Here is a 56,365-nt window from a genome sequence, read left to right as displayed (position 1 = left end):
CCTTGGCGTTCGCGCCGCCGCCGATGTCGAGGAAGTTGGCGGGCTTGACGCCACCGTGCTTCTCACCGGCGTACGCGACGACGTCCAGGGTCGACATGACCAGGCCCGCGCCGTTGCCGATGATGCCGACCTCGCCGTCGAGCTTGACGTAGTTGAGGTCGTTCTCCTTGGCCTTCGCCTCGAGCGGGTCGGCCGCGGCCGAGTCCTCGAGCTCCGCGTGGTCCGCGTGGCGGAAGCCGGCGTTCTCGTCGAGCGTCACCTTGCCGTCGAGGGCGACGATCTCGCCGTCCTCGGTCTTGACCAGCGGGTTCACCTCGACCAGCGTGGCGTCCTCGGCCTTGAACACGGTCCAGAGGCCACGGATGACCTCGGCGACCTTGCCCTTGATGTCGTCGGCGAAGCCGGCGGCGTCCACGATCTCCGCTGCCTTGGCCTCGTCGATGCCGACGGCCGGGTCGACGGCGATGCGCGCCAGTGCCTCAGGGCGCTCGACGGCCAGCTGCTCGATCTCCATACCACCCTCGACGGAGCACATCGCCAGGTAGTTGCGGTTCGACCGGTCCAGGAGCACGGAGAAGTAGAACTCCTCGGCGATCTTGGCGCCCTGGGCCACCATCACGCGGTGCACGGTGTGGCCCTTGATGTCCATGCCGAGGATCTCGCCGGCCTTCTCAGCGGTCTCCTCCGGCGAGTGGGCCAGCTTGACGCCGCCCGCCTTGCCGCGACCACCGGTCTTGACCTGGGCCTTCACGACGACAGTTCCGCCGCCCAGCTTCTCGGCGCCTTCGCGAGCCTCTTCGGGGGTCGTCGCGACAACCCCACCCAGCACGGGCACGCCGTGCTTCTCGAAGATATCGCGCGCCTGGTATTCGAACAGGTCCACCCTGCTGCGTCCTTCCATCGGGATGCGGCCCTCGGACGTCGTTGTCGCCCGGAGCCCGGCTGAAGCGATGTCTCGACGTCAAGACATCCCGGTACAGGGTAGCCCTGGATCGCCCGTGCTTCCGAACGAAGCGGCGTTATTCCGGGGCCGGCGGGAGGTGCAGTCGCGGCTCGGCAGCACGGGCGACGGGCGCGGTGCGATCACCTGCGGTAGTGGGTGAAGAACTCCCAGATCAGCTCGGTGGCGGAGACTTCCTGCGTGGCACTGCTGTCATTGCCCCCGGGCCAGCTGTGGGTGCCGCCCGTGACCTTGTAGAGCACCACGTCGGCACGCCCGCGGCATGTGGTGTACGTCTCCTTGGTGACGTGCTCGGTGACCGGCTCGACGCGCGGTCCGGTCGTGCAGCCGTTCATCCGTGCCCACGACTGCACGGCGAGCTGGGTCGTGTAACCCCAGCGCTTGTCGTTGTTGCCCTGGTAGGGGTTCACGGTGTCGGCGTCGCCGTGGAACGTGATGACGGGCACGCTGCGCCTCGGCGCGCACGACTGCAGCTCGACGGCCGACGGGTCGTCGGGCGACGGCCGGCCCGCACGCAGCCCGGCGACCGGCGCGATGGCCGCCACCTTGTCCGGCCGCGCGCACGCGTACGCCGACGCCATGCGGGCGCCACCGGAGTGCCCGGTGGCGTAGACCCGGTGCGGGTCGGCGCACCCGAGGCCCACCATCGTGTCGATCACAGCGGTGAGGAACTCGACGTCGTCACGCGTGTCCGGCGGCGGGTACTCACCGGCCGTCGTGGGCACGCCCGGCACGTTCCAGAACCAGACCTGGTCCGGGTTCGGGTCCGCCGCGGGGAGGACGCCGTTGGGCGCCACCGTGATGAAGCCCTCCGCGTCGGCGGTGAGATCGAGGTCGTTGTACGCGGAGATCGACTCCGCGTTGCCGTTGCTCGGGTGCAGGTTGAGCACCATCGGGAGGGCGGCGGCCCGGCCGTCGACGTCGGGTACGTGCACTCGGACGGGATAGGCGAGGCCGTCCAGCTCGACGTCGACCTGGCTCGTCCCCGTGGGCACCGTACAGTCCTTGCCCGCCCCGCCCGCGGCGGCCGGGCCGCGATCGGCCGCGGTGTCCGACGACGCGGTGCCGATGCTGCCGCTCCCCATCAGGTCGGCGGTCAGGTCGGCGCTGCCCGCCGTGGCCCCGTGGACCGGGCCGGCCGCTAGTGCAGTGAGTGCGGTGAGCGCGGCGATCCCGCGGCCCAGGATGCGAGTGCTGTGCATGACGACTCCCTTGTCGTGGTGCGTCCGCCGTCGGACGCCCGACGCCCCCTGGCATCGGCCGCGTCGAGATTACCCCCCGGTGACAGCGATGTCAGCAGCCTCACGACCCGAACCGCGCCAGAGGATGCGTCAACCATGGTTGACAGCCATTGAGGCGTCAACCATAGTTGACGCATGAGCCAGCAAGCACTCGTCGCATCCGCCGCCGGGGACGACCCCGCCGACGGGCTGCGCGCCGTCCGGGCCCTGCGTGAGCTGGCCGACCGCCTCGAGGCGCTCCAGGTGGAGCGTGCGCGGCGGCTCGGCTGGTCGTGGCAGGACATCGCCGGGGCGCTCGGCGTCTCGCGGCAGGCGGTCCACAAGAAGCACAACAGGAGGATCTGATGTTCGAGAGGTTCACGAAGGACGCACGCTTCGCCGTGGTCGGCGCGCAGGAGATCGCCATCGAGGCGCACAGCGGCCAGATCGACAGCCGGCACCTGCTCGTCGCTCTGGCCGAGGAGGACGGGCCGGCCCGGTCCGCCCTGACCGACAGCGGCCTCGACGTGGCCGAGCTCGTCCGGCAGGCCCGCGCGAACATCAACGCGGGCGACGCTCTCGACCCGGCCGCGCTGGCCGCCGTCGGCATCGACCTCGACGAGGTCACCCGCCGGACCGAGGCGACGTTCGGTGAGGGGGCACTGGCCCGCGCCGGGCGCATCCTGCGCGGGCGCCGCAAGCACATCCCGTTCACCCGCGACGCGAAGAAGTCGCTGGAGCTCGCGCTGCGCGAGGCGATCCGCCTGGGCTCCAAGGAGATCGACGGCGGTCACCTCCTGCTCGGGCTGACGCGTGCCGAGTCGCCGGCCCGGAGCGTCCTGTCCGGCGCCGGGGCCGACATCGAGCAGGTCCGCAACCTCGCGGAGGGCAAGAGCGCGGCGGCGTGACGCCGTCCCCCTCCGACTCCCGCAGCCCAGCGATCGGGCCCGAAAGGCCGCGGAGTCCGGGCGCAATCCCTGGGCTGCGGGGAACGCGTGCACGCAGCCACCCCCGGGGAGCGGACTTTCGCCCAGATGGTCCGTAATGCGCCGCTACGATCGTGCGCCATGAAGCACGCCCGCAATGACGGCCCCGATCTCGCGTTCCGGCTCGGCCGCCGCGTGGTCACCGCCGTCGCCGACGACATGTCCACGACGCAGCGCGTCGTGGCAGGTGTGGTCGCGGCGCTCGTCGCGGTCTCCCCGTTCGGGGCATGGAACGAGGTGGAGCCGCAGGCCGACCCGCTCACCGTCGGCACGCCGGTCGAGGTCGGGCCCTTCGAGGTCACCATCGAGAAGGCCGCCACCGCCGACGAGCTCGGCCACCTCGTGCCGGCTCCGGGCAACCACATGCTGGCGGTCGTTGCGAACGTCACCAACACGGGCGACGTACCCGAGATCGCCGGCACCCTCGGCAGCGCGGTCCCCGCACCCGAGAACGTGGGGATCGTCCCGCAGGAACCGATGGGAAGCCTGGGTGCCGAACCCGGGACGGACCCCGCCGACGACGGCGCCACCCCCTCGGCGGCCCCGTCGGCGAGTGCCGCTCCCGGAGACGAGGGCGGGTCCGCCGAACCCGAGCTGCCCTCCCCGTCCATCGTCAACATCAAGGACGGGGCCGACGTCAGAATTCTCAACCCGGGCCTGACGTATCGGGTCGCGCTGATCTGGGAGCAGAGCGGCGAGTTCTCCGGTGACGTGATCCCGCTCCGGATGGTGGAGCTGGAGTGGGTCGAGGAGGACCCGCTGGGCCTGGACGACGGGCACTGGTTCGCGAACGAGATCGCCTTCGAAGGGCAGATCCCGGTCGAGGCCGCGAAGCCGGCGCCGAGCACCGAGGCGGAGCAGCAGTGAGGCACGGTCGCCGTCGGATCACATGGAAAGGCACCGCGCTCGTCGTCGGGGCGGTGGCGGCGGGCTGCGCGCTCGTGACCTACGTGCCGCAGGTCCAAGGGGTGGACACGCCGTTCGTGGTCAAGGGCGCCGTCGGCGAGACACTCGACCTCACGTACGCGGAGCTCACGGTGACCGACGTGCGGGTCGCCGACACCGTGGCCGGCTTCTCCGATGCGGCCGCCGCGGGCGGGACCTTCGTCGTGATCGACGCGACGTGGCGCGCGACGCAGGGCGAGACGCACTTCAGCGGAGCGGAGATCACGGACAGGCAGGGGCGCAGGTTCTGGGCGACCAATGCGGCCGAGTGCTCCGCGACAGCCGCCGCTCAGCCTGGCTACGCCTGGCGCACCACCTACTGCTTCGACGTGCCGCGCGACGCGCTGGAGGGCGCGACGGTACGGCTCGCCCGGGGTGACGACGACGAGGATCACGCGGATCAGCGGCGCGACGCCGTCGCCGTGGTGGACCTCGGCATCACGGCGAGCGAGGCCGACCAGCTGTGGGAGACGACGGAGACCGTGTCGCCCGAGGCGCCGGGTTATGCCCCGGCGAGCGCAGGAGGTAGCGAGGGATGACGACTCTGGTGACCCCGGCGGTGCCAGGACCGGGCGAGATGCCGCAGGGCGCGCCCCCGAGCGTTCGGCCCGGGATGCTCCCTGGCATGCTCCCGCCCGACACACCGCCGCCGCCGCGCCGCCGGGGATGGTGGCGGCGCAACATCGTCTGGCTGGTGCTGCTGCCGGTCGCGGTCGCGGTCGCAGCGGGGGCGTCGTCGTTCCGGGTGTGGGCGTTCTGGTGGCCCGTCGGGCTGCATCTCGAGGTGGACCGGGTGGCCGTCGGCGAGCGGGCGCACCTCGAGGGCGAGTACTACGACACCTTCGGGCTCGACGTGCCGGAGCGGGCGCAGACCACGGTGCTGCGGAAGATCGACGCGACAGTGACGAGCGTCGAACAGGTAGACCAGCTGCCCGCGCCCGAGTACGGCGACCCGGCGGTGATCCCGGACGGCTCGGTCGCGTACGCGGTGCAGGTGCACTTCGCGGCCGAGCTGCAGACCGACCTGTCGCTGTGCCAGATCATGCTCGTGTCCGAGGAGGGCACGCGGTACGGGGAGTCCAGCACGGACGTGCTGGGCAGCTCCAACCGGTGCTCGCTGCCGGACGCCGAGGGTTTCGTCAGCGAGCAGCCCGAGTGGGACGTCACGACCTACGTGCTCGCCGACCCCGACGCCCGGATCACGCAGGTACGCCTGGGGTTCGGCGGTCCGGAGTACGTCACGTTCGACCTGCCGTAGCGGCCTCCTCCTCGCGGACCACGAGGCCACGCTCGACCAGCACCTCGACGGTCGCCGCGATCAGCGCGGCGGCCAGAGCCAGCGCGAGGGCGAGCCCGGCTGCCGACTCCATGGGGCTGAAGGCGAGCCAGGTGTCGGTCTCGACAGGGCCGGTCACGGCGCGCACCAGCCAGCCGAGGCCCTGCGGCACCCGCATCAGGACGAGGTAGCCCAGGCAGAAGACGAGCATGGGGCCGAGCCCGCCGTCCACGATCATCTTGACGCCGTTCCACAGGGCCGAGAAGCGGGCACGCAGGTCGTCGGTGAGCGACTCCAGGATCGAGCGCAGCCCACGCGGGAGCCAGGTCATGCGGTCGAGCCAGTGGTGCTCGGTCGACGGCGGCTCCATCAGCTTGTGCCCCAGCACGACGGCGCCGATCGCGAGCCAGGCCAGAGGCGCGACGAGGACGACGTCGAGCGACTCGAAGACGGTCACCACGCCGTCGGCGACAAAGGCGACGGCGTCGTTGCCCGTCTCCCCCACTGCCTCCTGCGCGACGCCGACGGTGCCGACGGCCGCCGCGACGAGCTGACGGTCCGTGGCCTCGTCCCAGAGACCCAGCTCGATGGCCTCGATCTGTCCGGCGACCTGGCTGGTCCAGTAGATCTCGAGGCAGCCGCCGAGCACGGCGAACCCGAGGAAGCGCAGCTTGCCCTCGAGCCTGCCGAGCAGCCAGCGCAGCAGGAAGGCGGCCAGCACGATCGCGACGAGCGTCCAGCCGTTCCAGACGCCGAGCCGGGAGGTCCAGTCGAGGCCGCCCGGGGCGAAGAGGTCGTTGAACAGCTCGTCGGCGGAGGCCTCGTTGATGAACCGGGCGCGGTCCGCGTCCATCAGGCCCTCTACCTCGTAGATCACCAGGAACGGCACCAGCACCGAGAGAGCGACGTCGATGAGGCGCCGCTCACGCCCTTCCGACGGCATGATCGGGGCGCCGCGGGTCGGCAGCATGCCGGGGACCTGGCCGACGCCCGCCGCGGCACCCGGTCGGGACGGGACGGCCTGCGCGCTCAGGTGCGGTAGCGACTGGCGGCAGACCCACAGCATCCCGATGACCGGCATCAGGTAGCCGAGCGGGCTCACGATCAGGAGCAGCTGTGCCACGAACGAGTTCCACTGGCTCAGCTCGACGGCGCCCCACATCGCGCCGTTGCGCACGGCGACGCCGAGCAGGCCGAGCGTCAGCAGCGCCGGCCAGTGCGCGGCGAACAGCCGACCGGTGGAGACCAGGATCCTCATGGCGACACATAGTGGCCTAAAGCCTGATGAATACGCCAAACCCGTTCAACCGTGCGCATCTTGATCGGGTGATCAGCCCTGCCGCACGAGGACCCCCTCGAGCACCAGGGTGACCAGCCGCTCAGCCTCCTCCGGTCCGGCCTGCTGCGCGGCGAGCGAGATCGCGTTGACCAGCGTGAGCAGATCCGCCGTCGCGACGTCGCCGCGCACCAACCCCGCCTCCACTGCCCGCCGGACGAGCGGCTCGCCCGCGGCGATGAGGTGCGCCTGGCACGTCCCGCTCTCCGCGGGTGGTCCGTTCAGGAGCGCCGCGGCGAGGCCCCGCGTCGTGGTCGCGTAGGCGGCCACCTCTCTCAGCCAGCGCACCAGGGCGTCGAGCGGTTCCGGTGCATCCCGCAGTTCCTCCGCACGGTCGATCAGGCAGCCGACGCGCTCGGCGAAGACGGCCTCCATGAGCGACCAGCGGGACGGGAAGTGTCGGTGCAGCGTGGCTGAGCCGACACCGGCGGAGCGGGCGATCGCCTCGAGCGACGCCTCGGCCCCGTCCTGGGCGATCGCCTCCGAGGCAGCGCTCACGATGCGGTCGTAGTTGCGTTGTGCGTCAGCTCTCATGGTCCGCCGATTGCCAAAGTGGGGTGGTCCCCCATATGTTAGCCGAGCCATCGAAATGGAGCACCACCCCACTTTACGTCGGAGGAACCATGTCGGTACTCGTCATCGGAGCGACAGGCAATCAGGGCGGGGCCACCGCACGGTCGCTGCTGGACCGGGGTGTCGCCGTGCGCGCGCTGGTCCGCGACCTGGGCTCGGACAAGGCGCGAACACTGCAGGAACGTGGCGCAGAACTGGTGACCGGAGACCTGGACGACCTGCCGTCGCTGGTCGCCGCGGCCGAGGGGATGGACGCCGTGTTCTCCATCCCTTACCCCGATGTGAACGACCTGGCCGGCGATGCCGAGGTGGTCCGGGGACACAATGTCGTCGAGGCCGCACGCACGGCGGGCGTCTCCCACCTGGTACACAGCAGCGTCTCCGGCGCGGGTGAGTTTCACCGCACACAGCCCGGCTGGGCCGAGGGCCGGTGGGACACGCACTACTGGGAGAGCAAGGCAGCCGTTGACGAGGCGGTGCGGGCCGGGGGCTTCGAGCACTGGACCGTGCTCAAGCCGGCGACCTTCATGGAGAACCTGCTGGGCTGGTCGTACCTCTTCGGCGACTGGTCGAGCAGCACGATCATCAGCGGGTTCGCGGCGGACACACTCATCCCGTGGACCGCCGTCGACGACATCGGCGAGGTTGCGGCGACAGCGCTCACGGAACCGGGCCGGCTGGACGGCATGGACGTGGAGCTGGCGAGCGAGAGGCTGACGATGACCCAGACCGCCGAGATCCTCAGCGAGGTCACCGGCCGGACCATCTCCGCGCCGGTGCTCACGCCGCAGCAGGCCGTCGAGCGAGGCATGCTGCCCGCCATGGTCAACGCCGTCGAGCAGATCAACGAGAACGGCGCACCGGCCCGCCCCGAAGACGTCCGGGCACTCGGCCTGCCCACCACCGACTTCCGCACCTGGGCACGCCGGACGCTCGCCTGACCCTCCGCACCCTCCGCGTGCCTCCGGACCGGCCGCCGGGGGCACGCGGTCTCAGAGCTTCGTGACCGCCGTGTACTTCAGCGCGATGCGCTTGGTCCCGTTGCTGCCGAAGTCGATCTTGACCACGGCGTTCGCCTCGACGTCCACGACGGTGCCGAGTCCGTAGGAGTCGTGCGTGACGCGGTCGCCGATCGCCAGGTCCGGGATGTTCTTCTGGACGTTGATCCCGCCGAACCCGCCCTTCGCGCCCGTCTTCTTCTCCGGGGCGAACGGCTTGCTCTGCCCGCTGCCCGACGACGTCCCGGCGCTGGTGCGCGAGGTCCCCGACCGGCCCGCGGACCAGGTGGAGCCCGTGCCCGACCCGCGCCCGCCGGAGCCGTAGCCGCCCGACCCGTATCCCCCGCTCCAGCCGCCCCGGCCCGCGCGGATCGCCGCCGTCGACGACTCCCGGCGCCGCCAGTCCCAGAGCTCCTCCGGGATCTCCTGCAGGAACCGGCTCTCGGGGAACTCGTTCGCCATGCCGAAGGCGGCCCGGACCGACGACCGCGTGATGTACAGCCGCTCGCGTGCCCGGGTGATGCCCACATAGGCGAGCCGGCGTTCCTCCGCGAGCTCGGAGTCGTCGTGCAGCGAGCGCATGTGCGGGAACGTGCCGTCCTCCATGCCCGTGAGGAAGACGACGGGGAACTCCAGGCCCTTCGCCGTGTGCAGGGTCATGAGGGTGACGACGCCCTGATCCTTCTTGGGCGCCTCCTCCGCCGCGCCGTCGGCCACGTCCTCGTCGGGGATCTGGTCGCTGTCGGCCACCAGCGAGACGCGCTCCAGGAAGTCCGCCAGCGAACCCTCGGGGTCGGTCTCACCGAAGTCGACGGCCACGGCGTGCAGCTCCGCAAGGTTCTCGACGCGTCCCTCGTCCTGCGGGTCGTCGCTCGCGCGCAGCTCCGCGAGGTAGCCGGTGCGGTCGAGCACCGCGCCCAGCACCTCGGCCGGCGGGGCGCCCTGGTCGACCAGGGCACGCAGCTCCCGCATCATGTCGCGGAAGGCCAGCAGCGGCTTGAGCGAGCGGTTGGTCATCCCGGGGATCTCGTCGGCGCGCTCCAGGGCGGCGCCGAACGAGATGCGCTCCCGGTCGGCGAACGACGCCACGAGGGACTCCGCACGGTCGCCGAGACCGCGCTTGGGCACGTTGAGGATGCGGCGCAGGTTCACGTCGTCGTCCTCGTTGGCCAGCGCTCGCAGGTAGGCGACGGCGTCCTTGACCTCGCGACGCTCGTAGAACCGCGTGCCGCCCACCACCTTGTACGGAAGGCCGACGCGGACCAGCACCTCCTCGAGCGCACGCGACTGCGCGTTGGTGCGGTAGAAGATGGCGACGTCGCCGGGCCGCACGCCGTCGGAGTCGCCCAGCTTGTCGATCTCGTCGGCGACGAACCGCGCTTCCTGGTGCTCGTCGTCGGCCACGTAGCCCACGATCTTGGACCCGGCGCCCGAGTCGGTCCACAGTCGCTTGGGGGTGCGGCCGGCGTTGCGGGAGATCACCGCGTTGGCCGCGCTCAGGATGTTCTGCGTGGAGCGGTAGTTCTGCTCCAGCAGGATCGTCGTGGCGTCCGGGTAATCCTTCTCGAACTCCAGGATGTTGCGGATCGTGGCGCCGCGGAACGCGTAGATGGACTGGTCGGAGTCACCCACGACGGTGAGCTCGGCCGGATCCAGCATCCCGGTGGTCGAGCCGGTCGAGACCTCCTCGGTACCGACCCCGGCCAGCTCCCGGACCAGCGTGTACTGGGCGTGGTTCGTGTCCTGGTACTCGTCGACCATGATGTGCCGGAACCGGCGCCGGTAGTGCTCCGCGACGTTCGGGAACGCCTGGAGCAGGTTCACCGTGGTCATGATGATGTCGTCGAAGTCCAGCGCGTTCGCCTGCGCGAGCCGCGCCTGGTACCGCGTGTAGACGTCGGCCAGGACCTGGTCGAACTTGGGCGCCGTCGTGTTGCGCTCGTCGGCCGACTGCCCGCCCCACGGCCTGCGGATGGCCCCCGCCTCCGCCGCCGCGGCCGCCGCGAGCGCCTCCTCCGTGGCGTTGGCGCCGGTCTGCCGCGCGTACGTCTCGGGGTCGATCAGCTCGTTCTTCAGGTCGCTGATCTTGTTGGACAGCCCGCGTGCCGGGTACTTCTTGGGGTCGAGGTTGAGCTCGCGCGTGACCAGCGTGATGAGGCGCTGGCTGTCCGCGGCGTCGTAGATGCTGAAGCTCGACCTCAGGCCCAGCGTCGTCGCCTCGCGGCGCAGGATCCGCACGCAGGCCGAGTGGAACGTCGAGACCCACATGCGGTTCGCGGCGGGGCCGACCAGACCCTCCACGCGCTCGCGCATCTCGGCCGCGGCCTTGTTGGTGAACGTGATCGCCAGGATCTCGCCGGCCCGCGCCCGGCCGGTGGCCAGGAGGTAGCCGATGCGGTGCGTGAGCACCCGCGTCTTGCCCGACCCGGCGCCCGCCACGATGAGCAGCTGCCCACCCTCGTGCACCACGGCGGCCCGCTGCTGCGTGTTGAGGCCGTCCAGCAGCGCGTCGGGATCGAGGTGCGAATAGGCGCCCCGGGCGCGCGGCGCCTCGGACTCGTGCGGCAGGCCCGCCAGCCAGTCGGGCTCGGCGGGCAGCGCCGACTCGCCCGGGTCGCCGGCGTCCGCACCGTCGTCGTCCCACTGCGGCGCCGTGCTCGGCAGGCGCGACAAGGTGCCGGGCGACGCGGGGTCGAGGCCGGGCAGGGAGAGGCTGTCGAAGAGGGAAGTCATCGTCCCTAAGCCTAGGCGGGCTCACCGACACTGCCGACGGGCCCCGCCGTCAGACCTTCTCCCAGACCGATACCTGCTTCGTGCTCTCGTGCTCGAACCGCGACCGGTCCCAGTCGGCCCACCGGTGCTTGAGCCGCATCCCGGCGATACGGGCCATGAGGTCCATCTCGGCGGACCACGCGTACCGGAACGGCACGACGCGGAACCGGCCGCCCTCCGGAGTCACCGTCACGTGGTTCGACGTGAACAGCTGCGTCGCGACGTCGTACCGGTCGAAACCGATGTACCCGCCCCCGTCGTCGGGTGCGACGGTGAACGGCACGGTGTCCTGACCGGGCGGCATTCGCCGCAGGTCGGGGATGCCCACCTCGACGAGGAAGAGGCCGCCGGGCCGCAGGTGCGCCGCGGCGTTCCGGAAGACGTCGACCTGCCCGTCCTGCGTGGTGACGTTCGCGATCGTGTTGAACACGAGGTAGACGAGGGAGAACTCGCCGGGCACCCGGGTGGAGGTCATGTCGCCGATCGTGACGTCGATGTGCTCGCCGCCCGGCTTGCCGCCGATCCGGGACGCCATCGCCTTGCTCAGCTCGATCCCGCTCACGCGGAGGCCACGCGCGGCCAGCGGCACGGCGATCCGGCCCGTGCCGATCGCGAGCTCCAGCACCGGGCCGCCGTCGGCCAGGTCGGCGAGCAGGTCGACCGCCGGGTTCACCACCTCGGGCGTGTTCGCGCCCTCGGGGTCGTCGTACGCGGCGGCCACGCTCTCGGGGAACCAGCCGTCGTCCGGGTCGTCGATCGCGTCGTCGCGCCTCGTGTCGCTCACACCCTCGACGTTAGGCGCGACGGCGGCGTCGGCACACTCCTTTTTCGCCCCGTGCCGGACTCCGGTAGCCGGGCACCGGCAGCGGACCGGCGACATATCTCCGTGACCCCTGGAGCAGGCCGTCGCTACGCTGACCGCATGCCCACCAGTGCGCAGCTCGTCGCCTTCCTCGCAGCGTCCGCGGTCTTCATCGCGCTGCCCGGACCGAGCGTCCTCTTCGCGATCGGACGCGCCCTGACGGTCGGCCGGCGGGACGCGCTCCTGTCGGTGACCGGTAACGCGCTGGGGCTGCTGGTCCAGGTCGCGTTCGTGGCGGTCGGGCTGGGTGCGCTGGTCGAGGCGTCCGCCACGGCCTACACCGTGCTCAAGCTCGTGGGCGCCGGGTACGTGATCTACCTGGGGATCCAGGCGATCCGGCATCGCGCCGACGCCCGGCTCGCCCTGGCCGCACCCGGCACCGTCGGCACGGCCAGCCCCTGGCGCGCGGTCTGGGCAGGGTTCGTCGTCGGCGCGACCAACCCGAAGACCATCGTCTTCTTCGCGGCGTTCCTCCCGCAGTTCATGAACGACGCCGCCCCCGCGACGCCGCAGCTGCTGCTCCTCGGGCTGCTGTTCGGCATCCTGGCCCTTGGCCAGGACTCGATCCTCGCGCTGGTCGCGAGCCAGGCCCGCACCTGGTTCTCCCGGAGCCCGAAGCGGCTCGACCACCTGAGCGTCACCGGCGGCGTCGCCATGGTGGGTCTGGGCACCGGTCTCGCGCTCGAGGGCACGGTCATCAAGGCCTAGCCCGGCGGCTCGAGATCATGGGCTCGAGATCAGTGGACGAGCCCGATGGCGGTCGCCACGAGGAGCAGCTTGAGCAGCCAGTCCCCCGCGTGGATGGCGGCGGTCTGCCACGGCACGCGCTCCCAGATGATCGAGCCCGTGAGCAGCACGACCGGGAAGGCCACCCACAGCACGAGCGCCAGCAGCAGCGAAGAAGGCAGCGCCAGCAGGTCGGCCTGTGCCGCGACCCAGGCGAACCCCGCCCCGACCACGGCGGTGCGCACCAGCTCGGTCACCACCTTCCACGGAGCCGGGCGCCCACGATCGAGAGCCCGCTCACCGAGCGCCCGCTGCTCGAGCGGCGTGGTGAGGACGTAGTACACAGAACTGAGGACGAACGCCGCCACGGCGGCGACAACGACACCCCATACGATCATGACGATCCTCCTTTTTAGTACTGGCTAGTACTGTAGCTCTCAGACTGAGTACCGTCCAGTACTATTTTCGCGTGACCTCACCAGACTCCCCGCCCCGGCGTCGTGGCCGACCCGGTGGCAGCAGCGGCTCCGACCTGCTCGCCGTCGCGCGCGACGTCTTCCTCTCACACCAGTACGCCGGCGCGACGATGGACGCCGTCGCCGCGGGAGCACGGGTCTCGAAGCAGACCCTCTACCGGCAGTACCCGTCCAAGGAGGTCCTGTTCGGGGCGGTCGTCCGGGACTGGGTCGACCGCGGTCGCGACGCGATGAGGCCGCACCTGGAGGAGCTGAGGCAGACGGAAGATGTCCGGCAAGGGCTGCTGCAGCTCTCCCGGATCCTCCACGCCGGGGTCCTGAGCCCTCCGGTGCTCCAGATGCGGACACTGATCGCCGCCGAGGCCGAACGGTTCCCCGAGGTGGCCGCCGACTACGTGCGCCGGAGCTGGGACCACAACCAGGCACTCCTCGCCGACGCCCTGCGGCACCTGAGCGCGCGCGGTCTGCTCCGTGTCGACAACCCGGCCGTCGCCGCCGAGCAGCTGACCTGGCTCATGCTGGCCGCACCCCTGAACCGGCTCACTCTCACCGCCGGCGCTGCCCGCTACACCCCCGACGAGCTCGACACCATCGCCCACGAGGCCGTCACCACGTTCCTGGAGCGCTACACCGGGTGAGAAACGCAGTTCACCCGTCCCGGACCCGCCGGGGCAGGACACGCCGGCCGTAACCTGAACAGGCCTGTCCCACCCATCTGCATCAAGATCGCTGGAGCCCCATGTCTGGTCTCGTCCGCGCCGCACCGGAAGGGACGGGACCCACGGCCAGCACCACCGGCGACCGGCCGAGCACCCGGCCGAGCACCCGGTCGGGCACCCGGCCGAGCACCCGGTCGGGCGACGCACGACGGCGCGCCGGGCGGGTCCCCTCCACCGTGGTCACGCTGGGTGTGGTGAGCTTCCTGACGGACGTCTCCTCCGAGGCCGTCATGGCGGTGCTCCCGCTGTACGTCACCGCGGCGCTCGGCATGTCGGTGATCGCGTACGGCGTGGTCGACGGGCTCGTCCAGGGCGCGGGCGCGCTGGTCCGGGTGGCGGGCGGCTGGGCGGCCGACCGCACCGACCGGCCCAAGTGGGTGGCGGCGGTGGGCTACGGCCTGTCGGCGCTGACCCGGGTGGGGCTGCTGTTCGCGGCCGGCCTGCCTGCCATCGCGAGCCTCGTCGTGGCGGACCGCATCGGCAAGGGCATCCGCACGGCGCCGCGCGACGCCCTGATCGCCGCCGCGGCGAACCCCCGCAACCTCGGGCGCTCGTTCGGGGTGCACCGGGCGCTCGACACGGCGGGCGCCACGCTGGGACCGCTGCTCGCGTTCGCGGTGCTCTGGGCCATCCCCGACGGGTGGACGACCATCTTCGTCATCTCGCTCGGCGCGGCGGTGCTCGGTGTGGGCGCTCTCGTCCTGCTCGTCCCGGACCTGCGGCCGCGCCGAGCGGCCTGGCTCAGGACCCACCGGACCCGCGAGGACCGTGGGCTGCCCAAGTGCAAGGGCTGCACGTGCGACGCGGCGGGTGGCCTCGAGACCACCGGCCGCCCTTTCTCCTGGAGCTTCCTGCGCGGTGGCGCTACCGTGCGGCTGCTGGTCGTCGCCGGGGTGCTCGGGCTGCTCACCGTCGGTGACGGGTTCATCTACCTCTCGCTGCAGGACCGCGACGGGTTCGCCACGCACTGGTTCCCGCTGCTCTACGTCGGGACGAACGCCACGTACATGTTGCTCGCGACGCCGATAGGCCGCCTCGCGGACCGTGTCGGCCGGGGCCGGATCCTGGTCTGGGGGCACACCCTGCTGGCCGCCGCCTACGTCTGCGCGGCCGTCCCGTTCCCCGGGGCGGTCACCACCGTCGCGGCGCTGGTGCTGCTCGGCACGTTCTACGCCATGACCGACGGCGTCCTCGCCGCGCTGACCAGCGCCCTGGTGCCCACCGCCGTCCGGGCCACCGCGATCGGCACCGCGCAGACGGTCACCGCGGTCACGCGCATGGCCGCGTCCGCCGGGTTCGGCGTGCTCTGGTACACGTTCGGCAGCGTCGACGCGCTGTGGTTCGCGGCCGCCGCGCTGGCGATCGCGGTTCCGGTCTGCGCCTACCTGATCCGGGGCGGCCGCCTGGAGCAGGACGCCGAAGCCGTCGAGCAGGTCCCGGCATGAGCGGGAACCCCGCCTTCCGCGGTCGGCTCATGTTCGCCGTGCTGACCCTCGTGGTGCTGGCCGGCACCGCCTGGTACGTCGCGGCCGACTTCCAGCGCGCACGTGCGGAGCGCAACGCGCCCACCCAGGTCGAGGTGGCCGAGGACGTGCTGGACGGCCCCCACGTCCTGTTCCGGGGCACGGCCCCGGGCGACCTGTACGGCAGGGTCGCCGCCGTCGCCCTGGACGACCTGTCCGGCCCGCGCGAGGTCACGCCCGTCGTGTGCGACCGGGTGTCCGGCCAGGGCTCGACGACGGTCTGCCTGCGCACCCGACGCGGCGTCGTCACGACCTACGAGGCCGAGGTGCTGGACGAGGCGTGGCGGACGACGGCCACGTGGCCGCTGCCCGGTGTCCCGAGCAGGACCCGGCTCTCGCCCGACGGGCTGGTGGCCACCACCGCGTTCGTGACGGGCCACTCCTACTCCCAGACGGGCTTCTCCACGGAGACGACGGTGCGCGACGTGGACGGCACGGAGGTGTCCGGGAACCTCGAGGACTTCACCCTGCTCGTCGACGGCGAGCGCGTGGCGCCGGTCGACCGGAACGTGTGGGGCGTGACCTTCGTGGACGACCGGAACTTCTACGCCACCGTCCGGTCGCAGTCCCTCGGCCACACCTGGCTCGTGCGCGGCGACCTCACCGAGCGCACCCTCGTCACCGTGCTCGACGGCGTCGAGTGCCCCTCGCTGTCCCCGGACGGCACCCGGCTGGCCTTCAAGCGCGACGTCGCGGAGAACGGGTCGGCGACCCCGCACTGGACCCCCGCCGTGCTCGACCTGGGAACCCTGGAGATCACGGTGCTCGACGCCGAGCAGCGCACCGTGGATGACCAGCTGACCTGGCTCGACGACGCGACACTCCTCTACGGTCTGCCCCGTGCCGACGAGCCGGGGACCACCGACGTCTGGTCGCTCCCCGCCGACGGCACGGGCACACCGGCCGTGGCGATCCCGCAGGCCTGGTCCCCGAGCGTCGTGGGCTGACGGACCCTCGGCCCTACCTGCTTGGCAGGCGGCGCCGCACCTACTTGGCGGACAGTGCCGCGAAGAGGGTGACGTCGCACCCGGCACGGCTACGCGAGGCGCCCAGCTGAACCGTGCCGTCGTCCCGGGCGAGATCAACGGTGGTGCGGCCCGGCCGCGTGGTCGTGTCCGTCTCGGTGAAGCCGCCGGTCGTGAACCAGGCGCGGTAGTCGAGGACGACGGCGTCGCAGGCGTCGTCCACCGTCGCGTCGAGCGTGACCTGGTAGCGGCGGTCCGTCCCCGTCACGGAGCTGGACGCCACCGCGGTGTCCGCCGGTACCAGCACGACGTCGTCGGGGAAGCCCGCCACGAGTCCCGCCGCGGTGCCGGTCCGCTGGTCGCGGGTCAGCCGGCCCGCCGCAGGGGCCGCCGAGTCGCCAAGGCTGTCGCCGCTCGGCCGGCCGGGCGCGGGCGGGGCGATCTCGCTGCCCTCGGCTCCGCTCTGGCCGCCGCTGCGTCCGTCCGGTGCCGGTGATCCGGCGGTCTCCGGTTCCTTTTCCTGCCCGTCGGTCCTGGGCTCGGCGTCCGTGCCGGAGGTGACGGCGCCCGCGTCACCGGGCGTGGAACCGGGCGTGCCGTCCGGAGCGGGGGCGGTGGTGCCGGTACCCGGCGCCGAGGTCGGTCCGGCGTCCGGTCCCGGATCCTGCGTGCTGGTGCACGAGGACAGCACCAGGGCCACCGCCAGCAGGGGCGCGGCAAGTCGGCCCCTGCCGGCCGGAGCGGCGAGCATCCCTCTGCGGCTCATGTCCGGTTGCCTGGTCACTGATCGGTGAACACCGGCTCCACCCAGTACCCGGTGCCCTGCCACGAGTACTGCGGGAAACCGCCGCCGTAGGCGTAGCGGCCGGCGTCCACCGGTGTCGTCAGCGGACCGATGGTCCGCGGCTGCGCGAAGTAGCCCGCGCCCGCCGCGTAACCGCCCTGCGGTGCGAGATAGGACACGACGTAGTTGGTTCCGGCGGTGATGGCCACCGGATCGGGCAGCGGAACCGTCTGCCAGCCCTCGCCCCCGCCCGAGGGCGCCTCCGCCGTGGCCAGCACTGCGCCGCCGTCCGACCACACGGTCACGGTGTGCGGCCCAGGGTTGTTCGGACCCCGGTAGAAGCGAACCGCTCCGACGGCGCCGTCGCGGTCCGCGGAGAACCGGGTGCCGAGCTCGACGGCCGCGCCGTCGTCCGCCGACGCCACCGGTGGCACGTCAGCACCGAAGATCAGGCACGGGCACCCGCCGGCCGCGGCCTGCGTGGTGAACGACCACGTGGTGGCCGCGATCGTGCCCCCGTCGGTGGTGGTCCCCGCGAACCGGGCCGTGTACGTGGTGCCGGGCAGGAGACTTGCCGTGGGGTCCAGGGTCGCCGTCGTACCGTTGATCGCGAGGCTGCCCGGTACTGCCTGGCCGCCAGGTCCGGCCAGCGTCAGCGTGGCCCCTGCCGCGAGCGGCCGTGCGGCCGTGACGGAGACGTCGGTGCTCGCCTGCACGTCGATCGCGCCGGCGGCCGGCGTGCGCGAGACGACGGTGGGGGCGACGGGAGCCGGCGTGAACGCCACGTCCACGAGATAGCTCGAGGAGGTCGCGGTCGCCGGGCGGCCCGAACCGTAGAGGTACACCCCGGCGTTCTGCGGCGTGCTCAGGTCCCCGACCGTCCGGGGAGCGGCGAGCGCACCGAGAGTCGCCGGGTAGCGGCCGGTCGGCGCCCGGTAGCCCACGGTGTACTCCTGCCCGGCGGTCACCGCCGCGGGGGCGTCGAACTCGACGTCCTGCCAGCCACGTGCGACGGGGTGCGTGACGGTCGCCTGGGCGACCAGCTGCCCGTTCTCGGCCCACAGGGAGGCCACGAACGGCCCCTGGATCTCGGCCGACTTCCAGAACTGCATACCGGTGACGTGGCCTGCCACGCGCGGCGAGAACCGCATGCCGAGCACGACGGCGTCGGTGTCGGCAGCGGCAGCGAGGTCCGGCACCGTCGTCTCGTCGTAGATGCCGCACGGGCACGTCGCGGACGGCGGGCGGACGGTCCGGAAGCTCCAGGTCTCGCCGGCGGACAGCGACGTCCCCTCAGCGGACCGGGCGGTGACCACCGCGGTGTGCTGGGCGAACCCGGCCAGCGGCGCGGACGGCGTGAAGGTGGCCGTCCGGGTGGGGCCGTCGTAGGAGACGCTGCCCGCCACGGGGTTGTCCGCCTCGTCGGTCACCGTGAAGCCGATGGTCGAGGGGACAGCGGGCTTGGAGAACGTGATGCGCACCCGGCCATCCAGGGGCACGCTGACCTCACCGGCGACAGGTGCGTGCGCGGTGGCGACGAGCGGGGAATCGTCGGTGAAGGTGAACACGGGGTCCACGTAGTAGGCGGCGTTGTCCCAGGACTGGGTCGGGACGGTGCCTGCCGCGCCGTACACGCCGGCCGGCGTGGCGCCGAACCCGCCCTGGACGGTGAGCGGCCCGGCGGCGCGCCCCTGGGCCTGGAACGCCCAGGACGTGGCGGTGTAGCCGCCGGACGGCGCGGTGTAGGACACCACGTACTCCTCCCCCGCGACGACCGGCACCGGGCGGACGAACGATGCCTTCTGCCATCCGGTCGCCGACTCACCCGTGAACTCCACGCGGGCCAGCGGCTCGCCGGCCGCACTCCACAGTGTCCCGCGGTGCACGCCGGTGTTCGCCGCGGCCTTGTGGAACCGGACGCCGCTGATGTAGCCGTCGGCCGCCGCCACGAACCGCATGCCCAGCTCGACCGGCGACGAGTCGTCGGCCGGCGCGCCCGGCGGAGCCGTGGTGCCGAACACCGTGCACGGGCAGGCCACCTGGACACCCACGGACGCCGCGGCCCCGATGTTCGCGGAGTCGTCGACCGCACGAGCGCGGATCCCCGCCGCTCCCGAGCCGAAGATCTGCCCGGTGTACTGCCAGCTCGCTCGACCCTCGGCGGGGTGCCAGGTCTGCCCGCCGTCGAGCGACACCTCCACGGCGGCCACCCGGCCCGCGGCGTCGGACGCCGTACCGGTGACCGTGACGGTCGATCCGCCCGCGAACGACTGCTGCGCGGCCGGGCTCTGGATCTGTGTGGTCGGCCCTGTGACGTCCGTCGTCCGCGTCGCCGGGGCGATACCGGACGCGAGGGTGTCCGGCTGGACGCCCATGTCCGCGAACAGGTTGACCGTCGCCTGGCGCATCCGGGAGTCGGCGGGGGCGCCGTTCCCGTCATGCTGCTGGTCCAGGCCCCAGGACCACTGCACCGTGCCGGCGGAGAACACCAGCGCGCCGCTCGCGGCCTTGTACATCGTGATGTTGTGCCGGGTGACGCCCGGCCCCACGGAGTTGCCGAAGTCCTGCAGGTACTCGGGCACGTCGCCCACGGTCGTCGACATCCGGATCAGGCCCGGGGGGCGGGAGCCGTTGTCGACGTCCTCGTTCGACTCGTAGCCGACCGTGTGCTGCGCGAGCGCCCGGGACGTCCCGGCGGGAAGAGCGGCCAGGGTCGTGCCGCGCCACATCCGCAGCTTGCCCTCCTCGGCAGTGACCGTCAGCGGCAGGTCCGAGTAGTTGACCATGTACTGGGTGCCGATGATCTCGTTCTCCGGACGCCCGCCCCCGGCCGCGGTGCTCGCGTACCGGGGATCGCGCCACGTCCCGGTCCACTCGCTGGACGGGTCGATCTTGGCGCGGCTCCAGGTCTCCTTGTACGACACGAGCGTGCGGTGGCTCGTCGACGGACCGGCCACCGACGGCTCCCAGCGCGTGCGCCAGTACATCTCGTTGCCGGCGAAGAAGGCCAGGTGCACCCCGGCGTCGCGGGCCTGTTCGACGGCGCTCCGCTGCGGGCCCGACCAGTACTCGTCGTGCCCGACGGACAGGAAGGTCTTGTGATTCAGCAGCCGGGCCCCGTCGCGGTGGGTGTCGGCCCCCGCGATGTAGGTGACGTCGTAGCCGTTCTGCTCCAGGAACCGCACCATCGCGTACTCGGCACTGAAGTAGAAGTCCCGGCCGCTCGCCAGACCACGAGTGTTGAACGGGCGGTTGTAGCTCAGCTTGTAGGCGCGCTGGTTGGCGCCCCCGGAGTAGAAGCTGGAGCCGCCGTAGGTGTTGTAGGCCTGCCAGGTGGTGTCCGCGGTCTGGAAGACCATGTCGGAGGTGGACCCGTCGTCGCGCACGATGAACGTGATGTGGCTCTGACCGCCGGTATCCGTCCGGGTCAGGTGCGCCACGTAGACGCCGGACACGGCGGTGGCCGGGACGTCCCAGCCCGCCGAGACCGCCCAGCTCCCGCAGTCGACCAGCTCGACGGGCTCCGACCATGCGCACTCGGGCTGCGTCTGCGGCAGCGTCACGCTCGGCGCGACCTGTGCGACCTTGCGCGCCCCCAGTCCCTGGTACCACCCGGTGCGGTAGATATCGATCGTGTAGGCCCGCGCGTCGGTGTCGATCTTGAACGCGACCCGGCTGCCCGTGTCGACGCTCATCTCGGTGGCGAACCCCTGGATGCTGGGGTCGCCGGCGCCCTCGATCTCCCAGACCTGCGGGTCCGTGCCCGGCTTCGAGTTCTCGCACACGACCGGGTTGCCCCCGGGGTCGCACGGAGCGGCCTCGGCAGTGGTCCCGGGGACCGCGGCCAGCAGACCCGACGACAGGGCGAGCACGGCCACAGCGAAGACCGCCGGAACACGAAGTACGCGACGGGACCGGAACGATGAACGTGCGACGGAGTAGCCCACGTTCGCCACTGTAGGAGCGCCGACCGCGGTCGGCGGTGCGGGCAGGGGTTCCTCACCCTCGGTTCACCCGATAGAACAGGAACGTATCAAGGAGAGTGCACGGACCGGAGGGGATGAAATATCGATGACGCTTCCACAGCCTTTTTTGCGCCGATCTGCACGGCATGGAAAATTGCAATCCCGGAGGCGGATGACTTCCGGGTGATCTTTGCCGGAAATTCTCGCTGACGACCAGCGGGTGAATACCCGTGTTCACCCCCTCCCCGGGTTTCTGCGAAGTGCCAGGGACGCAACACTTCCCTCATGCATTCCGCCGCTCCACACGTTCTGGTGATCATCCAGAACCTGCCGTTCCGGCTCGACCGCCGAGTGCGGTCCGAGTGCCGCGCCCTGACGGACGCCGGCTACCGGGTGAGCGTCATCTGCCCCCAGGAGAACCCGGACGAGCCCGCCCGGTTCCGGATCGACGAGACGGACGTCCACTCCTACGTGCCCCCGCCCGAGTCACGAGGACTCGCCGGCTACGTGCGCGAGTTCGCCGTCTGCTGGTGGCGCACCGCGCGCGCGTCGGCGCGCGTCCACCGGGACGCCCCGTTCCAGGTGATCCAGGCGTGCAACCCACCGGACACGTACTGGCTGCTCGCACTGCTCTGGCGCCTGCGGCGCGGCGTGCGGTTCGTCTACGACCAGCACGACCTGTGTCCGGAGGTGTACGTCGCGAAGTTCGGCCGGCGGGGTCCGCTGTACCGCGGGTTGCTCCTGCTGGAGCGTGCGACGTACCGCAGCGCGGACCACGTGATCTCCACCAACGGGTCGTACCAGGAGATCGCGCAGGGCCGCGGCCGGGTCGACCCGCTGCGCAGCTCCGTGGTGATGAGCACGCCCGACGCCGACCTCATGCGGCGCGGTGACCCGGAGCCCGGTGCCCGTGACCAGGCGAAACACCTCGTGGCCTACGTGGGCATCATGGGTTCGCAGGACGGCGTCGACCGCCTGCTGGCCGCCGTGGACCACGTGGTGAACCAGCGCGGCCGCACCGACGTGCGGTTCGCGCTCCTCGGGTTCGGGGACGCGCTGGAGAGCCTGCGCGCCGACTGCACGCGACGTGGCCTGGACCCCTGGGTGCACTTCACCGGGAGGGTGGACCACGCGGCGATCGGCCGCTGGCTGTCCAGCGCCGACCTGGGTGTCACGCCCGACCCACCCAGCGAGTTCAACGACCGCTCCACCATGAACAAGACCCTCGAGTACATGGCGCACGGGCTGCCCGTCGTCGCGTCGGACCTGACCGAGACCCGCCGCAGCGCGGGCGAGGCGGCCGTGTACGTCGCCGGCACCGACCCGGCGGCCTTCGGCGACGCGATCCTCGAGCTCCTCGACAACCCCGGGCGGGCCAGCGCCATGGGTGCGGTCGGCCGCGAGCGGATCGAGGGCGAGCTCTCCTGGCGCCGTCAGGCAGCCACCTACGTGGGGGTGTTCGACGGCCTGACCGGCCGCACCGGAACACCCGCCGAGGCGCACGCGTAAATACCGGCGCCCGCATTTTCTCGCCTCTTTGCATTTCACCCCGGGGTGAAACACGCCCGTGGGTGAATAAAGGGCGAGCGCAGGGTGATTTCGAATCACACCGGCCAGTGCAGCGCAGGGCCGGCACGTACATTGATCGGAGCCAGGAAGGCAACTATCCGGGCCGATCCGAGCTGATACCGGAAGAAGGCAGCATGGACCAAAAGATCTTGCGGGCGGCCGTCGTGGGCGCCGGCTACTGGGGCCCCAACCTGGCACGCAACTTCGCGGCATCAAACCGCTGGGAGCTGGCGGCGGTGTGCGACCTCGACGCGGACCGCGCCGCCCGCGTCGCGAACGCGCACGGCGGAGCCGAGGTCGAGACGTCGCTCACCACGCTGCTCGCCCGGGACGACATCGACGCCGTGGCCATCGCCACGCCCGCCGGGACGCATCACGCGATCGCCCTGGAGGCGCTGCGCGCCGGCAAGCACGTGGTCGTCGAGAAGCCGATCGCCGACCGTGCTTCGGCGGCCGCGGAGATGGTCGCCGAGGCACAGGCGCGAGGCCTCGTGCTCATGACCGACCACACCTACTGCTACACGCCGGCGGCCCGGAAGATCCGCGAGATGGTGGCTGACGGTGACCTGGGCGAGATCCTGTACATCGACTCGGTGCGGATCAACCTCGGCCTGGTCCAGCCCGACGTGGACGTGTTCTGGGACCTGGCGCCGCACGACCTGTCGATCATCGACTTCGTCCTGCCGGGCGGGCTGCAGCCGAAGTCGGTGGCAGCGCACGGCGCCGACCCGATCGGTGCGGGCAAGTCCTGCGTGGGCTACCTGGTGCTGCCCCTCCCGGGCGGCGCCGTGGCGAGCGTGCACGTGAACTGGCTCAGCCCCACCAAGGTTCGCCGGATGACGATCGGGGGGTCGCGCCGCACGCTCGTGTGGGACGACCTGAACCCGCAGCAGCGCATCAGCGTCTACGACCGGGGCGTCGACCTCGAGACCCAGGCGCTCGACAGCCTGGAGCGCCGGGCCGCCACCATCTCCTACCGCCTGGGCGACACCTGGTCCCCCGCGCTGGAGGAGCGCGAGGCCCTCGGATCCATGGTGAGCGAGCTCGCCGCGGCGATCCACGGGACGCGCCCGCCGCTGACGGACGGTGCGGCGGGACTCCGGGTGCTCGACGTCCTGGAGGCGGCCGACCGCAGCCTCGCCACCGGTGGAGGCGTATCGCTGGTCCGAGCGGGCACGGCTCCCGAGCCGGCGCTCACCGGCGAGCTCGTCGCAGGAGGTGCGGCATGAGCGCGCTGCACGGCACGAACATCCTGGTCACCGGCGGCGCGGGGTTCATCGGCAGCCACCTGGTCGACGAGCTCGTGCTGCGCCGGGGCGCGGCGTCGGTCACCGTCGTCGACTCACTGGTCAACGGGCGGCGGGAGAACCTGGAGCACCTGGCGGACGACCCGCGGCTGCGGCTCGTCACCGAGGACGTCCGGAGCGTGCAGGCCCTCGACCTGGTCGACGGGGCGGACGTCGTCTTCCACCTCGCCTGCCTCGGTGTGCGACACAGCCTGCACGACCCGCGGGAGAACCACGAGGTCAACGCGACGGCCACGCTGGAGCTGCTGGAGCGTGCGCGCTCGGCCGGCGTCCGGCGGTTCGTCCACGTGAGCTCCAGCGAGGTGTTCGGCACCGCGCAGTACGCCCCGATGGACGAGAAGCACCCCACCTGGCCGGAGACGGTCTACGGCGGCTCGAAGCTCGCGGGCGAGGCGTACGCACGCGCCGCGTTCCGCACCCACGACATGCCGGTCGTCGTCGTGCGGCCCTTCAACACCTTCGGGCCGCGCAGCCACTTCGAGGGCGACAGCGGCGAGGTCCTGCCCCGCACGATCGTGCGGGCGCTGTGCGGCCTGCCGGGGTTCGTCTACGGGGACGGCGAGCAGACGCGCGACTTCCTCCACGTCACGGACACCGCGCGAGCGCTGGCCGACATCGCGGGGTGCGACGCCGCCGTCGGACGCACCGTCAACGTCGGCTCGGGCGCCGAGCTCACGATCAACGACCTGGTGGCCACCGTGTCCCGGCTCGTCGGCCGACCGGACCTCGAGCCGGTCCGGCTGGAGGCCCGGCCTGGCGACGTCCGACGCCTCCTGGTGGACAACACGCTGGTCCACGAGCTGACCGGGTTCACGCCCCGCACCACCTTCGAGGAGGGCGTCGCCGAGCTCGTCGAGTGGTTCCGCGGCCGGCCGGAGAGCCCGGAGACGATGCTGAGCCGGATCGAGGACCGTAACTGGGTCGCCTCGGAGACCGTCGAGGTGACCGGATGACCGCGGCGGAAACGGGCCTCGCCCGGGTGGACGTCATGAAGCCGTGGCTCGGCGCGGAGGAGATCGCGGCGGTCACAGAGGTGATCGAGTCGGGCTGGGTCGCGCAGGGGCCTCGGGTCGCGGCGTTCGAGACCGCGTTCGCGAGCGCCATGGACGCACGAGCCGCCGTCGCGACATCGAGCTGCACGACGGCGCTGCACCTGGCCCTGGTCGTCGCGGGCATCGGCCAGGGCGACGACGTCGTGGTGCCGTCCTTCTCGTTCGTCGCCACGGCGAACGCACCCACCTACGTCGGAGCCCGGCCGGTGTTCGCCGACGTGGACGTGACGACGGGCAACGTCACCGCGGCGACCGTCGCGGCGGCGCTCACGCCGGCCACCCGCGCGGTGATCGCGGTGGACCAGGCCGGTATGCCGGTCGACCTCGCCCCGATCCGGGAGCTGTGCGACCCGCTCGGCATCGTGGTGATCGAGGACGCCGCATGCGGCGCCGGCTCGACCTACCAGGGCCGTCCGGTCGGGGCGGGCGCGGAGATCACCGCTTGGTCCTTCCACCCCCGCAAGATCCTCACCACCGGCGAGGGCGGCATGCTCACCACGAGCCGCCCGGAGTGGGCGGACCGCGCGCGGCGCCTCCGTGAGCACGCGATGAGCGTCTCCGCGGCGGACCGCCACGCGTCTCTCGTCTCGCCGCCGGAGGAGTACGAGGAGGTCGGGTTCAACTTCCGGATGACCGACCTCCAGGCCGCCGTCGGCCTGGTGCAGCTCGGCCGCCTTCCCGCCATCGTCGCCCGGCGGCGGCAGATCGCCGCCCGCTACCGGGACGAGCTCTCGGACGTAGCGGGCGTCCGGCTCGTCGACGACCCCACCTGGGGCACGAGCAACGTCCAGTCGCTGTGGCTGGAGGTCCTGCCTGGATATGGCACGGACCGCGAGGGGCTGCTCCTGTCCCTCGCCTCGGCGGGCGTCTCCGCACGGCGCGGCATCATGGCGGCACACCTGCACCCTGCGCACGCCGCACGGGAGCACGAGCCGCTGCCGGTGACCGAGCGGCTCACGGCGCGCACCCTGATCCTCCCGCTGTTCCACCAGATGACGGACTCCGACCTGGACCGCGTGGTCCACGTGGTCCGCAACCACGGGAGCCCGTGAGATGGCGGCGACCTGGGGCGGGCCGCTGCTGCTTGTGGGTGCGAGCGGGCTGGCTCGCGAGGTGATCCCTCTGGCGGCCGAGGCAGGTCGTCCCGTGCTCGGTGTCCTCGACGACCAGCACGCCGACCTGCCGCCCGACATCGGCGGCGTACCGGTGCTGGGCCCGGTCGCCTCCGCCGCGGCGTACCCCGAGGCGGACCTGCTGCTGTGCGTCGGGCCGAGCGCGTCCCGTGCGGCAGTGCACGCCCGGCTCGGGCCGGGGTCGCGGTACGCGACGGTCGTCGACCCGTCGGTACGGAATCCCGCCGGGTGCCCCGTCGGCGCCGGATCGGTCCTGCTGGCCGGTGTGGCCATCACCGCCGACGCCCGTCTCGGTGCCCACGTGATCGCGATGCCGGGGGTGACGGTGACCCACGACTGCGTCGTGGCGGACTTCGCCACGCTCGCCGCAGGCGTGTCGCTCGGTGGCGGGGTGCACGTCGGCCGGGCCGCCTATCTCGGCATGAACGCCGCCGTGCGACCCGGCGTGCGGATCGGCGCGGGAGCGGTGGTGGGCATGGGGTCCGTCGTGCTCGGCGACGTGCCGGACGGCGAGACGTGGGCCGGTGTGCCTGCCCGGGTCCTGGCCCCTCGTCCTCCCGTCGGGAGCCCGCGATGAAGATCGTCGTCTACGTGCACCACATGGAGATCGGCGGGAGCCAGCTCAACGCGCTGGAGCTCGCGCGCGAGACGGTGGCCCGCGGGCACGAGGTGGTCGTCCTCGCGCCCCCCGGCGGGGCGCTGTGGGACGTCGCCCGCGGGTTCGGTCTGGACCTGGAGACGCTACCGACACACCTGACCTGGCCGTCGCCCCGGAACATGGCGCACGCCGTCTCGGCGGTGCGCCGGCTGGGCGCCGACGTGGTGCACGCCTACGAGTGGGGCCCGGCGATCGACGTCGCCCTCGGGCCTCACCTGCTGCTCGGCACACCGGCCGTGGTCACCACCCTGTCGATGTACGTGTCGGGCTACATCCCCCGGCATGTCCCACTGATCGTGGGTACCCGCCGGCTCGCGCAGGAGGCCGCGGTACGGCATCGGGACGTGCGGCTCATGGAGCCGCCGATCGACACCGTGGCGAACGCGCCGGGGAGCGCCGGTGGCGCCACGGCGCGCGACCGCTGGGGGTTCGGTCCGGAGGACGTGGTGCTGTCCGTGGTGTGCCGGATGTCCGACGATCTGGACAAGACAGCCGGCGTGCTGGAGGCGATGTCCCTGGTCGAGCGCGCGGGCTGGTGCAGCGCGCTGACCCTGCTCGTGGTGGGCGACGGCCCGCGCTACGAGGACGTCGCCGCGCGGGCCCGACAGATCAACACGGCGGTCGGACGGCGCGCCGTCATCGTCACCGGTGCGCTGGACGACCCGCGCCCGGCGTACGACGCCGCCGACGTCGTGCTGGGGATGGGCAGCTCGGTGCTCAAGGGGATGGCGTTCAGCAAGCCGGTGGTGGTCCAGGGCGAACGCGGCTTCTGGCGTCGTCTCGACGAGCAGAGCCTCGAGATGTTCCTGGAACAGGGCTGGTACGGGTCCGGCGGCCGGGGAGCGTCCGCGCTGTCCGACGCGCTGGAGCCGCTGGTCCGCAAGCCCGTACGGCGCGCGACCCTCGGCACGTTCGGGCAGCGGATCGTCACGGAGCGCTTTTCCCTGGCCTCGTCGGCCGCTCGCCTGGAGCAGGTCTACCGCGACGCCCTGTCCGCGGGACGCCGCTCGGCACCCTCGCTCGCCCGGACGGCCGCCGTCGTCGCGCGCGACACCGCGCGCGGCCTCCTGCGCGAGAGGCCCGCACATGGCTGACGGACAGGCGTTGAGCGGCCGGGTCGGGCGGGCTCTGCGCTGGAGCACCACCGGCACGCTGGTCGTGCGCCTGGGCAACCTCGGCCTCGGGGTCGTCATCGCGCGGATCGTGTCGCCGGAGGAGTTCGGCCTGTACGCGATCGCCCTGACGGTGCAGAGCGTCGTCATGGCCCTCGCGGACCTCGGGCTGAGCGCCGACCTGGTCCGCAGCCCCGACTTCGCCCGGCGCACCGGCCCGGTAGCCGTGCTCGGGCTCGCGACCGGGACCGTCCTCGCCGTGGTCACCGCGCTGTCCGCGCCCGCACTCGCCAGCGCGATGGGCGGGCCCGGAGCGGCCGGGCCCATCGCCATCCTCGCGGGTACGTTCCTGCTCGCCGGTGTGGGCGTCGTGCCGTTCGCCACCCTCCAGCGCCGGCTCGACCAGCGCGGCCTGTTCCGGTCCAACGCCGTCGACTTCGGTGTCGGCGCGGCGGTGACGCTGGTGCTGGCGGCGTTCGGCCACGGCCTGGTCGGCCTGGCCGTGGGCCGGGTGGCCGGCCAGGCATGCGGCGTCGCCATGCAGTTCTGGCTCGCCCGGACCGGCCTGCGGCTCTCCTGGGACCGCGCGGTCGCGCGGTCCGTGCTGGCGTTCGGTCTGCCCGTCGCCGCGGCGAACCTGCTCTCCTGGGTGCTGCTCTCGGTCGACCGCGTCGTGCTCGGGAACGTCGCGGGCGCCGTCGAGCTCGGGTACTACGTGCTCGCCGCAAACATCTCGACCTGGCCCATGACCCTCGTGGGGCAGGCGCTGCGATCGGTGACGCTGCCCGCGTTCTCCCAGGTGCGGGAGCGTGCCCGCGCCGCACTCGTCCCGCTGCTCGCACCGGTGTGGTGGGCGGTCGCCGCCGCGGCGGCGATGCTCGCCTCGCTCGCCCACCCGGTGGTGGTGCTCGTGTACGGGGCCCGCTGGGAGCCGGCGGCCCAGATCCTGGTGCCGCTCGCCGTGGTCGGCGCCGTGCGCGTGGTCGCGGACGTCCTCGCCGGCTACCTGTACGCGCTCGGCCGCTCCCGCGGCGTGCTCGTGGTGCAGATCGTCTGGCTGGTCGCCCTGGTCCCGGCCGTCGTCGTGGGTGCCCGGCTCGGCGGGAGCCTCGGCGTCGGCGTCGCGCAGGCCGTCGTCGCCGTCACCGTGCTGGTGCCCGCCTACCTGGTGCTGCTACGCAGGTCCCGGGACGAGGTGGCCGCGCTCGCCCGCACGCTTGCCGTGCCGGGCGGCGCGGCCGTGTGCGCCGTCCTCGCGGGTGTGTTCGTCGCGGACCGGGTGGGCGACCCGCTGTGGGGCGGCCTGTTCGGCGGGGTGGCGACCCTCGGCGTCTACACGGCCACCACGCTCGCCTGGGTGCTCCCGCGCTGGCGGGCCGTCCGCGTCACCCTCGACGGCCCTGACACCCCTGACGGCCCCGACACCCCCGACGGTCCCGAACCGGACCCCGCTCTGCCTACCGAACCGCCGGAGACGGCCGGGGCACCTGTCGCCCCGTCCGGCCGACCGAGAGGAACGACCCCATGACCGAGACCCTGACCAGCACTCCCACCGCGCCACCTCGGCCGCCGGTGCCGTTCCTGGACCTCGGTGCCCAGACCGCCGAGGTCGAACCGGAGGTCCGCGAGCGCTGGGACCGGATCCTGCGCACGTCGGGGTTCGTCCTGGGGCCGGAGGTCGACCGCTTCGAGAGCGAGTTCGCCGCCTACTCGGGGGCGCGGCACGCCGTCGGCGTCGGCAACGGCACCGACGCACTCGAGATCGGCCTGCAGGCTGCGGGGATCGGCGCCGGCGACGAGGTGATCGTCCCGGCCAACACGTTCTTCGCCACGGCGGAGGCGGTGCTGCGCTGCGGCGCCACCCTCGTGCCCGCCGACGTCGACGACGACTACCTGCTGGATCCGCAGGACGTGGCCGAGCGCCTGACGCCCCGGACCCGTGCGGTCGTCGCCGTCCACCTCTACGGGCAGATGGCGCCGGTGGCGCGGCTGCGCGAGGTGGTGGGCCCGGACGTCCTCCTGGTCGAGGACGCCGCGCAGTCCCAGGGCGCCGGCCGTGACGGCCTGCGCTCGGGCGGCGCGGGTGACGTGGCGGCCACCAGCTTCTATCCCGGCAAGAACCTGGGCGCGTTCGGCGACGGGGGCGCCATCCTGACCTCGTCCGACGACATCGACCAGCGGGCACGCCGCCTGCGCAACCACGGTGGTGTCGACCGGTACGAGCACCTGGAGGTCGGGACCAACTCCCGGCTCGACGCCCTGCAGGCCGCCGTCCTGTCCGTGAAGCTCACCCGGTTGGACGCGTGGAACGCCCAGCGGTCGGCAGCGGCCGCCCGGTACGGGGCGCTGCTGGCCGAGGCGTTCGCGGACGTCCCGGAGCTCGTGGCGCCGCGCGAGCTGCCCGGCGCCACCCACGTGTGGCACCTGTACGTGGTGCAGGTGCCCGACCGCCCGGCCGTGTCGGCAGCGCTCTCCGCCGCGGGGATCGGGCACGGCATCCACTACCCGGCACCGGTCCACCTGCTGCCGGCCACGGCCCACCTCGGCCTCCGCCCGGGGATCGCGCCCCGTGCCGAGGCCCACGCCGCGCGGATCCTGTCGCTGCCCATGTTCCCCGGTATCACGGAGGCACAGCAGGAGCACGTCGTCCGGGCCCTCCGCACCGCGGTGGCGGGCGAGGCCGCACCCGCCGCGGTGATCCCGTGAGCAGCGGGGTGCTCGACGGAGCGGCCACGGCCTGGCGCGCCTGGGTGGACCGGCACGCCACGGGCGGGCCGACCGTCGGTGGCAGGCTGGTCCCGTGGCTCGCGGGCTGGGTCCGGTCGCCGCTGGCGCCCCGGGCGGTCCGGCGGCGGGCACCGTCGGCCCCGGTCGCCAGGCCACTGGTCTCGGTCGTGGTGCCGTGCTTCGGCTACGGCCGGTTCCTGCCGCAGACCGTCGAGAGCCTGGTCACCCAGGCGGATGTGGACGTCGAGGTGATCATCGTCGACGACGCCTCGACGGACGACAGCCTGGCGGTCGCCCGCGAGCTGGCGGAGCGGCACCCGGCGGTGCGCGTCGTCGCGAACAGGTACAACGTCGGTCAGGTCGCATCCTTCAACAAGGGCTGGGCGGTGAGCACCGGTGATCTCGTCGTGCGGCTGGACGCCGACGACATGCTGCCGCCCGGCGCGCTCGCCCGGGCGGCCGCCATCCTGGAGCGGTACCCCGAGGTGGGCCTGGTCTACGGCCATCCGCACCATTTCGACGACGGGACGGTTCCCGAGCCCGCGCTCGGCGAGCTGTCCTGGACGATCTGGAGCGGCCAGAAGTGGCTGGCCGAGCGGTGCCGCACGGGGGTCAGCTGCATCACGTCACCCGAGGTGGTCATGCGGTCCGCCCTGCTCAAGGAGATCGGGGCGCTGGACCCGGCGCTCCGCTTCACGATGGACGTGGAGATGTGGCTGCGGCTCGCCGCCGTCAGCGACGTGGCGTACGTGGGCGGAGCCGACCAGGCCCTGCACCGCGAGCACGCGGCCAGCCTGAGCGTCAACGAGGGGTCCGGGGCACTGCTGGACCTGCGCGCCCGCGCCGACGCGTACGACCGGCTGTTCGTCAACGTCGCGGACCTGCTGCCCGAACGGACCGGCCTGCACGACCGCGCGCGGGTGGCGCTGGCCCGGGACGCGCTGCGGTACGCGGCGGCGGCGGCCGACCGGCGCGAGCCGCCGGACGAGTACCTGGGCTTCGCGACCGACGTGTGGCCGACATCGAAGGCCTGGCGTTCGACCCGACGTGTCATGGACCGGGCCGAGCGTGCCGAGCGGCCCGGACGTTCCCCCGTACCGCGGGTCGGCGCCGCCGTGCGCCGCGTCGGCCGACGAGCGCGGACCGAGCTGATGTACCTGCGCTGGGCGACGTCCGGCCTGTGACCGAGGAGAGCTGCCGATGAACCGGCTGACCAGAACGACCGCCAAGATCCGCCGCCTGCGCCGCGCCGGCGTCGGTGGGCTGGCCCAGCGCGTCGCCGCGCGCGCCTACCGGGCCACGGACGCCCGGTCGCTCGGCTTCCAGCTCGAGACGGCTGACATCGCCGGGACGGTCCCCAGGTCGATGCCCGTCCCGGACCCCGTGCCGTCGGACCGGCCGCTCGTCGTCGGCTGGGTGACCTCGCCGCCCGCCGCGGGTTCGGGTGGGCACACCACCCTGTTCCGGATGGTCGAAGGGCTGGAGGCGCGCGGGCACCGGTGCGTCGTGTTCCTGTACGACCGGCACGGGCTGGACGTCGCCCAGCGGACCGCCGAGCTGCGGCAGGGCTGGCCGGGCGTGCGGGCCGAGGTGCGCGACGCGCGCGCGGGCTTCCGTGGCGTGGACGCGGTGGTGGCGTCCTCCTGGGAGTCGGCCCACGTGCTGCTCGCCTACCCCGACGAACCCGCGCACCGGCTGTACTTCATCCAGGACTACGAGCCGTACTTCTACCCTCGAGGCTCCGAGTACGAGCTGGCGGCCATGAGCTACCGGTTCCCGTTCCGGCGCATCGCGCTGGGCGAGATGGTGTCGGGCTGCCTCCGGTCCGAGCAGGACCTGGAGAGCGACGTCGTCCCGTTCGGGTGCGACACCGACGTCTACCACCTGCCGGAGCCGGAGCAGCCCCGCTCCGGCGTGGTCCTCTACGCCAAGCCGGACGTCGGACGCCGGGGCTACCTGCTCGCCCGGCTGGCGCTGGAACGTTTCCACCGGGCCCACCCGGACCAGGAGATCCACGTCTACGGGGCACGGCCCACTGGCCTGCCGTTCCCGGTGACCTTCCACGGACGGCTGACCCCGGCGGAGCTCAACCGGCTCTACGGCCGGGTCACGGCCGGGCTGGCGATGTCGTTCACCAACATCTCGCTGGTGGCCGAGGAGATGCTCGCGGCCGGTGTCGTGCCCGTCGTCAACGACTCGCCGCTGGCCCGGGCCGACCTGGCGAACCCGTACGTCGGGTGGGCGGAGCCGACGGCGGCGGGCATCGCCGCGGAGCTCTCGGCAGCGGTCGGGCGGCCGGACGCCGCTGCCTACGCCGCGAAGGCGGCGGCCAGCGTCATCGGACGGTCGTGGGCACCGGCACAGGCACACGTGGCGCGGATCGTGGAAGACGAGGTGCGGGGACATGGTCGCGCGTGACCGACCTGCGCCGCCGGGCCTCGACGAGGCCCAGGACGGCGCACGTGGCCGCCACCCCGAGCACACCGGTCATCGCGACGCTGCGGAGGGACGAGCCCTGCACGTGATGCACCACCGTCGACTCGGGCGCCACCGTCACCGTGATCTCGTTGACGGGCGCCACCCCGGCGCCGCGCTGGAGCTCGTGCAGCTCGTCAGCGATCCGGTCGAGGAGCACGGTCTGCTGCGCCTCGACCTCCTCGGCCGTCGCACCGACGACCTCGACGTACAGCACCTGCTGCGCGAAGTGGGTGGCCCACTGCCCGCCGGTGTCCGGCAGGCGCACCGACCAGCCGTCGCGCTGGCCCTCGCCGACCAGCGTCGCGTCGGGGGACGCGTACTTCGTCACCTTGTCGGCGCCTGTGACCGCCTTGGCCACGACGCCCGCCGTGATGATGATGTCCTCCGACGTGGTGCGCAGCGTGTTGGGGTAGGCGGCGCTCTGCGGAGCGAGGAAGACCACCTGCGTGCGGCTCCAGAAGACGCCGTCGTCCAGGGTGGTGCCGTACGCGGCCACGAGCGTCACCACCGCCCCGGCCACCACGAGCGGCCAGGAGCGCAGCGCCGCACGGATGAGCTCCCACAGAGCCATCTTTCCTCCGGCATTTCTCGGAGCGGGCGAAAAATGCACGCGGACACCGCAGCACGTTCCATTTCCAATGCTCAGCACGATACCTTTGCCGAACGTGACGCGAAACGGCCGGAAAGGGTGAAGACATGTCATTTCCCGACGTGATCCGGGCCCTGGGACGGCAGTGGGCCGTGACGCTCGCCGGCCTCCTCATGACCGGTGCCCTGATCTGGGGCGTGACGGTGGTGGCGCCGCCGGTGTACACGGCACGTGCCCTGGTGCTGCTCGTACCGTCCGAACAAGCGGTGGGCGAGGGTGGCAACCCGTTCCTGGCGCTCGGCGGGCTCGACCTGCCGGCCCGTGTCGTGGTCGCCTACTACGAGAGCGACGTCGCCGGCACCCGGTTCGCGTCCGCCTCGCCCGAGGGCGAGTTCGTCGTCACGATCGAGGAGTCCACCCGCGGCCCCGTGATCGCCGTCGACGTGACGGACGCGACGCCGCAGGACACGCTGGCGACGCTCGACCGGATCACCGAGTCCATCCCGGTCGAGCTGCGCCGGCTCCAGGAGGAGGTCGATGCCCCGCCGGAGTCCGTGGTCTCGACGCTGCTGCTGGCCAAGGACGAACGCGCCCAGACGGATGCCGGTGGCACCGTCCGCCTGCTGATCGCGGTCGGGGGCGGCGGCCTCGTGGCGACGGGTGTGCTCGCGGTGGCGATCGACGGCCTGGTGCGCGCCCGTCGCACCCGGTCCGCTGCGGCGGCCGCCGCGGCATCCGCTCCGGCGGCCCCGGCGCCGGCCCCGGCGTCACCTGCGACCCCGGGCACACCCCTGACGCAGGCCGCCGCCCTGCTCCAGACCGGCAAGGGCGCAGGTTCGTCGGCACCGCCCACCTCGCCGATGGGCATCCCCCGCCCGCTGCCGCGCCTGGTCAAGGAGACACCGCCGAGCGTGCCCCCGGCATGGCGCAACCCTCGGCCCGACGACGCGCAGGCGCGGTCCGGCACGGAGAAGAGGTGACCGAGGCCGGGGCCGTCCCACCGTCGTTGGCCGGGGGCGGGTCCGAACCGGCCGTCCCTGCGCGGCGCGGTATCCGCTTCGACGCGGTCACGTGGCTCACCGTCTACGTGGTCCTGCTCTTCGCCGTACCGTCGAGGCTCGTGATCGGCCCGCTGGGCAGTGCGGGAGCACCGTCGATGGTGTTCGGGCTCGGGGGCCTGCTGCTGTGGGTGCTCATGGTCGTGGCGACGGCCCGGGCAGCGCCGAGCCGGCCACGGCCGATCCGGATCGGGCTGGCCGCGTTCGCCGCGTCCGCGGGCGTCTCGTACGCGATCGCGATGTCGCGGCCGATCGTCTCGAACGAGGTCAGCCCGGCCGACGTCGCGCTCCTGGCCCTGCTCGCCTGGTCGGGCACCCTGCTCCTGGCACACGACGGGATCGCCTCGCAGGCGCGCCTCGACGTGCTCGTGTGGCGGCTGGCGCTGGCAGGCGGCGTCCTGGCGGTGCTGGGTATCGCACAGTTCGCGCTCGGCCAGCTCATCGTGGACCAGATCACCGTCCCCGGTCTGACGCTGACCGGCCCGTTCGAGTTCACGGAGCGCAACGGCAGGTACCGCCCCCCTGGCACCGCCACGCACCCGATCGAGTACGGCGTGCTCGTGGCGATGCTGCTGCCACCCGCCCTGCACGTCGCGTTCCAGCACGTCGAACGCTCCCGCCTCCTGCGCTGGGCACCGGCCCTGGCGCTGCTGGTGCTGGTCCCCCTGACCGGGTCCCGTTCCACCTACGTGGGGGTGGCGATCGGCGTCGTGGTGCTGGTCCTGGGCTGGCCCGGCCCGCGGCGCAAGGCGCTGCTCACCATCGGTGGGGTAGGTGCGGTCGCCGTGCTCGTCACCGCACCCGGCATCGCGACCTCGATCCTCGGCCTCTTCGCCGACGCCGACCAGGACCCGAGCGTCGCGTCCCGGACCAGCTCCTTCTCCGCCGCGGGCGAGTTCATCGCGCGCGACCCACTGTTCGGCCGCGGCCTGGGCACCTTCCTGCCGACCTACCGCATCTTCGACAACCAGTACCTCCTGCTGCTGGTGACGGTGGGCATCGTGGGCACCGTGCTGTTCGCCGGGCTCTGGTTGACCACGCTCCGCCGGCTCCTGCACGTGCGCTCGTCGAGCGCCGACGACCGGACCCGCAGCCTCGCGACCGCGCTGGCGGCGTCGGTCTCCGCGGGATTCGTCAGCCTCTCCTTCTTCGACGCCTTCGCGTTCCCGATGACCATGGGGACGCTCTTTTTGCTGATCGGTCTTTCGGGCGCCCTCCGCGACCCCCGGGAAGGAGATTCGAGACCGACCGGAGAATCACCCGGACAATCACCCGCGACGACATTCCCCGGCACCGCTTCGTCGTCGACCATGAACGAATGATCAATCTCTGCTTTCACGGCATCGGGACGCCCCCCGAGAGTGTTCCGTCCGAGGAGGCTGTCTACTGGATCACCGCGGACACGTTCCGCAGGGTCCTGGACGAGGTCGTCGACCAGCCGGACGTGCGGCTCAGCTTCGACGACGGCAACACGTCCGACGTCGACGTCGCCCTGCCCGAGCTGGTGGACCGGGGGATGACCGCCGACTTCTTCGTGATCGCCGACCGCATCGGGCGCTCCGGCTCGCTGTCCGCGGACGATATCCGCCGGCTCCGGCAGGCCGGGATGGGCATCGGGTCGCACGGGATGCGGCACCGGGTCTGGCGCGGTCTGAGCGCGGCGGAACAGCACGAGGAGCTGATCGACGCCCGCGACCGGATCGAGGAGGTCGTCGACGAGCCGGTGCACACCGCCGCGTGCCCCCTGGGTCGGTACGACCGCGGGACGCTGAGCGCGCTCAAGCGGCTGGGCTACTCCCGTGTCTACACCAGCGACCGGGCGCTGGCCCGCCCCGGCACCTGGCGGCAGGCCCGGTTCAGCCTCACGGCGGGCGACACCCCCGGCGACGTCGCCGGCTGGTTCCGGCACGGAGAGCGCTACACCGTGCGGGCCGCGGACGCGGCTCGGACCTTCGTCAAGGGCCTCCGCTGATGCCGGGCACGGACACCCGGCCCGGTCCGGAGAGCCGCCCGGCACCGAGCACGAGGGCGGACCGAACGCCCGAGGTCGCTGCCGTCGTCGTCACGTACAACAGCGCGGGCCACGTCGGGGACCTGCTGGACAGCCTGCCCGCTGCCTTCGGCGACGTCACCTACCGGACCGTCGTGGTCGACAACGGCTCGACCGACGAGACCGTTCGGCTGCTGCGGGAACGGAGCGACTGCCTCGTCGTCGAGAGCACGAACGACGGGTTCGGTGCCGGCATGAACCGCGCCGTGCGGCACGCTCCTCCGGCCGGGACCGTGCTGGTGCTCAACCCGGACGCGGTGCTGGACCCGGAGGCCGTGCCCCGGATGCTGCAGGTTCTGCGCCGTCCGGGGGTCGGCATCGTCGCACCCCGTACCCGTGAGGCCGACGGTCAGCTGTCGCCGACCCTGCGCCGCACCCCGACGGTGGCCCGGGTCGGGGGCCTGAGCTTCACCCGCATCCCCTGGTTCGCGGAACGCATCGACGATCCACGTGCCTACACCGCCGAACGGGCCGTCGACTGGGCGTGCGGAGCGATCTGGCTGCTGTCCCGGGAGTGCTTCGACGCGCTCGGCGGGTTCGACGAGTCCTACTTCCTGTACTCGGAGGAGACGGACTTCGCGCTCCGCGCCCGGGACGCGGGCTGGATCACGATGTACACACCGCAGGCAGGTGGGATGCACGTGGGCGGCGGGTCGGGCACGAGCAGCGCGACGCACACCATGCAGATGCTGAACCGCGTGCGGCTGGTCCGACGCCGGAACGGCACCGCCGCCGCCTGGGCGTACTTCGCGATGACGCTGCTCGTCGAGCTGCGACGCGGTGTGCTCGGGCATCGGGCCTCCTGGCCCACGCTGCGCGCGCTGGTGCGTCCCTCCCTCCGCCCGGCTGTCCTCGGCGCGAACGACGCGCTCCTGCCCCGATGAGCGCCCAGGAAACCGGTGGCGACGCCCGGCGTGCGGCCTGGACCGGCGCCCATGATCCGGACCGTGCCACCGTCGCGTCCGTGGTGATCCCCGCGCACGACGAGGAACGCACCCTCGGGCGCCTCCTGGACGCCCTGTGCGTCGTCCCGGGACAGCTGGAGGTCGTCGTGGCGTGCAACGGGTGCACGGACGGGACGGCGGACGTCGCCCGCCGCTACCCGGTGACGGTGCTCGACCTGCCGGAGCCGTCCAAGACGCTCGCGCTGCGCGCGGCCGACCGGGTGGCGCGCGCGTTCCCGCGCGTGTACCTCGACGCCGACGTGGAGATCACCGCCGACGGCATCGCGCGCCTCGCCGCCGCGGTGGGCGCGGGAGGCGCGGCCGTCGCCGCACCCCGGCGGGTCATGCCGCGCACCGGCGTGACGGTACTCACCCGCTGGTACTACGACGTCTGGGAGGCTCTGCCCACCGTGCGTTCGGGCCTCTTCGGGCGCGGTGTCCTCGCGGTGTCCCAGGACGGCGCGCGCCGGGTGGCTGCGCTGCCCGAGATGATGGCCGACGACCTGGTGCTCTCCGAGGCGTTCGTACGGGCGGAGCGCGCCGTCGTGCAGGACGTCACCGTCGTAGTGCACCCGGCCCGCACCCTGCGCGACCTCGTCCGCCGTCGCGCGCGGGTGACCACGGGCAACCTCCAGGCGGACCAGGCGGGACTGCGCGGGCCGGACGCGCGCACGACGCCCGGCGACCTCTGGCGTGTCGTGCGGGAGCGACCAGGGCTGGCGCTGCGGATCCCCGTGTTCCTCGCCGTCGTGCTCGCCGGCCGCGCCCGCGCCCGCTCGGCGGTGCGACGTGGTGACTTCACGACGTGGGAGCGGGACGCCAGCTCGCGGGTGTGAACGGGGGCGGTTCAGCCTCCCGCGCAGGGCGTGATCGGCTCGACCGGCGTCGTCCGCCCGTCGGACACGGTCACCACCGCCGCCTGCCGCACCGAGACGACGTCGCACCGCACGTCGACCGGACCGTAGCCCCAGCTGTCCTGGACCACCTGGAGGTGCCGCACGGCTCCGGTCGTGCCCGCACGGAACGGATAGCCGCCACCGCTCACGAGCAGCCCGTCGACGTCCACCGACGTGTTGCCCTGCTCCTCCGGGTAGAAGAAGGGCGCGTTGCCCGGGCAGTCGGCACGCTCCTTCAGGACGATGGTGGACGAGCGGACGACCAGCGGACCGCCGTTGTGCCCCTGGATGCCGTCCCCGTGCCAGTCCTCGCACACCTCGGGCGGGACGATACGGATGTAGCTGCTCTCGATGGTCACCCCGCCGCAGTGCTTCGAGCCCACCCGGATACCCTCCGGGGCGCCGTCGATCATGACGTCGCGGACGGTGAACCCACCGTTGCCGATGACGGGGACGTCGGCCTCGGTGCTCGGTGCCGTGCGCTCGAACGACGACCGCTCGATCAGCAGCCCGGATCCGCAGATGCCGTTCACGTCGTTGGCCACGGTGGTGTTGACCGCGTGCACGCGCCGCAGGGTCACGTTCTTCGCGGTGACGCGGACCGTACCGTTCGTGATCCGGAGGTCCTGCACGACCGTCCCGTCCTCGTCGATCAGGAGATCACCGTCGTGCGTCTGCCGCGGCGACCAGCCGGACGGGAGCCCTGCTTCGTCGCGGGTCGGGAACAGGGCGGGTGGCGGGGTCGAGGCGACGGTCACCGGCGTCACCGGTTCGAAGGACGCGGTCGGGACCGCCTGGGCGCCCACTGGTGTCGGGTCGGGCTGTGATGCGGCGAGAGTGCCGCCGACCACGAGGACACCGGCGACGACGAGCACGGCACGGCGGGGGAAATCCCACATTGTTATGCCTCCTGCGGCATCGTGACACGCCGCTTGTGGCCGGACAACCTGGCGGCGCGGTTCCGCCGGATGATCTTCGACGGTGGGCGCGTGTTCACCCTTTTCCTGTCGTGACCGGTACATCGACCCGGCGGGATACTCGCAGACGTGCCAACCGCTCAGAATGTCCGCACCGTCCCGGTCACCACGGACGACCTGCCGCGCGTGGGGGAATTCCTCAGCGCCCACCTGGACAACACCCTCACGTCCGAACAATGGGCACGGTCGCTTCGCCCCACGTGGCGCACGAGCCATCCCGACCACGGGTTCCTGCTCGAGTCCGACGGCCAGGTGGTCGGTGTGTACGCGGCGTTCTACTCCGAGACCACCCGCGCCGGCCGGCCGAGCGCCGTGTGCAACCTCGCCGCGTGGTGCGTGCTGGAGGAGTACCGCCGGCACTCGCTACGGCTGGTGCGCGCGATGCTCGGCCAGCGCGACCGCGAGCTGACCGACCTCTCCCCCAGCGGCACCGTGGTCCCGCTGAACGAGCGGCTGGGCTTCACGCACCTGGACACCTCGGGCGCGCTGGTCGTCAACCTTCCGCTGCCCGCGCGGCGGGGCGTGCGGCTGGTCTCCGGGCACGCCGAGATCGAGGCGGTCCTGACGGGAGCCGACCTGGCCGCCTACCGCGACCACGCGGACTCGGGCGCCGCCCGGCACCTCGTCGCCGTCGTGGACGGAAGGCCCTGCTGGGTGGTGTTCCGTGCGGTCCGCCGAAAGGGTCTCCGCCTCTTCGCGTCGGTGCTCCACGTCAGCGACCAGCATCTCTTCCGCACGGCCGCGCCCGCGGTGTACCGCCACCTCCTGGTCGCCCACGGGCTGCCCTTCGCACTCGTGCAGAACCGGGTCTGCGGTGCGCGGCCGTGGCACTCCGTGCCGCTGTCCGCGCAACGGCCGACGATGTACCTGAGCCGGACCGGGGAGCCCCCGGAGTCGGTCAGCTACCTCTACAGCGAGCTGACCCAGGTCCCGTGGTGAGATGCGGCAAAGAACGCCGCCGCGAGTTTCCATCCCGAATAATAACGCCAGCATTTAGCCCACTCGGTGGTGTATTTATCGAGCACTCACCGCACTTTAACCCCGGCAATTTAACCCCCGTTCGCAGAGCGCACAGAATTGCCGCGAACTATTCACCCTCTGGAATTCACCCAGCGCCCTGACCTGCGACGAGACCCGCCCTCTTCTTCACCCGCAGCCCTACCTCTATTCACCCCTGCACGCCCTCCGGAAAAGACTTCCAGCGCCGTACCGTGATCTTTGTGATCACCGCCTTACACCACCACGTGGAGCAACAGGCGCGCATTCGGCCCATGGCCGCGGCGCTGTCCTCCCGCGACGCGACCCTGACGTACGCGCAGCTGTGGCTCGCCGTACGACAGGCCGGCGCACAGCTCGCCGGGCTGGGTGTGGAACGGCACGACCGTGTGGCGGTCTACCTGGAGAAGCGGTTCGAGACGGTCGCGGCCCTGTGGGGCACGTCGCTGGTCGGTGGCGTCTTCGTCCCGGTCAACCCGCTGCTCAAGGGCAAGCAGGTCGCGCACGTCGTGCGCGACTCGGGCGCCCGGGTCCTGGTCACCTCGCCCGGCAGGCTCGCCGCCGTGCGCGACCAGCTCGACGGCACCGGCCTGACCACGGTGCTGCTGGTGGACCAGCCCGACAGCGGCACCGCCCCGGAGGATCTGCCGGGGGTCGCCGTGCACCGCTGGGCGTCCCCGCCGGGCGCCGAGGAGCACCTTCCCGTCGACGCGGAGCGCTCGCAGCCCGGGACCGACGTCGACATCGACGTCGACATCGCGGCGATCCTGTACACGTCCGGCAGCACGGGCTCGCCCAAGGGTGTCGTGCTGTCGCACCGCAACCTGCTCGTGGGCGCGACCAGCGTCTCCGGCTACCTGCACAACACCGCCGAGGATGTGCTCCTGGCGGTACTGCCCCTGAGCTTCGACGCGGGCCTCAGCCAGCTCACCACCGCGTTCGCCGTCGGCGCCCACGCGGTGCTGCTCGACTACCTCCGCCCGCGGGGCGTCGCCGTCGCCTGCGAGCGCTACGGCGTCACCGGCATCACCGGCGTGCCGCCCCTGTGGACCCAGCTCGCGACCGTCGACTGGCCGCCGCGAGCACGGCAGACGCTCCGGTACTTCGCCAACACGGGAGGGCGCATGCCCACCACCCTCCTGCGCGAGCTGCGCGGCCTGTTCCCCGCCGCCGCGCCGTACCTGATGTACGGGCTGACCGAGGCGTTCCGGTCCACCTATCTGGACCCCGCGCAGGTCGAGCTGCGCCCCGACTCGATCGGCCGGGCCATCCCCGACGCCGAGGTCCTGGTGCTGCGTCCGGACGGCACACCGTGCGCCGACGGCGAGCCGGGCGAGCTGGTGCACCGAGGCAGCCTGGTCGCCCTCGGCTACTGGAACGACCCCGAGCGCACGGCGGCACGCTTCCGCCCCGTGCCCGGATACGACGAGCCCTGGCGCGCCGCCCCGGAACCCGCGGTGTGGTCCGGCGACACCGTCGTACGGGACACCGAGGGGTACCTCTACTTCGTCGGCCGGGCCGACGAGATGATCAAGACCTCCGGGTACCGCGTCAGCCCCACCGAGGTGGAGGAAGCCGCCCTCGGCACCGGCCTGGCGCGTGAGGCGGTAGCCCTCGGTGTGCCCGACGACGGGCTGGGCCAGCGCGTCCTGCTCGTCGTGGCGGCACCCGCGGCGCTCGACGAGGACCGGCTGCTCAACGAGATGCGGCAGTCGCTCCCCACGTTCATGGTGCCCGCGGAGATCCGCCGGGTGGACACACTGCCCCGGAACCCCAACGGCAAGCTGGACCGCGCCGCGATCCGCACCCAGGTCGCCGCGGAGGTCTCCGCATGACCGCGCAGCCGCTCGTCGAGCCCGCCGATGCCCCGGCCCCTGAGGCCGGCCCGCTCACCGACGTCCGGCACCCGGCGGTCCGGACGGTGCCGGTATCGGGTGACGAGATCACGGTGGGCGGGGTGGCGCTGAGCCGGCTGGCCGAGCGCGTCGGGTCCACGCCGTTCTTCGCCTACGACCGGCAGCGCATCACCGACCGGGTCCGCGAGGTGCGGACAGCGGTCGGCGGCACGGTCCGCCTCGGCTACGCCGTCAAGGCCAACCCCATGCCCGCCGTCGTCCAGCACCTCGCGGGACTCGTCGACGCGCTCGACGTCGCCTCGGTCCGGGAGATGCACGGCGCGCTGGACACGGGCAAGGGCCCCCGGAACGTCAGCTTCGCCGGCCCCGGCAAGACGCCGGCGGAGATCCGGTCCGCAGTGGCGGCGGGCGTGCTCGTCGAGCTCGAGTCGGAGACCGAGGCGCGCCGCGTCGTCGCGGCGGGCGACGACCTCGGCGTCGTGCCGCGGGTCGCGGTCCGCGTCAACCCGGACTTCGCGGTGCGCGGCTCGGGGATGCGCATGTCCGGTGGCCCGCAGCAGTTCGGGGTCGACGCCGAGCAGGTTCCTGACCTGCTCCGCTACCTGACGCCCACCGGGGTGGACATGGCAGGGTTCCACATCTTCGCGGGGTCGCAGAACCTGGACGCGGAGCTCCTCGCCCATGCCCAGCGCGCCACCGCCGAGCTCGTCGTCTCGCTCGCCGACCACCTGCCCGGCCCGGTGCGCTACGTGAACCTGGGCGGCGGCCTGGGCATCCCCTACTTCCCGAAGGACCGTCCGGTCGACCTCGGCCGGGTCGGCGAGAACCTCGCGACCGTCGTCGCCGAGCTGATCGCGCCCGCGCTGCCGGAGGCCGATGTCCACATCGAGCTCGGGCGCTACCTCGTCGGGGAAGCGGGCTACTACGTGACCCGCGTGGTCGACCGCAAGATCTCCCGTGGCCGGACCTACCTGGTGGTCGACGGCGGGATGCACCACCAGCTCGCCGCGTCCGGCAACCTCGGGCAGGTGATCCGGCGCAACTACCCGGTGCTCGTCGGCAACCACATGGCGACCACGGACCGGGAGCAGGCCACCGTCGTCGGCTGCCTGTGCACGCCGCTCGACCTCCTGGCGGACGACGTCCCGCTACCTCCCGCCGAGCCCGGCGACCTGGTCGTGGTGCTCCAGGCGGGCGCCTACGGCCTCACCGCGAGCCCGACCGCATTCCTCAGCCACCCGGCACCCGCCGAAGTGCTGGTCTGACCGCCCCGACAGGAGAGAACACGATGAGCAGCGACACCCGAGACCGTCCGGCCGAAACCGTGACCAGCGACGAGGTATCCCTCGCCGACGTGCTGGACGTGGTCGGCACCACCCTCGGGATCGAGGAGCGGGTCAGCTCCTTCGATGCCGCCACCCCGCTCTTCGGCACCCTGCCGGAGCTGGACTCGCTGGCCGTCCTCGAGCTCGTGACCTCGCTGGAGGACAGGTTCGGGATCACGGTCGACGACGACGAGCTGACGGACGGGCTGCTGGAGACCGCGGGCAGCCTGCACTCGTTCGTCCGTGTCCGGGCCGGCCGAGCTCCGGACCGGTCATGACCGGCTCCGGCGACCGGGTGCGGGTCGAGCCGTCGGCGGACGTCGACGACGCTGCGACGCTCGGCGCCGGCACCACGGTCTGGCACCTCGCCCAGGTACGGGAGGACGCCGTCGTCGGCGCCGGCTGCACGGTGGGCCGGGGAGCCTACGTCGGGCCGGGTGTTCGCCTGGGCGACGGCTGCAAGCTGCAGAACTACGCCCTGGTCTACGAGCCGGCCGTGCTGGAGGACGGCGTCTTCGTCGGCCCCGCCGCCGTGCTGACCAACGACCTGTACCCGCGGGCGGTCAATCCGGACGGCACGGTCAAGACCGGCGACGACTGGCAGGCCGTGGGGGTCACCATCAGGACCGGCGCCGCCATCGGCGCCCGGGCGGTGTGCGTGGCACCCGTCACGGTGGGCCGCTGGGCCACCGTCGCCGCGGGCGCGGTGGTCACCACTGACGTACCGGACTTCGCACTCGTCGCGGGGGTACCCGCCCGGCGGATCCGCTGGGTGGGACGCGCCGGCGTCCCCCTGGAGCGCACCGGACCCGAGAGCTGGCGCTGCCCGACGACCGGCGACGAGTTCGTCGAGGACGGTGACACGTTACGGGAGGCCTCACCGGCCATCTCCGTTCCGGCATGAGTAATGTTCTAGTCATTTCTTTTCATTCGCGGACCATGACTCGCGCGGCGAAACGGCTTTCTATTTGTTAGCCCACTTTCAGCACGGGTGAAGCATGGGGTGAAGCCGCGAAGAAAGGGCTTACCAGGGACGACAGCACGCCAAAGCCCTTCTATTATCGGGAATAGAAAACACGTCGGGCCCCATCACGGGCCTTCGTCTGGATCGCGCCTCACCAGGTGCGATCACCTCCTGATGCATCTGACGGCGCTTTGTCGCGCCGCAATTCAGCGTGTTCAAGAACTCGTCGTCGGCCAGAGGGAAGAAGTGATTCATCGTGACGAGCCAGACGGTAGGCGGCGGTTCTGAGATTCGTCCTCGCACGGACGAGATAAGGGTGAACAGCCCTCTGTCACGCGGATTTCACGATATCCGGTCGACGCTCGCCCACCCCCAATGGCAGACCCGCTATCGCACACGCCTCAGACTCACGGACGCGGCGGTCGTCGTCACCTCCGGCATCGTGGCGTACGTGACCGACGCGACCCTGCTGTTCGGCGCCCCCGGGCACCCAGGGCCCCTGAGGTCCATCGCGATACCCGCCGTCGTGGCCCTGGTCTGGCTCGGCGCGCTGGCTGCGCGGAGCTCGTACGACCTTCGTGTCGTCGGCCGGGACCAGACGGAGTACCGGCGCATCGTCGGCGCCACGTGGACGGCGGTGAGCGTGCTCGTGCTCGCGGCGTGGCTGACCACGTTCGTCGAGGTGCGCGACGTGCTCGCCCAGACGGTCGCACTGCCGCTCGGGCTCACGGCGCTGGTCGGGTCGCGCTACTGGTGGCGCCAGTGGGTGGCGCGCACCCGGGAGCGAGGCGCGGGATGCATGACTCCCGTCCTCGTCGTCGGGCACCGCCAGCAGGCCGAGCGTCTGATCGGACGGCTGAACGGGTCACCGCAGCAGGGTTTCGTGGTCGTCGGCGCCTGCCTTCCGTCGGAGACTGCGGCCGGCGAGTCGCCGAGCGACCGGGTGCGGCCTCGAACCGGGTCGCCCGGGGACGAGGTGGGCGGCGTGCCCGTGCTCGGTGACCTCAGCCGCGTCGGCGAGGCGGCCGCCCTCGTCCGAGCGAGCGCCGTGGCGGTGAGCGCGTCGGACACCATCACGACCGAGGTGGTCCGCAGGCTCAGCTGGCAGCTCGAACGCGTCGGTGTCGACCTCATGATCGCGGCGGAGCTGGCCGACGTCGCTCCCGACCGCGTCAGCGTCCACCCCGCGTCGGGCGTCTCGCTGCTGCACGTGGCCGCGCCCCGCTTCGACGGCCCGAAGTATCATGTGAAACAGGTGATGGACTGGCTGCTCGCAGCCCTGCTGACGGTCCTCGTGTCGCCGGTGCTGCTCGGCGTGGGGCTCGCCGTGGCCCTGACGAGCAAGGGCGGTCTGTTCTACCTGTCCGAACGCGTGGGGCGCGGCGGCAAGATCTTCCGGATGTTCAAGTTCCGCACGATGTACGTCGGAGCTGACCGTGACGTGCCGGTGCTGGCCACGGTCAACGAAGCGGCGGGCCCGCTGTTCAAGATGCGCTCGGACCCGCGCATCACCCGTGTGGGTCGGGTCCTGCGCCGGTACTCGCTCGACGAGCTGCCCCAGCTCCTCAACGTGCTCAGCGGGCAGATGAGCCTCGTCGGCCCGCGGCCCGCGCTCCCGCACGAGGTCGCCGCCTACGAGGAGCGCATGCGGCGCCGGCTCCTGGTGAAGCCGGGCATGACGGGGATGTGGCAGGTCTCCGGCCGGTCCGACCTGCCGTGGGAGGAGTCGGTGCGGCTCGACGTCTACTACGCCGAGAACTGGACGCCTCTGCAGGACCTGGCGATCCTGGGGCAGACCGCCCGCGCCGTGGTCTCCGGCCGCGGAGCCTACTGACCCCTCGGGTGGGGTCAGCCCCGCACCAGCCGCATCGGCGTGTGCGGGATCCCGTCCTCCAGGAACTCCGCCCCGTCCTCGCCGAACCCGTGCTTGCCGTACCAGCGGGTCAGCGGCGACTGCGCGTCCAGCACGATGTCCCGGCCGTCGCCGGCCGCCTCGATGTGGCGCAGCGCCGCACGCATGAGCTCGTCGGACAGACCCTTGCCCCGTGCGCCCTTGACCAGGGCCACCCGGCCGATACGCCACTCCCCGCCGTCGTCCAGGACGCGGGCGGTACCGAGCACGCGGGTCCCGCCGTCGGACACCGAGTCGGGCGCCGCCTCGCCGAGCATCACCACGTGCACGGTGGTGGGCTCGAGGTCGCGCCCGTCGAGGTCCTCGTACGGGCAGTCCTGCTCGACGACGAAGACGTCCTGGCGCAGCTTCCAGACCCCATAGGCGATGGTGACGTCGAGCTGGGTGAGCGGAGCGGTAATGATCTGCACGGGGTCGATGCTCGCACGACTTCGGCGCCCGGAACATATCGTCGGCCGCCTTCCTGCCGTCCGGCGCGGTCGGCCGCCGCCCCGACCGGTGGGCAGCACACGCCAGGACCCGGATCTCCCTCGGACGAGGGATGGACTTCACCGCACGGAGGGATAGCCTCCGTGGCCGGCGCACGGAAAGGATCGGCCCATGACCGACATCACCGCCATCGCCTCGCCCGTTCCGCCCGAGGGCCTCACCGCACGACCTCGCCCGGCGCTCTTCCCGTCGGGTTCGACGAGCCTCCTCCCCCGCGTCCTGCGCAGCACCGCCCGGCTCCGGCCGTGGGGCCTGCCCGCGATCGCGGCCCTCGTCGTCGCCCTGGTGCTCGTGCCCACCGCGTTGACCGAGGTGTTCGCGCTGCCGGGCCTCGATCTGCATGCCACGGTCACCGAGGTCGGGACGATCAGCCTGTCGACGGCCCACCTCGTCTGGTTCGCCTCCTGCCTGGCCTCGCTCACGGGCGTGGTCCTGGCTCGCCACCGGCTCACGACCGCGACCTGGCTCCTCGCGGTCCCGTACGTGCTGATGCCGGCCGTAGGCATGATCGCGTGGGGGTGGTGGCTCGCGGCCGTCCTGGCTCTCGCCATCGCGGTGTACGACGGCGAACGGCGCCGTGCCGTGCCGCTGGCGGCCGGTGTGGGCGCCTACGTCGTCGTGGTCACCGTGCTCGACCTCCCGGCGCTGGCGCCGCTCGGGACCACCTACATGCCCGGACTGCTGTACGACGAGGGTCCGGTGGGTGCCGCGCTCAAGATGGCCGGGTTCCTGCTCGTGAACCTCGGTGCGGTCGGCCTGCTCCTCGTCGTCGCGGACCTGCTCGGGCGCCGGAACCGCACCGGGGCGGCGCTCGGGACCACCGGGCCCGTGGCGTCCACGGCCACGCCCGAGCCGGCCGCCGACGCCGCCCGGGTGGACCGGGCCACGGCGTCGGCGTCCGCCTCCGAGTCCGCGTCCGAGTCCCTGTCGGAGACCGCGTCCGAGTCCCTGTCCGAGTCCGCGTCCGACGGCGAGAGGGACGACGTCGCGTGGCTCGCCTCGCTGACGCCGCGCGAGACCGACGTCTTCCGGGCGCTGGTCCGCGGGCGGAGCAACGCCGAGGTCGCCGCCGAGCTCTTCGTGGGCGAGGAGACGGTGAAGACGCACGTCAAGGAGGTCCTGCGCAAGACGGGCTGCCGTGACCGGGTACACCTGGTGATCGCGGCCTACGAGGCAGGTCTGGCCCGGCCGCGGCGATGAACGTCCCGCGCGGACGTGTCACCCCACCGGCAGGTATCTCCTCCACCAGTCCAGGATCAGCTCGAAACGCTGCTGCCGGTGCCGCGGGCGACCGGAGCGTGACAGCTCGTGGTTCTCGCCGGGGAAGACCACCAGCTCCGTCTCCACGCCGTGCCGTTTGAGCGTCGAGTAGTAGCGCTCAGCCTGGGACAGCGGGCAGCGCAGGTCGAGCTCCGAGTGGAGCACGAGCGTGGGGGTGCGCACCTGCCCGGCGACCGCCTGCGGCGACTGCGCGGCCACCTGTTCCGGGGTTTCGCCCACGTACTCGAGGCCGAAGAACGAGCCGATGTCGCTGGTCCCGAAGAACGTCTCCGGGTCAAGGAACCCTCGCTCCACGATCGCGCCCGCGAACCGGTGGTCGTGCGCGATGGTCCACGCCGTGAGGTAACCCCCGTACGAACCGCCGAGCACGCCCACCCGGGAACCGTCCAGGCGCCCGTCCGCGGCCACGGCGCCGTCCAGGAAGTCCAGCACGTCGTGCAGGTCCACGGTGCCCATCGCCTGGCGGATCGCCCGGCCGTGGGCCTGCCCGTAGCCCGCGGAGCCGCGCGGGTTGCAGTAGACGACGGCGTACCCGGCGTCGACGAGCACCTGCGTCTCGTCGAACAGGTCGACGCCGTAGGAGGCGTAGGGGCCGCCGTGGATCATCAGCAGCGTGGGGTGGGTGCCGGTCCCCTCCGGGACGGCCACCCACCCGTGCACCGGGTACCCGTCGCGCCCGGTCACGGTCAGCTCCTTCGGCGTGACCAGGCCGGTCGCGCGGAGCGGCGCGGAGAAGTCCGTGCGAGGCCGGGGCGCGCCTCCCTCGGCACCGTCCAGGTCCACGACCCCCAGCTCGCCGTAGGTGCCGGGGTCGGCGTACGACACGGCCAGGGCCCCGCCCCCGACGGCGAACTCCGACACCACGACGTCGCCGCTGGTCAGCTGGATCATGGTGCCGTCGTCGGCGACGCGGACCACCTGCTGGGTGCCGCGGCTCGCGAGGGTGAGCAGCACGCCGCCGTCCGCCAGCGGCAGGGGTACGCCGCCGACCTCCTGCGTCTCGGGGTCGGTGAGGCGGCGCGGCACGGGGTCGGCCCACGCGGAGAGCACGTACAGCGCGGCGTTCCGGGCCACGAAGTCCTTGCCCTCCGCGCCCAGGTCCTGCGCGACGACGTACAGCTCGCCACCGGGACCGAACGCGATCGCCTGCGGGCCGAGCGTGCCGAGGTCGACGTCGGAGCCGCCACCGGTCGCCGGGACGCTCAGCGGCAGCACGCGCACGATCCCGGCGCCCACCTGTCCGGCGCCCTGCTCGCGCTCGGCGATCACGCCGATCGAGCCACCGTCCGGGGTGAAGGCGATGCCGCTGTGGTCGACGTCGTCGGTGGTCAGCCGCCGCGGCTCCGGCACCGTCGGGCACGGCTGGGGCTCGCCCTCCGCGGTTGGTGCCGGCTGTACCACGGGCTCGTCGGTGACGTCGGGCACGTCGACGAGGAACACGTGCTGCGGGCGGTCCCGGTGGTAGCCCAGGCCGTTGCGCGTCCAGCTCCACTCGGTGATGCGGCGCGGCGGCTCGGCTCCCGGCGCTATGCCCTCGACCGAGCCGTACCGGCCCGGCTGGGGCTCACGGCTCAGGAAGGCCAGCCGACGGCCGTCGGGCGACCAGCGGAAGTCGGTCACCCCGAGCTTGCGGTCCGTGACCTGCACGGCCTCGCCGCCGCCGGTCGGCAGCACCCACAGCTGGGGCGCCGACTGCGGCTGCGCGCGCAGGAAGGCGACCAGGGCGCCGTCGGGCGAGATGCGCGGGGCCGTGTCGCGGAAGCCCCGGGTGAGGCGGCGGGGCTCCTCGCCGGCGGCACCGTAGGTCGATCCGGCCGGGCCCGCACCGCCGGCCGGGCCCGTCGAGACCAGCGGCACCCGCCAGAGCTGCCCAACGGTGGCGTCGGCGTCGAGGTCGGGACGGGTTACCGAGACGACGGCCCAGGTGCCGTCGGGATGGACGGCGGGCCTGGAGACGGTACGGATCAGGGGAAGGTCGGCTGCCTGCATGACCCGGACATTACCCTTGCCCACATGTCCGAAACACAGCAGACAGACGCCCCCACGAGTGCTCACGAGGCCTGGGGCGAGCCGCGAACCCGCGAGCTCACCTGGTACGACCCGATGCAGATCGCGGCACAGGCGCCGCTGACCTCAGGCGTCGAGTTCCTGCGCCGGATGCGGGACGGCATCATCCCGCCGCCGCCGATCGCCGCGCACTTCGGCCTCGACATCGATGTCGTGGAGGAGGGGCGGGTCACGTTCCGGTGCTCGCCCGACGAGTCCGGCTACAACCCCATCGGTACGGTCCACGGGGGCGTGCTCTGCACCATCCTGGACACGGTGTGCGGCTGCGCGATCCAGTCGGTGCTGCCCCAGGGCAAGGGCTACACGTCGGTGGAGATCAAGGTCAGCTACGTCAAGGCCGTGCGCGGCAACAGCGGCCCCCTCACCGCGGAGGGCACGGTGGTCAAGGCCGGTTCCCGGGTCGGCTTCACCGAGGGCGTCGTCCGGGACGGGAGCGGTGCGGTGGTGGCGACGGCGTCGAGCACCCTCCTGATCTTCGACATCCCGCCCTCGCGCCCGTAACGGGCGGACAAGCGTGGTCGGTAGTACGTCAGGTGGTCGGCAACTCGGAATACCGACTACCTGACGTACTGCCGACCAGCCTCACCCCGCAATCTCATCCCGCAGTCGTGTGGATGATGATGAGGCCAACCACCCAGGCGCCCGACGCGACGAGGGCACCGATGAGCTGCACGCCGATGGTGATCAGCGTCGCCTGGACGGCCGTCTTCGTGGACCCCCACGCCGTCGACACGTTCCTGTGCCGCGCCCACTCCAGCAGGAAGATCGCGCCGACGAAGAAGATGAACAGGCCGATCACCGGCAGCACGAAGAAGCCGATGATGCCGGCGATTCCACCGACGGCGAGGGTCGGCCACGGCACCTTGGCCTTGCGCAGGTGCTTGCCCGCGATCACCCACTGGGCGATCTCAGCGGTGGCGATGGCGGCAGCGGCGATGCCGAAGACCACCCATGCCGCGACCCCGCCCGTCATGATCGCCCAGACGAGGATGCCGCCCAGCACCAGCACCGAGCCAGGCAACACCTGGACGACGATGCCGATCAGTCCCACCAGGATGGCCACGCCGACGAGTACTTCTCCCAGAACGCTCACGGCCGAAACCCTAGCGGTCCGACGACCCCACCTCGATCACACCCGGCCGATCGAGCAGCCCGGACATCAACCCGGACAGAGCGGGACATGTCTACCCTGCTCACCATGACGCACGCGGTGGCCGGCTACCTGGCCCGACTCGGCCTCGACGAGCGGCCTCCGGCGACGGTCGAGACCCTCTTCGAGCTCCATCAGCGGCACGCCGAGCGGATCCCGTACGAGAACCTGCACACCATGCTCGGCAGCCCGCCCGCCGTCGACGCGGGGGCGACGCTGGCCCGGGTCGCGGCGGGCGGCAACGCCGGTTACTGCTTCCACCACAACGGGGTCATGACGGTGGCCCTGCGCGCGCTCGGCTACGACGTCGTACCGGCGTGGGGTCACAACTGGGAGACCGAGGACGAGCGGCGGGACGTGCACGTCGGTCACCTGGCGCTCTACGTCCGCGGTCTGCCCACCGACAGCAATCCCGGTGGCGTCTGGTGGCCCGACGTCGGCTGCGGCGACGGCCTCCACTCCCCGCTCCCGATGATCGCGGGCCCGCACCGGCAGGGCCCGTTCACCTACCGGCTCGAGCTGCGCGACGGCGGCTGGACGTTCCACCACGATCCCGCGGGCAGCTTCAGCAGCGTGGACCTCTTCGACGAGGAGCTGACCCCGGAGCAGGAGGCGGCGGCGCACCGCCGCCTCACCGCGCCGGACGACGGGACCTACGCCCGCATGCTCGTGGTCCAGCGCCGCCTGCCCGACGCCGCGGAGACCCTGCGCGGCTGCCTGTTCTCCCGCACCGGGACCCAGACCGACTTCGCCGAGCTGACGACGTACGACGACTGGCGGGACGGCCTGGCCACGCTCGGCATCGCGCTGCAGGGCGTCGACGACGACGCGCTGCGCGGCCTGTTCGACCACAGCCTGACCACCCACCGGAAGTGGATGTCGACCTTGTAGCGGTCAGCCGATCAGTTCCAGAAGACCGCGACCAGGATGTTCACCAGGGTGAGCCCGAGAACCGAGCCCTTGAGGCCCTTGGAGACGTCCTCGCCCTTGCGGACGGCGAGCACGGCCAGCACTGCGACGGCGAGCGCGATGACCAGCTTGACGCCGATCTTCGCCATGGATGGGCCGCCGTCGTCCCAGAGGCCTCCCATCTCCGCGATGCCGACCATGATCACGCCCGCGACGACGGCTCCCATGGCACCGTGCGAGACACCCTTGTAGAGGGCCTTGGTCCGCATCGATGCGATAGCGCCACCGAACACCAGGGCCCAGCTCGCGAAGTGCACGAATACGAAGACGTTGTAGAGGAATTCCATGCCCGTCAGCCTATCTGCGGCGCGAGCCGCCAGGGCAGGAAAAACCGGGCTCTCCGCGCGGTAGTGACAAGTGCCACGAAACAACCCAGGACGGCCCGCTCCTGGCCCTCTCCCGGCCGACCCCGGTCTCCGGGCTGACGGACCGGCAACCAGAGTTCCCTACCATTTCGATAGGGAAATACATAGGCAACATCGATGCACCCGATAGACATCCACTATGTGGACGGGCCCTTCCGTGCTTCACCACCGGCGGTTAACGTCATCGCCATGACCAAGGCAGCGCGCATCTTCCTCGTGACCACCCGTCACGAGATGCCCATGTGTGCCATGCCGACCTGTGCCTGCGACTGCTGTCGCAGCTGTCAGCTCTGACGCGCCCCTTCGCCCCTGCAAGGTCAGCGCGCGCCGCCGGCCCGCAGCGCTGAGTCCCTGGTCAGACCCGGGAACCGGTCGCCTGCGCCCGTACGACGCGCACAACTCCCCCAGCCTCAGCTCGACGCCCGCGCGCCCCGCACGAACAGGACCCCACACATGGTCAACACGGCCCCTGCCCAGCCCCGAACGACCAAGCGACCCGCTCGCCCGAACGGCCAGTGGAAGATCGACGGCACCGCCCCCCTGAACCACAACGAGGAGTTCAAGGCGGAGTCCGACCCGCTGAAGGTCCGCGAGCGCATCGAGGAGGTCTACGCCAAGGAGGGCTTCGACTCCATCCCCGGCGACGACCTGCACGGACGGTTCCGCTGGTGGGGTCTGTACACGCAGCGCAAGCCCGGGATCGACGGCGGCAAGACCGCCACGCTCGAGCCGCACGAGCTCGAGGACAGGTACTTCATGCTGCGCGTCCGGATCGACGGCGGGGCGCTGACGACGGAGCAGCTGCGCGTCATCGCGGGCATCAGCACGGACTTCGGCCGCGGGTCCGCGGACATCACCGACCGGCAGAACCTGCAGCTGCACTGGATCGAGGTCGAGGCGATGCCGGAGATCTGGCGCCGTCTGGAGGCCGTGGGGCTGAGCACCACCGAGGCCTGCGGCGACGTGCCGCGGGTGATCCTCGGCAGCCCGGTCGCAGGCGTCGCGAAGGACGAGCTCATCGACCCGACGCCGGTGATCGAGGAGATCCAGGAGCGGTTCATCGGGGACCCGGCGCTGGCGAACCTGCCGCGCAAGTTCAAGTCGGCGATCACCGGCCACCCGAGCCTCGACGTGGTGCACCAGATCAACGACATCTCGTTGGTCGCCGTCGACCACCCGGAGCTGGGTATCGGGTACGACGTGTGGGTGGGCGGAGCGCTGTCGACGGCGCCGCGTCTCGCGGAGCGCCTGAACGCCTTCGTCTCCGCGGAGGAGGCGCCCGAGGTCTGGCACGGTGTGGTCCGCATCTTCCGCGACTACGGCTACCGCCGCCTGCGCAACAAGGCCCGCCTGAAGTTCCTGCTCGCGGACTGGGGCGTGGAGAAGTTCCGCCAGGTCCTGGAGGACGAGTACCTGGGCTACAAGCTCCGCGACAGCATCGAGCCGCCGTCGCCCGCGTCGCTGGGCCTCGACGAGCGGGGCGATCACGTGGGCATCCACGAGCAGCACGACGGCCGGTTCTACATCGGCGCGGCGCCGACGGTGGGCCGCGTCTCGGGCGAGATCCTCGCGCAGCTCGCGGACCTCGCCGAGGCGCACGGCAGCAGGCGGATCCGGCTCACCCCGCAGCAGAAGCTGCTGGTGCTCGACATCGCCAAGGACGAGGTGGAGCCCCTCGTCGCCGGCCTCGCCGAGCTCGGGCTGCAGGCGCGGCCGAGCATCTTCCGCCGGAACACGATCGCCTGCACCGGCATCGAGTACTGCAAGCTCGCGATCGTCGAGACCAAGGCGACCTCGGCCGAGGCGATCACCCAGCTCGAGGAGCGGCTGGGGGACCTGAACGATCTCAAGCCGCTGAGCCTGCACGTCAACGGCTGCCCCAACTCGTGCGCCCGCATCCAGACGGCTGACATCGGCCTCAAGGGCCAGCTCGTGATGGACGACGACGGCAACCAGGTGCCCGGCTTCCAGGTCCACCTCGGTGGCGGCCTGACGTCGCTGGACCGGGACGACGCCGGGCTCGGCCGCACGGTGCGCGGTCTCAAGGTGACCGCCGACGGGATCGGCGACTACGTGGAGCGCGTGGTGCGCCGGTACGACGCCGACCACGACGGTGAAGAGACGTTCGCGCAGTGGGCGCACCGTGCCGACGAGGAGGCCTTGCGATGACCGCAGTGGAGATAGCACCGACGTCCGCTCTCTCGCTCTCCGGGCGCGGTGCCGGCTCGAACGGTGCCGGCCTGAACCCGCGGCTCGCGCGGGTGCGCGCCCGTGCGGCGGCCCGCGAGAGCATCCGTGCGATGCGCCCGGCCGCCCGGGCCAAGCGCCGCCGTCGGACCCCGGAGGAGCTGCGGGCCGTGGTGGAGCGCGGGCAGGCGCAGCTGAACGCGAGCGGGGGCACGCCCGAGGCGGACGCCCAGGCGGTCATCGCGTGGGCGGTGCGCGAGTTCGGGCCGTACATGGCGGTGGCGTCCTCGATGCAGGACTCCGTGCTGTCGCACCTCGTGGCCGAGCAGTTCCCGTTCGTGGACGTCCTGTTCGGCGACACGGGCTACCACTTCGCCGAGACGCTCGGCACGCGCGGCGCCGTCGAGATCGAGCTGGACGTCAACGTCGTGGACGTGCGCCCCGAGCTGAGCGTGGCCGAGCAGGACACGAAGTACGGGCCGCGCCTGCACGAGCGCGACCCCGAGGCCTGCTGCGCCATGCGCAAGGTGGCGCCGATGAAGAAGGCGCTGGAGAACTACGAGGCGTGGGCCACCGGTGTGCGCCGCAGCGAGACCGCCGCACGCGCCAACGCGCCGCTCGTCAGCTGGGACGAGCGCAACGGCGTGGTCAAGATCAACCCGATCGCCGCGTGGACCGACGACCAGGTCTCCGAGTACGCCGACCGGCACGGCCTCGTCGTGAACCCGCTGCTCGCCGACGGCTACCCGTCGGTCGGCTGCGAGCCGTGCACCGCCCGGCCGCTGCCGGGCGAGGACGCGCGCTCCGGCCGGTGGGCCGGGCGCGACAAGGACGAGTGCGGTCTCCATGTCTGACGCCGCGCCGCTGCCCACCGCCGAGGCGCAGGATGGAGGGGTGGCGCACGAGATCTACCCCCTGGGGCTGAAGATCACCGGGCGGCTCGTCGTGGTGGTCGGCGGCGGGCCGGTCGCCGCGCGCCGTGCCCGGGCGCTCGTCGAGGCGGGCGCGCGGGTGCGCGTGGTCGCGCCCGACGTCTGCGAGGAGCTGGCGGTGCTGGCCCGCGTGTCGGCGCCCGGTGCGGTGGAGCTCGTCGCCCGTGCCTACCGGCCGGGCGACCTTGATGAGGCATGGCTCGTGCACACGGCGACAGGTTCGGCCGAGGTGGAC

At 72.2% G+C, this 56,365-nt stretch carries 52 protein-coding genes (2 of these 52 running past the window's edge); 37 read left to right on the top strand and 15 right to left on the bottom strand.

Translation table 11 applies throughout. From position 1 onward, the window contains the following. Together sucC and LUU90_RS16790 are read right to left on the bottom strand one after the other, a co-directional pair. Positions 1-883, bottom strand: partial view of an ADP-forming succinate--CoA ligase subunit beta gene (sucC, locus tag LUU90_RS16795; protein ID WP_275004738.1) — the 5' portion only. Its footprint begins 284 nt before the window's first position; only the first 883 of its 1,167 coding nucleotides appear in the window; its start codon is at positions 881-883; the stop codon falls past the left edge of the window. A gap of 200 nt (positions 884-1,083) precedes the next feature. Then, positions 1,084-2,163, bottom strand: a complete 1,080-nt coding sequence (locus tag LUU90_RS16790; protein ID WP_275004737.1) for an extracellular catalytic domain type 1 short-chain-length polyhydroxyalkanoate depolymerase — start codon at positions 2,161-2,163, stop codon at positions 1,084-1,086. A gap of 174 nt (positions 2,164-2,337) precedes the next feature. On the opposite strand from LUU90_RS16790, the gene LUU90_RS16785 reads away from it, so the two are divergent. The 5 genes from LUU90_RS16785 (at position 2,338) to LUU90_RS16765 (ending at position 5,370) form a co-directional block, all read left to right on the top strand. Beyond that, a complete protein-coding gene (locus tag LUU90_RS16785) occupies positions 2,338-2,547 on the top strand; it encodes a helix-turn-helix domain-containing protein (protein ID WP_116673717.1) in 210 nt (69 codons plus the stop codon). Beyond that, a complete protein-coding gene (locus LUU90_RS16780; RefSeq protein WP_275004735.1) occupies positions 2,547-3,089 on the top strand; it encodes a Clp protease N-terminal domain-containing protein in 543 nt (180 codons plus the stop codon). Before LUU90_RS16785 ends, LUU90_RS16780 begins: the two co-directional genes overlap by 1 nt. Positions 3,090-3,248: 159 nt before the next feature. After that, positions 3,249-4,034 (top strand): hypothetical protein, encoded by a 786-nt coding sequence (locus LUU90_RS16775; protein ID WP_275004733.1) that lies wholly within the window; start codon positions 3,249-3,251, stop codon positions 4,032-4,034. Beyond that, positions 4,031-4,651 carry a hypothetical protein gene (locus tag LUU90_RS16770; RefSeq protein ID WP_275004732.1) on the top strand — a complete coding sequence of 207 codons (621 nt, stop codon included), beginning with the start codon at positions 4,031-4,033 and terminating at the stop codon, positions 4,649-4,651. Before LUU90_RS16775 ends, LUU90_RS16770 begins: the two co-directional genes overlap by 4 nt. Then, complete coding sequence (locus tag LUU90_RS16765; RefSeq protein ID WP_275004730.1) at positions 4,648-5,370, top strand: hypothetical protein; 723 nt, start codon at positions 4,648-4,650, stop codon at positions 5,368-5,370. The genes LUU90_RS16770 and LUU90_RS16765 overlap by 4 nt, the downstream gene beginning before the upstream one ends. Here LUU90_RS16765 and LUU90_RS16760 read toward each other — a convergent pair. Together LUU90_RS16760 and LUU90_RS16755 are read right to left on the bottom strand one after the other, a co-directional pair. Beyond that, positions 5,351-6,646, bottom strand: a complete 1,296-nt coding sequence (locus LUU90_RS16760) for a hypothetical protein (RefSeq protein ID WP_275004728.1) — start codon at positions 6,644-6,646, stop codon at positions 5,351-5,353. The genes LUU90_RS16765 and LUU90_RS16760 overlap by 20 nt on opposite strands. Positions 6,647-6,718: 72 nt before the next feature. Continuing rightward, entirely contained in the window at positions 6,719-7,222 is a 504-nt protein-coding gene (locus tag LUU90_RS16755) for a TetR/AcrR family transcriptional regulator (protein WP_275004727.1), read from the bottom strand. 125 nt (positions 7,223-7,347) lie between these two features. Here LUU90_RS16755 and LUU90_RS16750 point away from each other — a divergent pair, with 125 nt between their 5' ends. Further along, entirely contained in the window at positions 7,348-8,238 is an 891-nt protein-coding gene (locus LUU90_RS16750; protein ID WP_275004725.1) for an NmrA/HSCARG family protein, read from the top strand. A 51-nt stretch (positions 8,239-8,289) separates the two neighbouring features. On the opposite strand, the gene LUU90_RS16745 is transcribed toward LUU90_RS16750, so the two are convergent. Together LUU90_RS16745 and LUU90_RS16740 are read right to left on the bottom strand one after the other, a co-directional pair. Beyond that, positions 8,290-11,028 carry a UvrD-helicase domain-containing protein gene (locus LUU90_RS16745; RefSeq protein WP_275004723.1) on the bottom strand — a complete coding sequence of 913 codons (2,739 nt, stop codon included), beginning with the start codon at positions 11,026-11,028 and terminating at the stop codon, positions 8,290-8,292. 49 nt (positions 11,029-11,077) lie between these two features. Beyond that, positions 11,078-11,851 (bottom strand): class I SAM-dependent DNA methyltransferase, encoded by a 774-nt coding sequence (locus tag LUU90_RS16740; RefSeq protein WP_275004721.1) that lies wholly within the window; start codon positions 11,849-11,851, stop codon positions 11,078-11,080. A gap of 138 nt (positions 11,852-11,989) precedes the next feature. Between LUU90_RS16740 and LUU90_RS16735 the strand changes: the two genes are divergently transcribed. Next, positions 11,990-12,637 (top strand): LysE family translocator, encoded by a 648-nt coding sequence (locus LUU90_RS16735; protein WP_275004720.1) that lies wholly within the window; start codon positions 11,990-11,992, stop codon positions 12,635-12,637. Between the two features lie 29 nt (positions 12,638-12,666). Here LUU90_RS16735 and LUU90_RS16730 read toward each other — a convergent pair whose 3' ends face one another. Next, positions 12,667-13,053, bottom strand: coding sequence for a DUF1761 domain-containing protein (locus LUU90_RS16730; RefSeq protein WP_275004718.1), 387 nt, complete (start codon positions 13,051-13,053; stop codon positions 12,667-12,669). A gap of 71 nt (positions 13,054-13,124) precedes the next feature. Between LUU90_RS16730 and LUU90_RS16725 the strand changes: the two genes are divergently transcribed. The 3 genes from LUU90_RS16725 (at position 13,125) to LUU90_RS16715 (ending at position 16,320) form a co-directional block, all read left to right on the top strand. Then, the gene (locus LUU90_RS16725) at positions 13,125-13,769 is read left to right on the top strand and encodes a TetR/AcrR family transcriptional regulator (RefSeq protein WP_275004716.1); all 645 of its coding nucleotides are present in this window, start codon (positions 13,125-13,127) and stop codon (positions 13,767-13,769) included. A gap of 101 nt (positions 13,770-13,870) precedes the next feature. Next, positions 13,871-15,295, top strand: a complete 1,425-nt coding sequence (locus tag LUU90_RS16720) for an MFS transporter (RefSeq protein ID WP_275004715.1) — start codon at positions 13,871-13,873, stop codon at positions 15,293-15,295. Continuing rightward, positions 15,292-16,320, top strand: coding sequence for a hypothetical protein (locus LUU90_RS16715; RefSeq protein ID WP_275004713.1), 1,029 nt, complete (start codon positions 15,292-15,294; stop codon positions 16,318-16,320). Before LUU90_RS16720 ends, LUU90_RS16715 begins: the two co-directional genes overlap by 4 nt. 40 nt (positions 16,321-16,360) lie before the next feature. Here the strand turns inward: LUU90_RS16715 and LUU90_RS16710 are convergent, their stop codons facing one another. Beyond that, positions 16,361-17,104 (bottom strand): hypothetical protein, encoded by a 744-nt coding sequence (locus tag LUU90_RS16710; RefSeq protein ID WP_275004711.1) that lies wholly within the window; start codon positions 17,102-17,104, stop codon positions 16,361-16,363. A gap of 14 nt (positions 17,105-17,118) precedes the next feature. Beyond that, on the bottom strand, positions 17,119-20,994 hold the full coding sequence (locus tag LUU90_RS16705; protein ID WP_275004710.1) for a DUF4082 domain-containing protein: 3,876 nt from the start codon (positions 20,992-20,994) through the stop codon (positions 17,119-17,121). A gap of 378 nt (positions 20,995-21,372) precedes the next feature. Between LUU90_RS16705 and LUU90_RS16700 the strand changes: the two genes are divergently transcribed. The 10 genes from LUU90_RS16700 to LUU90_RS16655 all read left to right on the top strand — a co-directional run bounded on the left by LUU90_RS16700 (position 21,373) and on the right by LUU90_RS16655 (position 33,063). Beyond that, the gene (locus LUU90_RS16700; RefSeq protein WP_275004709.1) at positions 21,373-22,596 is read left to right on the top strand and encodes a glycosyltransferase family 4 protein; all 1,224 of its coding nucleotides are present in this window, start codon (positions 21,373-21,375) and stop codon (positions 22,594-22,596) included. A 194-nt stretch (positions 22,597-22,790) separates the two neighbouring features. Beyond that, entirely contained in the window at positions 22,791-23,885 is a 1,095-nt protein-coding gene (locus LUU90_RS16695) for a Gfo/Idh/MocA family protein (protein ID WP_275004708.1), read from the top strand. Next, positions 23,882-24,916 (top strand): dTDP-glucose 4,6-dehydratase, encoded by a 1,035-nt coding sequence (locus tag LUU90_RS16690; protein ID WP_275004707.1) that lies wholly within the window; start codon positions 23,882-23,884, stop codon positions 24,914-24,916. The genes LUU90_RS16695 and LUU90_RS16690 overlap by 4 nt, the downstream gene beginning before the upstream one ends. Further along, entirely contained in the window at positions 24,913-26,067 is a 1,155-nt protein-coding gene (locus LUU90_RS16685) for a DegT/DnrJ/EryC1/StrS family aminotransferase (protein ID WP_275004705.1), read from the top strand. The genes LUU90_RS16690 and LUU90_RS16685 overlap by 4 nt, the downstream gene beginning before the upstream one ends. A gap of 1 nt (position 26,068) precedes the next feature. After that, on the top strand, positions 26,069-26,725 hold the full coding sequence (locus tag LUU90_RS16680) for an acetyltransferase (RefSeq protein WP_275004703.1): 657 nt from the start codon (positions 26,069-26,071) through the stop codon (positions 26,723-26,725). Further along, positions 26,722-27,900 carry a glycosyltransferase family 4 protein gene (locus LUU90_RS16675; protein WP_275004701.1) on the top strand — a complete coding sequence of 393 codons (1,179 nt, stop codon included), beginning with the start codon at positions 26,722-26,724 and terminating at the stop codon, positions 27,898-27,900. The genes LUU90_RS16680 and LUU90_RS16675 overlap by 4 nt, the downstream gene beginning before the upstream one ends. Further along, on the top strand, positions 27,893-29,446 hold the full coding sequence (locus LUU90_RS16670; RefSeq protein ID WP_275004700.1) for an oligosaccharide flippase family protein: 1,554 nt from the start codon (positions 27,893-27,895) through the stop codon (positions 29,444-29,446). Before LUU90_RS16675 ends, LUU90_RS16670 begins: the two co-directional genes overlap by 8 nt. Continuing rightward, entirely contained in the window at positions 29,443-30,624 is a 1,182-nt protein-coding gene (locus tag LUU90_RS16665) for a DegT/DnrJ/EryC1/StrS family aminotransferase (protein WP_275004698.1), read from the top strand. Before LUU90_RS16670 ends, LUU90_RS16665 begins: the two co-directional genes overlap by 4 nt. Then, entirely contained in the window at positions 30,621-31,829 is a 1,209-nt protein-coding gene (locus LUU90_RS16660; protein ID WP_275004697.1) for a glycosyltransferase family 2 protein, read from the top strand. Before LUU90_RS16665 ends, LUU90_RS16660 begins: the two co-directional genes overlap by 4 nt. A 16-nt stretch (positions 31,830-31,845) precedes the next feature. Continuing rightward, complete coding sequence (locus tag LUU90_RS16655) at positions 31,846-33,063, top strand: glycosyltransferase family 1 protein (RefSeq protein WP_275004696.1); 1,218 nt, start codon at positions 31,846-31,848, stop codon at positions 33,061-33,063. Here the strand turns inward: LUU90_RS16655 and LUU90_RS16650 are convergent. Further along, positions 32,981-33,694, bottom strand: coding sequence for a hypothetical protein (locus LUU90_RS16650; RefSeq protein WP_275004694.1), 714 nt, complete (start codon positions 33,692-33,694; stop codon positions 32,981-32,983). The two genes, LUU90_RS16655 and LUU90_RS16650, sit on opposite strands and share 83 nt — an antisense overlap. A 125-nt stretch (positions 33,695-33,819) precedes the next feature. Between LUU90_RS16650 and LUU90_RS16645 the strand changes: the two genes are divergently transcribed. The 5 genes from LUU90_RS16645 to LUU90_RS16625 are packed head-to-tail and all read left to right on the top strand — an operon-like array spanning position 33,820 to position 38,600. Then, positions 33,820-34,692: a hypothetical protein gene (locus LUU90_RS16645; RefSeq protein WP_275004692.1), complete on the top strand. Its 873-nt coding sequence runs from the start codon at positions 33,820-33,822 to the stop codon at positions 34,690-34,692. Further along, the gene (locus LUU90_RS16640; protein ID WP_275004690.1) at positions 34,689-36,092 is read left to right on the top strand and encodes an O-antigen ligase family protein; all 1,404 of its coding nucleotides are present in this window, start codon (positions 34,689-34,691) and stop codon (positions 36,090-36,092) included. The genes LUU90_RS16645 and LUU90_RS16640 overlap by 4 nt, the downstream gene beginning before the upstream one ends. Further along, the gene (locus LUU90_RS16635) at positions 36,089-36,742 is read left to right on the top strand and encodes a polysaccharide deacetylase family protein (RefSeq protein WP_275004688.1); all 654 of its coding nucleotides are present in this window, start codon (positions 36,089-36,091) and stop codon (positions 36,740-36,742) included. The genes LUU90_RS16640 and LUU90_RS16635 overlap by 4 nt, the downstream gene beginning before the upstream one ends. Further along, the gene (locus LUU90_RS16630) at positions 36,742-37,704 is read left to right on the top strand and encodes a glycosyltransferase family 2 protein (protein WP_275004686.1); all 963 of its coding nucleotides are present in this window, start codon (positions 36,742-36,744) and stop codon (positions 37,702-37,704) included. The genes LUU90_RS16635 and LUU90_RS16630 overlap by 1 nt, the downstream gene beginning before the upstream one ends. Beyond that, positions 37,701-38,600, top strand: a complete 900-nt coding sequence (locus LUU90_RS16625; RefSeq protein ID WP_275004685.1) for a glycosyltransferase family 2 protein — start codon at positions 37,701-37,703, stop codon at positions 38,598-38,600. Before LUU90_RS16630 ends, LUU90_RS16625 begins: the two co-directional genes overlap by 4 nt. A gap of 11 nt (positions 38,601-38,611) precedes the next feature. On the opposite strand, the gene LUU90_RS16620 is transcribed toward LUU90_RS16625, so the two are convergent. Then, the gene (locus LUU90_RS16620) at positions 38,612-39,559 is read right to left on the bottom strand and encodes a hypothetical protein (protein ID WP_275004683.1); all 948 of its coding nucleotides are present in this window, start codon (positions 39,557-39,559) and stop codon (positions 38,612-38,614) included. Positions 39,560-39,706: 147 nt separating this feature from the next. Between LUU90_RS16620 and LUU90_RS16615 the strand changes: the two genes are divergently transcribed. The 6 genes from LUU90_RS16615 (at position 39,707) to LUU90_RS16590 (ending at position 46,612) form a co-directional block, all read left to right on the top strand. After that, a complete protein-coding gene (locus LUU90_RS16615; protein ID WP_275004682.1) occupies positions 39,707-40,576 on the top strand; it encodes a GNAT family N-acetyltransferase in 870 nt (289 codons plus the stop codon). 281 nt (positions 40,577-40,857) lie between these two features. After that, complete coding sequence (locus LUU90_RS16610) at positions 40,858-42,468, top strand: acyl-CoA ligase (AMP-forming), exosortase A system-associated (protein WP_275004681.1); 1,611 nt, start codon at positions 40,858-40,860, stop codon at positions 42,466-42,468. Beyond that, positions 42,465-43,754 carry a pyridoxal-dependent decarboxylase, exosortase A system-associated gene (locus LUU90_RS16605; protein ID WP_275004679.1) on the top strand — a complete coding sequence of 430 codons (1,290 nt, stop codon included), beginning with the start codon at positions 42,465-42,467 and terminating at the stop codon, positions 43,752-43,754. The genes LUU90_RS16610 and LUU90_RS16605 overlap by 4 nt, the downstream gene beginning before the upstream one ends. Positions 43,755-43,777: 23 nt before the next feature. Continuing rightward, a complete protein-coding gene (locus LUU90_RS16600) occupies positions 43,778-44,092 on the top strand; it encodes an acyl carrier protein (protein WP_275004678.1) in 315 nt (104 codons plus the stop codon). Then, positions 44,089-44,718 carry an acyltransferase gene (locus LUU90_RS16595; protein WP_275004676.1) on the top strand — a complete coding sequence of 210 codons (630 nt, stop codon included), beginning with the start codon at positions 44,089-44,091 and terminating at the stop codon, positions 44,716-44,718. The genes LUU90_RS16600 and LUU90_RS16595 overlap by 4 nt, the downstream gene beginning before the upstream one ends. 388 nt (positions 44,719-45,106) lie before the next feature. Then, positions 45,107-46,612 (top strand): sugar transferase, encoded by a 1,506-nt coding sequence (locus LUU90_RS16590; RefSeq protein WP_342470557.1) that lies wholly within the window; start codon positions 45,107-45,109, stop codon positions 46,610-46,612. Between the two features lie 14 nt (positions 46,613-46,626). Here the strand turns inward: LUU90_RS16590 and LUU90_RS16585 are convergent, their stop codons facing one another. Then, positions 46,627-47,100 carry a GNAT family N-acetyltransferase gene (locus LUU90_RS16585; protein WP_275004674.1) on the bottom strand — a complete coding sequence of 158 codons (474 nt, stop codon included), beginning with the start codon at positions 47,098-47,100 and terminating at the stop codon, positions 46,627-46,629. Between the two features lie 190 nt (positions 47,101-47,290). On the opposite strand from LUU90_RS16585, the gene LUU90_RS16580 reads away from it, so the two are divergent. Beyond that, positions 47,291-48,379, top strand: a complete 1,089-nt coding sequence (locus LUU90_RS16580; protein ID WP_275004672.1) for a helix-turn-helix transcriptional regulator — start codon at positions 47,291-47,293, stop codon at positions 48,377-48,379. 18 nt (positions 48,380-48,397) lie between these two features. On the opposite strand, the gene LUU90_RS16575 is transcribed toward LUU90_RS16580, so the two are convergent. Beyond that, a complete protein-coding gene (locus tag LUU90_RS16575) occupies positions 48,398-50,449 on the bottom strand; it encodes a S9 family peptidase (protein ID WP_275004670.1) in 2,052 nt (683 codons plus the stop codon). Between the two features lie 24 nt (positions 50,450-50,473). Between LUU90_RS16575 and LUU90_RS16570 the strand changes: the two genes are divergently transcribed. Beyond that, positions 50,474-51,028, top strand: a complete 555-nt coding sequence (locus tag LUU90_RS16570) for a PaaI family thioesterase (RefSeq protein ID WP_275004669.1) — start codon at positions 50,474-50,476, stop codon at positions 51,026-51,028. Between the two features lie 94 nt (positions 51,029-51,122). Here the strand turns inward: LUU90_RS16570 and LUU90_RS16565 are convergent, their stop codons facing one another. Continuing rightward, positions 51,123-51,620, bottom strand: coding sequence for a DUF456 domain-containing protein (locus LUU90_RS16565; RefSeq protein WP_275004667.1), 498 nt, complete (start codon positions 51,618-51,620; stop codon positions 51,123-51,125). 105 nt (positions 51,621-51,725) lie between these two features. Here LUU90_RS16565 and LUU90_RS16560 point away from each other — a divergent pair, with 105 nt between their 5' ends. Continuing rightward, a complete protein-coding gene (locus LUU90_RS16560; RefSeq protein WP_275004665.1) occupies positions 51,726-52,568 on the top strand; it encodes an arylamine N-acetyltransferase family protein in 843 nt (280 codons plus the stop codon). Between the two features lie 11 nt (positions 52,569-52,579). Here the strand turns inward: LUU90_RS16560 and LUU90_RS16555 are convergent, their stop codons facing one another. Further along, a complete protein-coding gene (locus tag LUU90_RS16555) occupies positions 52,580-52,933 on the bottom strand; it encodes a hypothetical protein (protein ID WP_275004664.1) in 354 nt (117 codons plus the stop codon). Positions 52,934-53,464: 531 nt separating this feature from the next. On the opposite strand from LUU90_RS16555, the gene LUU90_RS16550 reads away from it, so the two are divergent. The 3 genes in view from LUU90_RS16550 to cobA are tightly spaced (each overlapping or abutting the next) and all read left to right on the top strand, a layout consistent with a single transcriptional unit that may run on beyond the window. Then, positions 53,465-55,180: a nitrite/sulfite reductase gene (locus LUU90_RS16550; protein WP_275004663.1), complete on the top strand. Its 1,716-nt coding sequence runs from the start codon at positions 53,465-53,467 to the stop codon at positions 55,178-55,180. Then, the gene (locus tag LUU90_RS16545) at positions 55,177-56,052 is read left to right on the top strand and encodes a phosphoadenylyl-sulfate reductase (protein WP_275004661.1); all 876 of its coding nucleotides are present in this window, start codon (positions 55,177-55,179) and stop codon (positions 56,050-56,052) included. The genes LUU90_RS16550 and LUU90_RS16545 overlap by 4 nt, the downstream gene beginning before the upstream one ends. After that, a protein-coding gene (cobA, locus tag LUU90_RS16540) for a uroporphyrinogen-III C-methyltransferase (RefSeq protein ID WP_275004660.1) crosses the window boundary here: on the top strand, positions 56,045-56,365 show its 5' end (the start). It continues 963 nt past the right edge of the window; only the first 321 of its 1,284 coding nucleotides appear in the window; the start codon lies at positions 56,045-56,047; the stop codon falls past the right edge of the window. Before LUU90_RS16545 ends, cobA begins: the two co-directional genes overlap by 8 nt.

It is taken from the genome of Promicromonospora iranensis (genome assembly GCF_028994775.1).
Lineage (GTDB): Bacteria > Actinomycetota > Actinomycetes > Actinomycetales > Cellulomonadaceae > Promicromonospora > Promicromonospora iranensis_A.
This window is presented reverse-complemented; position numbering and strand designations above follow the sequence as displayed.

Excerpts from the sequence above, each read along its gene's own strand:
- LUU90_RS16790 (WP_275004737.1), bottom strand. The coding sequence starts at position 2,163 with ATGCACAGCACTCGCATCCTGGGCCGCGGGATCGCCGCGCTCACCGCA.
- LUU90_RS16785 (WP_116673717.1), top strand. The coding sequence starts at position 2,338 with ATGAGCCAGCAAGCACTCGTCGCATCCGCCGCCGGGGACGACCCCGCC.
- LUU90_RS16780 (WP_275004735.1), top strand. The coding sequence starts at position 2,547 with ATGTTCGAGAGGTTCACGAAGGACGCACGCTTCGCCGTGGTCGGCGCG.
- LUU90_RS16775 (WP_275004733.1), top strand. The coding sequence starts at position 3,249 with ATGAAGCACGCCCGCAATGACGGCCCCGATCTCGCGTTCCGGCTCGGC.
- LUU90_RS16765 (WP_275004730.1), top strand. The coding sequence starts at position 4,648 with ATGACGACTCTGGTGACCCCGGCGGTGCCAGGACCGGGCGAGATGCCG.
- LUU90_RS16760 (WP_275004728.1), bottom strand. The coding sequence starts at position 6,646 with ATGAGGATCCTGGTCTCCACCGGTCGGCTGTTCGCCGCGCACTGGCCG.
- LUU90_RS16750 (WP_275004725.1), top strand. The coding sequence starts at position 7,348 with ATGTCGGTACTCGTCATCGGAGCGACAGGCAATCAGGGCGGGGCCACC.
- LUU90_RS16745 (WP_275004723.1), bottom strand. The coding sequence starts at position 11,028 with ATGACTTCCCTCTTCGACAGCCTCTCCCTGCCCGGCCTCGACCCCGCG.
- LUU90_RS16735 (WP_275004720.1), top strand. The coding sequence starts at position 11,990 with ATGCCCACCAGTGCGCAGCTCGTCGCCTTCCTCGCAGCGTCCGCGGTC.
- LUU90_RS16730 (WP_275004718.1), bottom strand. The coding sequence starts at position 13,053 with ATGATCGTATGGGGTGTCGTTGTCGCCGCCGTGGCGGCGTTCGTCCTC.
- LUU90_RS16720 (WP_275004715.1), top strand. The coding sequence starts at position 13,871 with ATGTCTGGTCTCGTCCGCGCCGCACCGGAAGGGACGGGACCCACGGCC.
- LUU90_RS16715 (WP_275004713.1), top strand. The coding sequence starts at position 15,292 with ATGAGCGGGAACCCCGCCTTCCGCGGTCGGCTCATGTTCGCCGTGCTG.
- LUU90_RS16710 (WP_275004711.1), bottom strand. The coding sequence starts at position 17,104 with ATGAGCCGCAGAGGGATGCTCGCCGCTCCGGCCGGCAGGGGCCGACTT.
- LUU90_RS16700 (WP_275004709.1), top strand. The coding sequence starts at position 21,373 with ATGCATTCCGCCGCTCCACACGTTCTGGTGATCATCCAGAACCTGCCG.
- LUU90_RS16695 (WP_275004708.1), top strand. The coding sequence starts at position 22,791 with ATGGACCAAAAGATCTTGCGGGCGGCCGTCGTGGGCGCCGGCTACTGG.
- LUU90_RS16690 (WP_275004707.1), top strand. The coding sequence starts at position 23,882 with ATGAGCGCGCTGCACGGCACGAACATCCTGGTCACCGGCGGCGCGGGG.
- LUU90_RS16685 (WP_275004705.1), top strand. The coding sequence starts at position 24,913 with ATGACCGCGGCGGAAACGGGCCTCGCCCGGGTGGACGTCATGAAGCCG.
- LUU90_RS16680 (WP_275004703.1), top strand. The coding sequence starts at position 26,069 with ATGGCGGCGACCTGGGGCGGGCCGCTGCTGCTTGTGGGTGCGAGCGGG.
- LUU90_RS16675 (WP_275004701.1), top strand. The coding sequence starts at position 26,722 with ATGAAGATCGTCGTCTACGTGCACCACATGGAGATCGGCGGGAGCCAG.
- LUU90_RS16670 (WP_275004700.1), top strand. The coding sequence starts at position 27,893 with ATGGCTGACGGACAGGCGTTGAGCGGCCGGGTCGGGCGGGCTCTGCGC.
- LUU90_RS16665 (WP_275004698.1), top strand. The coding sequence starts at position 29,443 with ATGACCGAGACCCTGACCAGCACTCCCACCGCGCCACCTCGGCCGCCG.
- LUU90_RS16655 (WP_275004696.1), top strand. The coding sequence starts at position 31,846 with ATGAACCGGCTGACCAGAACGACCGCCAAGATCCGCCGCCTGCGCCGC.
- LUU90_RS16650 (WP_275004694.1), bottom strand. The coding sequence starts at position 33,694 with ATGGCTCTGTGGGAGCTCATCCGTGCGGCGCTGCGCTCCTGGCCGCTC.
- LUU90_RS16645 (WP_275004692.1), top strand. The coding sequence starts at position 33,820 with ATGTCATTTCCCGACGTGATCCGGGCCCTGGGACGGCAGTGGGCCGTG.
- LUU90_RS16635 (WP_275004688.1), top strand. The coding sequence starts at position 36,089 with ATGATCAATCTCTGCTTTCACGGCATCGGGACGCCCCCCGAGAGTGTT.
- LUU90_RS16630 (WP_275004686.1), top strand. The coding sequence starts at position 36,742 with ATGCCGGGCACGGACACCCGGCCCGGTCCGGAGAGCCGCCCGGCACCG.
- LUU90_RS16625 (WP_275004685.1), top strand. The coding sequence starts at position 37,701 with ATGAGCGCCCAGGAAACCGGTGGCGACGCCCGGCGTGCGGCCTGGACC.
- LUU90_RS16620 (WP_275004683.1), bottom strand. The coding sequence starts at position 39,559 with ATGTGGGATTTCCCCCGCCGTGCCGTGCTCGTCGTCGCCGGTGTCCTC.
- LUU90_RS16605 (WP_275004679.1), top strand. The coding sequence starts at position 42,465 with ATGACCGCGCAGCCGCTCGTCGAGCCCGCCGATGCCCCGGCCCCTGAG.
- LUU90_RS16600 (WP_275004678.1), top strand. The coding sequence starts at position 43,778 with ATGAGCAGCGACACCCGAGACCGTCCGGCCGAAACCGTGACCAGCGAC.
- LUU90_RS16595 (WP_275004676.1), top strand. The coding sequence starts at position 44,089 with ATGACCGGCTCCGGCGACCGGGTGCGGGTCGAGCCGTCGGCGGACGTC.
- LUU90_RS16580 (WP_275004672.1), top strand. The coding sequence starts at position 47,291 with ATGACCGACATCACCGCCATCGCCTCGCCCGTTCCGCCCGAGGGCCTC.
- LUU90_RS16575 (WP_275004670.1), bottom strand. The coding sequence starts at position 50,449 with ATGCAGGCAGCCGACCTTCCCCTGATCCGTACCGTCTCCAGGCCCGCC.
- LUU90_RS16570 (WP_275004669.1), top strand. The coding sequence starts at position 50,474 with ATGTCCGAAACACAGCAGACAGACGCCCCCACGAGTGCTCACGAGGCC.
- LUU90_RS16560 (WP_275004665.1), top strand. The coding sequence starts at position 51,726 with ATGACGCACGCGGTGGCCGGCTACCTGGCCCGACTCGGCCTCGACGAG.
- LUU90_RS16555 (WP_275004664.1), bottom strand. The coding sequence starts at position 52,933 with ATGGAATTCCTCTACAACGTCTTCGTATTCGTGCACTTCGCGAGCTGG.
- LUU90_RS16550 (WP_275004663.1), top strand. The coding sequence starts at position 53,465 with ATGGTCAACACGGCCCCTGCCCAGCCCCGAACGACCAAGCGACCCGCT.
- LUU90_RS16545 (WP_275004661.1), top strand. The coding sequence starts at position 55,177 with ATGACCGCAGTGGAGATAGCACCGACGTCCGCTCTCTCGCTCTCCGGG.